The following is a 54,579-nucleotide window of genomic DNA, read 5'->3' as shown; positions in this document are numbered from 1 at the left end:
AGCGGGACACGATAGTTCAAACACGACATGTAGACAGCCAGTCATTACGATCGGCTGTCTTTGTTGAATTGCCTACAGAAACCCCTTTTCTCTCAATAATTTTTCTGTGCTTTCCCACAACCTGCGCTGCATTGCATCATCTCCTCCGGGAGAGACTGGCTCAATGGAATGTCCTGTTCCGACATTAAAGTATCCACCCGTCTTTTCTAGATATTCCGGATCAACAATTAATCGGGTAATAATATCGGTTCCTCTTCGCGGATCTCCAAGGTGCAGGGCTTTCAACAATCGTTCGAGGACGGGGGCGAACCAAAGTTCTCGCCCGAGTCCAGTAACATTAAATCCAGGATTCAGTGCATTTACGCTAATCCCCGTACCTGACCACCGCCGCGCTAGTTCAGCCGAGAACATAATATTTAATAATTTGGTTTTTCCATAGATAGGGGATGAGCCGCGAGCGGTAAAGGGAGTTGTATCTGTTAAATCCTCTGGTAGCTTCAATATACCGTGACGGCGTGAAGCTTCAGAGGCAACATTGACAACTCTGGCATGGCTCGAGTTTTGCAGGGAAGGTTTTAGAATCTGTGTTAAAATCCAGGGAGCGAAATAATTGACGGTAATCATCTCAGGAAGACCCTCGGGGGTGATGCGAGGCTTAAAAGCATGAATCCCCACATTGTTCAACAGCACATCAATTTTAGGATATTCGGCAGCTATTTCACTCCCAACCCGTGAAACATCTTTAATTGACGAAAAGTCTCCATAAAAGAAATCAATATTCGCTGAAGGTGCTTGTTCCTTAATGCGTTCTCTCGTGATTTCAGCGCGTTCTTTACTCCGGGCAGTTAAAATAAGGTCGAATCCGCGTTTTCCTAATTCGAGCGCGACAAGCTGCCCAAGTCCACTGGTAGCACCAGTAATGACAACATTTTCTTTATTAGCCATCGTCATTTCTCCTTCCTATGATACACTTTAAGAGTGGATAATCACTATAACCTACCTATGAAATTAATTGACATATATCCACTATATTGATTTGGTTGATATATGTCAACTATTTAAAGGTTTGATTTAGACCTAAAGAAAGGTGAATAAGAATGAACGAGATAAACGTACCTAGGGATAGACTTGAGCTTGAATTGGGCGAACAGCTTAATGCTCTTATTAGTTCTGCACATGCATTAAACGTAAAAGCCGCTGCTAAATTCGATTCCTCCATACAGCCTGCCGCCTTCCATCTTGTTCGCTGGCTGTATTCCTATGGCGCCACTAATGCCGCCGCTTTAGCTGAATCAACAGCAATGGATCGAAGTTCGGTCAGTCGCCTCGTCAAACAACTTCAAGCTTTGGGATATGTAAAACGAGAATCGTCGGCTAATGATGGACGGGGAGTTGTATTATCTCTTACCGATTACGGGCAACAAAAAGTTTTAGATGCGCTAAAGGAAAAAGAGTCTGTGTACTATGAACGGCTTTTGGACTGGAAAGATGCAGAACTTCATGATTTCATCCAAAGGCTGAGGCGCTTTAATGGATTTCGTAGTTAAAGTGGAACCCTTAAAGAAAACGCAATTAGCAGCGAAAGAGTTGAGCTAATGAGTAACTTTAATCCAATACATCATGGAGCAGATTGCGTCCTGCAGCTGCTCCATTTTTATTGAGCTAAACGGGCAGGATAGTTTAATCAACTTGGTGTAAAATTATGATAAAAATCTTGAGTTAACAGGAGGGGATTACTGTTAGAATCCATATTATTGGTGGGGCAGGAAGTGGTAAATCATACATAGCAGAGTTGTTAAGTCAGAGACTCAATATTCCACATTATGATTTAGATGATTTTTTTTGGGACAATGAAGCCGAAGCGTATGGGGTGAAAGCTTCGGAGAAACAACGGGATCAAAAACTTAAGGAATTTGTAAGTCATGACTCATGGATTATAGAAGGTGTATACAGGTCATGGGTAGAACCAAGTTTTTCTGCTGCTGATAAGATTATTGCTCTGATTCCTCCTGTATCTCTCCAAGAAACGAGAATATGGAAACGCTATGAAGACCGAGTTTCAGGAACTGACAAGTGTGAAATGTGTGAGACTCTCAATGGTGTCAGGAACCTATTAGCGTGGAATGCAAAATATAATCTTGAAAAACTTCCTCATTTTATAAAGAACTGTGAGTATAAAGATAAGATTATTACCGTAACTGATAATCTGGATGTTATTGAGCTACTTTGTAACTAAACTAAAGGAGTGTATTTTATTAACGAGTTGGATAAACATAACTCGGCAGTCGGCCAAAAGGATCGGCTGTTTTTTGATTTAACTAAGGGCAGGATTCTTAAACCATTTCACGAATTCTAAAAATATGGAACTTCAATGTTTATAATAATACTTTAGCGGAGGATTCCGAATGAATATTGAATGGATTAATGAGGATTACAAGGAAGCGAATAAAATATTTGACTCCACCCGGGAAGTTTGTGAATGGGCTGATTCTCTCTATCCTGACTTCGCAGGTGGACAAAGAGTTAACGTTGGGTACGCGACTCCTGATGATAAAGTTTACACCTATTTAGTAGAGCATCTTCCGAAATGGGCAAGCAACAACAATGTAATGATTAATATCAATACTTCACAGGATTTAGTCAATGGGAAGATGATATATAAGATTTGGGTAACACCGTTTAAAGATCAAAAAAATCATTAAAATTTCGAATCGTTAAGCTTATGAAATACAATTATTCAATGCCGAAAGATTATCTCCCGGTAGCCTTTCATTCTACTAACGGGCAATATAGTTGAACCAAGCGGAAAATCCCAATTAAGTGAGCTGGTTAAAGTGCATGAATTTGTAGTACGAGGGAAAAAGGGCTGTTTTGTACAAATCACCATAGAAGAGGCATTCGATTTTCCGAACATGACAAGCCATTTTGGTGGATATGATGTTAGAGGTATTGTAGAAATTAAGAGTGGGAACTATTACGTCAAGGGTCAGTTGTGGTTCTCAACAGGTGAAGTGTACCAGTTCTACGATCAGTTGATACGGTGTATGGCTGATTTAGACGGGGTTGCAGCATTGATAAATTCTGAAGTGAACCTAAAGCTAGAAGTTAAGTTTAACAAGCGAGGGCAGGTCATCATTGAAGGTTACTTCAAGGAGTTTGCACACGAGGGCAATGAGTTAATATTTGAAATCGAAAGCGATCAAAGCTTTTTTGTGGAGACGCTCGACGGATTGAAACAAATCGTTAACCACTATGGGGACATGAAAGGAATATGTCCTAAGTAGCCATCCGCGTATCATGACCTACAACCTAACCAAAGGCGCACTAAATACATTCACCCTACACCTGGCTCAGCTTCTGGGTCCGCGGGGATTACTGTGAACGCTGTCATGCCCGGCATAATCGATACCGACGTAAATGCGTCGTGGCTACACACTCCAATGGCCGTAAGCACTTGGACGCGTCGGCGAACCTTCGGATATCGCAGACATCGTCGCCTTCACGGCGTCACCTGACGGCCGATGGATAACGGGACAAATGATGGATGGACCGGCGGATCGCATTTGTGAACTATGTCAGAACAGAAGCTAAGGTGGACGAAAGTCCATTCTATTTATTGATGTTTGGATGGAAATAGAGATTTTGTTGCGCTAACGGGAGGATACTTTCATAAGCAGGCAGGCTGTATTGCTCAATGAGAATCTAAAATAGGAAATAAAAACAGATTAACTTCTCTTTTACAAAAGGTTTTTTACCATTATCATTTTACTAAAGATAAAAGTGAGAGAGATGAAGAGTGGTCAAACTACATGTTTCCGAGAACTCTCTTCGATACAGATATTGCGTAACTGCCGGATCACATTTCTAGAAAAGAAATCAGGAATAATCATCGTTAGGTTGCGGAGGTAAAGATGATTTAAATAATATGGGGTGTTTTGAAATGACTATAAAAAAACCTGTCCGTGGTTTATTTTTTGACCTTGGTTGGACGATTTTTCGCCCTGCAACAGGTGATTGGAGAATAACAGTAAAAGCTTTGGAATATATAAATCCACAAATTCTATGGTCAATACCACAAGATAAACTTAATAGTGCAATTTCAAAAGCAAACGAATACGTTAAAAATGAAATTTACAAAACTGAAGACGAGGAGCTTGAAAGGTATACAAATTATTATAGAACAATTGCTGAAATGTTACCTGAAATTAATATTACAAAAGAACAAGCTAAAATTATTGCATATGATAGAGTGTATAACGATTCTAATTATGTTTTTTTTGATAATACAAAAAAGATAATTGAAGGTCTTAAAGAAAAGTATAAGATTGGAGTTATTTCAGATACTGACCCATCAATCAAAAGGGTTCTAAAAAATGCAGGTATATATGATTATTTTGATAATATGGCACTTAGTTATGAGCTTGGAGAAAATAAACCAAGTCCCGGCATGTTTAGACACGCACTTGAGGTAATGAATTTGCCAGCTATAGAAACAGTACTTATCGATGATTATGAAAAAAACTTAGATGGTGCATCAACTTTGGGTATACAATCAATATTAACCCTTTCAAGACCAGACTCTCAAGAAAGCACAAAATATCTAAGCATTAAAAAGCTATCCGATTTATTGTTATATTTATAAAATCATAATTGTGATTTGAATATCGCAATATGAGAATAAATCCATTGATCTTATGTAATTTCGCTAACAGAAAACATTAGCTCAATAAAACAGCGACAGTCCAGGACTTTATTTCGTCCACGGCTGCCGCTGTTTTTATATTGAGGGCTAGTCTAATGCTTTATTTACTTTATTCTTACTGATAAATGCGGTAATTTCCGCTTAAGGCCAGCAGACTGAAGAAATACAGGCAGTTGTCGTAATACCGGCGGACCCCGCTGCGCAGAGGCGTATTCCAGAAGAGCCTTGCGAACGGCTCCGCATCCGGTCCATCGGCAGCGAGCGAGGCCATGGCCAGCGTAGCCAGGAGTCCGACCGGATGCAGTGCCGGTTCCTCGAACGGATGGCCGTCAATGGTGTATCGGCGGTAATCCGCAGGTTCAATGTCCCGGAAGAATTGCTGAATCCGGTTCGACTGCTCGATCTGCCAGGGATCGCTGCGGAACCATTCATAGTCCAGCGCAATATTGGCCGCTACGCGGTAGGCATCACTGAAGAAGTGCCGGAAATCGCCATGGGGCTGAGGAGCTGCAGGTGTGCCGTCGAAATTTGCGTATTCCGGGGAAAGGCCGGTTACCGGATGGCAGGCTTGATGCAGGTAGACTCTACTTGCTTCCGCAGCCTCCTTCCAGAATGTGCGGTCCTGCTTGTCTGCCTCCCGGGCAAACAATTCGTAGAAATGAGGCAGATGGTAGGAAGGATCACTGAAAGGAGATTCGGGAACAAACTTGATCAGCTTTTTCGCCGGGTCCCACATCGGGTCCCCCTCTCCGTGCTCTCCTTGATGTACGCAAGCGCGGAGAATCGTCTTCGCCTGTTCGGAATAGTTGTACGGCTCCGGCCCGTCACCCCAGCGGCTGGAAGCGAAGAACAACGCCATCGCGAAGAATTCTTCACCGTCCGGTGCGGGTCCTTGGGACAGGCGGCTGCCGTCCGGCTTGCAGTGCCAGGCAAAATAATCCTTGTAGCGTCCTTCCGTATGCTGCATGAACACCTTGGAGAAAAGCCACAGCCGGTCGAATTCATCTTTCTTGTCCATTTGCACAGCCATCATCATCCCGTAGGACATGCCTTCGGAGCGCACATCGGAATTTCCGGTATCCAGCATATAGGCTTTATCGTTGTCCGCCGGATAATAGATCCGCACATCGGGAGCCCCGTAGAACAAATCGTTCCACGCCCGTTCAAGCCTTGCTTGAATCTCCTCTTCCGTATAGCCAATTTCTCTGAACAGATTTCTATATTCATGCGTGTAATAAGAATCCTCTTTGTTAATGTTCATAGCGCCCTCCAGTGGAACTGATTTTGCCCAAAGTATAGCATGGCGGAAGGTGAACAAATTAAAGCGTTTTCCCTGAAAAATATAGTTCAAACCTATTTTAATAAAAAAATAAAATCTAAATAAATAACATTATATGGTAAAAACCCTTGACATGCATATGATAGAATTTATTTAAAAGTGTTTTTTTTGTTCAAATTAGGAGGCCTTATGCATAAATATATAAGTGTTCACGGAGCCAGGGAAAATAATCTGAAGAATGTCAGTCTTAACATCCCACGCAACCAATTCGTAGTTTTTACCGGGGTAAGCGGATCGGGCAAATCGAGTCTGGCTTTTGATACGTTGTATGCCGAAGGACAAATGCGTTATGTGGAATCGCTCTCGTCCTACGCCCGGCAATTTCTGGGGCTTAGGGGCAAGCCGGATGTCGATTCTATCGACGGACTTTCACCTGCGGTAGCCATCGAGCAAAAGACGACTTCAAACAATCCGCGTTCAACAGTGGGGACAGTTACGGAAATTTATGATTATTTGCGCTTGCTGTGGTCCAAGATCGGAATTCCCCATTGCCCCTCCTGCGGGAGAAGGGTTGAACGCCAATCTGTGGATCAGATTGTGGAACAGATCAGCAGTCTTCCTATCGGAACCAAATACGAAATACTGGCTCCCGTCGTCCGTGACCAAAAAGGAGAGCATCAGCATGTATTCGAACAGGCCAAACAAAATGGATATGTCCGGGTCCGGGTGAATGGGGAGGTTCATGACTTATCCGGTGAAATACGCTTGGACAAAAATAAAAAACATCAAATCGCAATTGTGATTGATCGTCTGATAGTGAAGGATATAGATGTTCAAAGGCTGTCAGACTCCCTGGAAACGGCATTGTCGCTCTCTGGCGATCTGGTCGTTATTCGACAAACCGGCAGCGGTGAAGAAACCTTATTCTCGCAAACCTATGCCTGCCCTTACTGCTCGATCTCACTGCCGGAGTTATCCCCGCGTATGTTCTCGTTCAACAATCATGAGGGGGCTTGTCCGGCCTGCTCGGGTTTGGGTTCGCATTTGAAGGTCGATCCGGGCAAGGTTATTCCTGATAAAAGCCGCTCGATCAACTCAGGCGGGATTGTGGCTAACGGCTGGAACAATGTCAAGAGTAATTCCTTTTGCAAAATGTACTATGAAGCGCTCGGAGCAAGGTATGGCTTCGATTTCGACACTCCGCTAGGCGAGCTTATGGAAGAAGCACTGGATGCGCTGCTGTATGGAACCCGTGGAGAGAAGCTTGAAGTGTATCATCCCAGTGAAGCCTTAAGAAAATATGTGAAAGAATCCTTTGAAGGCATTGTGAACAATCTGGAGCGGCGCTACCGCGAGACACAGTCTGAGGCGATGCAAAAAGAAATTGAAGAGTACATGTCCGTATTACCCTGTCCGGATTGTCACGGTGACCGCCTGTCCCCGGTTGTTCTTGCAGTTACTGTTAATGGGTTGAATATATCGGAATTCTGCAGGTTATCCATTGACGCGGAACTGCAATTGATTAGAAATCTGAGCTTGTCGAGGGAACATTCCAAGATTGCCGGTTCTATTCTTCAGGAGATTGATTCCAGGTATCAGTTCCTGAACAACGTAGGGCTAAACTATTTAACGCTTTCCAGAGCTGCCGGAACTTTATCGGGCGGTGAAAGCCAGCGCATTCGTCTGGCGACGCAGCTCGGTTCCGGGCTGATGGGGGTACTGTATATTTTGGACGAGCCTTCGATTGGGCTGCATCAACGGGACAATGACCGCCTGCTGCTGGCTTTGAAAAAAATGCGCGATCTCGGCAACACCTTAATCGTCGTGGAACACGATGAGGATACCATACGGCAGGCGGACTGGATCGTGGACATTGGTCCTTATGCCGGTACGAATGGCGGTGAAGTGGTTGTGCAGGGGAGACTTGAAGACATCCTGGCGGAGTCCCGCTCCATTACGGGCCAGTATCTTTCCCGGCAAAAGCAGATCCCCGTACCTGAAACGCGCCGTGCCGGAACTGGGCAACAGCTAACCATTACAGGGGCAGCCGCCAACAATTTGCAGGGGATTCATGTGTCGATTCCGCTCGGTACGTTCACTTGTGTCACAGGGGTGTCAGGCTCAGGAAAGTCTAGTCTGGTCAACGAAATCCTGTACAAAAAGCTGGCAGCATCGCTCAACAGGGCTCATACCGTTCCCGGAGCTCACCTGAACATAGAAGGATTGGAGTATCTGGACAAGATCATCAATATCGACCAACAACCGATCGGACGCACCCCGCGATCCAATCCGGCCACCTATACAGGTTTGTTTGATAATATCCGCACGCTGTTCTCGCTCACCAATGAAGCGAAGATTCGTGCTTATGGCCCGGGACGGTTTTCCTTCAATATAAAAGGGGGCCGCTGTGAGGCTTGTGCGGGCGAGGGGCTGATTAGGGTGGAAATGCACTTTCTCCCGGATGTCTATGTGCCCTGCAGCATTTGCAAAGGGCGAAGATACAGCCGTGAAACGCTTGAGGTCCGCTATAAAGGCAAGAGTATTGCGGATGTACTGGAAATGACGGCTCAGGAAGCAGTTCAGTTTTTTGAGAATATTCCTAAAATCCGCAAAAAGATCGAGGCACTCTGCAGCGTCGGACTCGGTTATATTAAACTCGGGCAATCGTCCACCACATTATCCGGAGGGGAAGCGCAGCGGGTAAAGCTGGCAGCAGAGCTGCTGAAGCCGGCTACCGGGTCTACTATTTATGTCATGGATGAGCCGACGACCGGGCTGCATTTTTCAGATGTGCATCAATTGATTGATGTGCTGCATTCGTTAACCGATGCGGGCAATACCGTAGTCGTTATTGAACATAATCTGGATTTGATCAAAAATGCAGATTACATCATTGATCTGGGACCTGAAGGTGGAGCGGAAGGCGGAACGATTGTATGCACAGGCACACCGGAGCAGGTAGCTTCTGTTGAAACTAGCTATACAGGCCAATATTTAAAAAAAGAGCTGGATAAAAGTTGTGTGCAGAGTGGATGAAAGGAGCATTGCCGCAATGAACTGGGTAAATGAACAAATCTATCATACCGGGTATGGCCCTGGAATTGTCGTCAGCCATATCGACGGACGGATAAGCGTGTTATTTTCTGACGCCATTGGTGAAAAAAGCTTTCTGTACCCGGAAGCCTTTGAGCGCTATTTGAAAACAGCCAATCCTTCTTTTCAGGAACAAGCTGCTGCAGATTTACAATTGAAAAGGGAGCAGGTGGCGGCAGAAAAGATCCGCCAAGAGCAGCTTCGTATAGAAGAAATCCATAAGCTGGCTGAGGAAAAGCTGGCAGCAAAGAGCAAAGCCCGCAAGAAAGCAGCGCCGCGGAAGAAGAAAATTTAAGTAGAAGGAACTTTATTAATCCGGAGGAATTATCGTATGTATCAGTATGAGGATCAGGAATTTGCGGGGGATTCGTTTTTTTGAAGCGGACTTTTCGGATGCGGATCTGACAAAAAGCTGATCTAAGGGACTGTGACCTGACGCGGGTAGTTCTGAGCAGAGCCAAGGTGCAGGATGCCGACCTGCGGGGGGCCATTCTTGAGGGGATTGATTTGAAGACGCTGAATATCCGGGGAGCACGGATGGACAGAGAGCAAGCAGTTCTTTTTATGCGCTCTTATGGTGCAAAGGTAGACTGAAATATTGAAATGACAGGCAGTAGTTTGAACATAAAGGTGAGGTAAGCCGCATAAACGGCTTTGCCTCATCTTTTTTTGTATTTGCTTGATTTGGGTAAATATATGCTTGATTTGACAATGTCCCCGGTTGCCGGACTCGTGATAGGATGAAGAAAATTCTCACCGAACAAGGAGGAATTCTGCATATGAAAGCATCCAACGATAATAAACATACACTTGCTGACAGTGGATACAATGCCTGGTTAAGCTATCCGGTGCTGCCGCAAGGGAACGCATATCATCAATACGTGAAATGGTGCGGGGCCGTGAAGGTTGCCGAAGAGAACGATACGGTTCAGGCTGCGCTTCAGGAATGGCAAAGAGGTATTGAATCAATGCTGGGCATAAAGGTGTCATCCAAACCGGATGGGCTGTGTATTGCCATCGGCACCTTCCAGGGAGGAAATGAATTAATTTCCAGTTTGTTTGCTGAAGATACCCTTGCAAAGGTGGGCCCCGAAGGCTTTGCGATCCGATCCAGTGAAGAAAATGACTGCATTGCAGTAGGCGCTTCATCACCGGCGGGTGTTCTCTATGGTGTGTTTCACCTGCTGCGTCTGATCGGCAGCCTGCAGAGCATTGAAGGGTTGGACGAGGTAGTCAATCCAGTAAATGGGCTGCGGATGATCAACCATTGGGATAATTTTGACGGCAGTGTGGAGCGGGGATATTCGGGAGGATCGTTTTTGTATGAAAACAACCGTTTCACGGACGACCTGGAGCGTATCCGCGATTATGCGCGGTTGATGTCCTCGGCAGGCATTAACGCCATTGCGATCAATAATGTGAATGTCCATGCTCTTGAAACGCTGTTTATTTCGAAGTACCTGCCCGACGTTTCAAGAATCGCCGATGTGTTCAGGCTATATGGGATCAAGCTGTTCCTGAGCGTTAATTTTGCCGGTCCGATGCATGAAGGAGAAGTAGGGACAGCCGATCCCTTGGACCCTGAAGTACGCAGGTGGTGGCAGAGTAAAGCAGCCGAAATCTATGCAGCCATCCCCGATTTTGGCGGATTTGTGGTCAAGGCCGATTCGGAGAACCGCCCGGGTCCGTTCACCTATGGCCGGGACCATGCCGACGGGGCCAACATGCTGGCCGAAGCGCTTGAACCGTTTGGCGGAATCGTGATCTGGCGCTGCTTCGTCTATAACTGCAAGCAGGATTGGCGGGACCGCAAGACCGACCGGGCCAGAGCAGCCTATGACCATTTCAAACCGCTCGACGGCAAATTTAACGATAACGTGATCCTGCAGATCAAGAACGGCCCGATGGATTTCCAGGTCAGAGAGCCTGTATCGCCACTGTTTGGGGCGCTGGAGCGGACCAATCAGGTGATTGAATTCCAGATTGCCCAGGAATATACCGGCCAGCAGCGTCATGTCTGTTATCTGGTCCCCCAATGGAAAGAGATCATGGAATTCAACACCTATGCCAAAGGAGAGGCTTCCCCCGTAAAGCATATCGTGGATGGATCGCTGTGGGGCAACCGTTACAGTGGTATTGCAGCGGTTTCCAATGTGGGCAATGACAAGAATTGGACCGGCCATCTGCTGGCACAGGCGAATTTATACGGATACGGACGTCTGGCCTGGAATCCGGAGCTGACGGCAGAGCAAATCGCCAGTGAATGGATCTCGCTGACCTTTGGCACAGACCCGGTAGTATCAGGCGTCATTAGCCGGATTTTGCTTGAATCGTGGGAGATTTATGAATCCTACACGGCACCGCTGGGCGTAGGCTGGATGATCAATCCGGAGCATCATTATGGACCGAATGTCGACGGCTATGAATATTCGCAGTGGGGCACCTATCATTATGCCGACCATCGGGGAATCGGCGTAGACCGGACGGTTAAGACAGGCACTGGCTACAGTGCCCAATATTTAGGCAGCAATGCTGAGCACTATGATTCTCTGGAGGAATGTCCCGATGAATTGCTGCTGTTCTTCCACCATGTTCCGTATACCCATGTGCTTCATTCCGGGAAAACCGTGATCCAGCATATTTATGATGCCCACTTCGAAGGTGCGGAGCGTGCATCAGAGCTGTTGTCGATGTGGACCAGTCTGAAGGACAAGGTTGCAGAAGGTCTTTACCTGCAGGTGGAGGACCGCCTGAAGGAGCAGGCCAGTCATGCCAAGGAATGGCGCGACCAGATCAATACGTACTTTTACCGGAAGAGCGGCATCGAAGATAACAGCAAACGGGTCATTTACTGAGGGGGAACGGCCATGGATAAATATGGGGGCGTTGAAAGGAAAGAATTGACTACCTTCGGGCTCATTATAGATACATTAACGGCAGGAATTGATATACCGGACGGAACTGTAGACAAGCTTGAGCCAGGGTGTCTGGAGACAAAGGTGCAGGGAATCGTTACAGCCTTCTCCTCCTCACAGTATGTCATTGAACAGGCTGTCGCCTTGGGCGCCAATTTGATAATTACGCACGAAGGCATTTTTTTCAGCCATCACGATAATCGGGATTGGCTCATGCATGACCCTGTATATAAGCAAAAAGCTGATCTGATTGCAAGCACGGGATTGGGGATTTTCCGGTTTCATGATTACCTACACCGTTATACACCGGATGGAATTATGGAGGGATTGCTCCGGGCGCTTGATTGGCAGAAATATGTATCCGCGCATCAGCCGTCAGCGTCCATTCTGGCTATCCCTGCTATGGAGGTGTCAGAGGTAGCGGAATATCTGAAACAGCAGCTTCAAATTCCTTACGTCCGTGTAGCAGGCAGCCTCTCAACTTCATGCCGCAGAGTGGGAATACTGGTCGGTTACAGAGGCAGCGGTGCCACGGCGATCCCCTTATTTGAACAAGAGTCCCTTGATTTAATCATAGCCGGAGAAGGGCCGGAGTGGGAGACTCCAGAGTATATAAGGGACGCAGCCCATCAAGGGCGGGGTAAAGCCTTAATTATGCTGGGCCATGCAGAGAGCGAAGCACCCGGTATGAGTTATCTGGCAGAGCGGCTGACGGCACAGTTTCCACAGCTGCCAGTCCACTTTGTCAAAGAGCAGCCGTTGTTTCAAATCGTATAGAGAGTGAATCCACAAACGGGGGGAATCTTATCCATATGAGTATCAAAAGAAAACTGAATGCTGGCTGGCATTTCAGTAAACAGCCGCTTCATTCGGAGCTGGTGAAGGTAGCCGCCGATGCGGACTGGATGCCGGTTTCGCTGCCTCATGATTGGCTGATCTACAACACTCAAGAGCTCTATGAAAACGGAGAAGGCTGGTACCGCAAAATCCTCACTCTGGACGAAGTGCCAGCCCACAGCCGCCTGTCCCTGCGTTTTGAGGGAGTGTATATGAATTCTACGCTTTACGTGAACGGACATGTGGCGGGCGAATGGAAATACGGATACTCCACCTTTGAATTCGATATTACCCCTTATCTGATAGAGGGAGACAATACGATTAATATGCGTGTCATTCACGAATCACCCAATTCCCGCTGGTACTCCGGTGCCGGGATCTACCGCTCTGTGTGGCTGAAGACTTATCCGAAGACTCATATAGCGCCCGATGGCATTTATATTGCCGCCCGGCATGCGGGCGGCGAAGCCTGGACAGTCGATGTGGACTGCGAGCTGCAGGTGGAAGAAGGAGCGGAAACATCAGGCCTGAAGCTCCGCCACGCCATTCTGGACGCGGGCGGAACGGCAATCGCACATGGGGAATCTGCGCTCCCTGCGCAGGGCGGCGGTCTTATCGTTCATGCCCACAGCCGTCTGACCGTGGACCGGCCGGTGCTCTGGGATATCGGCAATCCCTGTCTGTATACAGTCCAGACGGAGCTGCTGGATCAGGATGAAGTTACCGAAGAAGAACGGCAAAGCTTCGGATTCCGTCAGGTGGAATTGGACAGCGAGAGAGGTTTCTTCCTGAACGGCAACCACGTCAAAATTTACGGTGTGTGCCAGCACCATGACCTTGGCTGTCTGGGCGCTGCCGTCAACAAGGCTGCGCTGCGGCGGCAGTTCGTCCTGCTGCAGGAAATGGGTGTGAACGCCATCCGCACCGCGCATAACATGCCTGCGGTTGAGCTCATGGAACTGGCGGATGAAATGGGCATGCTTATCGTCTCGGAGGCCTTCGACATGTGGGAGCGCAGCAAAACTCCCTACGACTACGCCCGTTTCTTCCCGGAGTGGTGGAAGAAGGATGTGGCCAGCTGGGTGCGGAGAGACCGCAACCATCCCAGCCTTATCATGTGGAGCATCGGCAATGAGATTTACGACACCCATGCCGTTGCCCGCGGCCAGGAGGTTACAAGGCAGCTGCAGGAGGAAGTGCTCACCCACGATCCCCGGGGCAATGCCTTCGTAACGATTGGCTCCAACTACATGCCTTGGGAGAATGCGCAGAAATGCGCCGATATTGTCAAGGTGGCGGGATACAACTACGGGGAGAAATATTATGACCGCCAGCATCAGGAGCACCCGGACTGGATCATCTATGGCAGTGAGACCTGTTCAACCGTACAGAGCCGGGGTATCTACCATTTCCCGCTGGCCCAGTCAGTGCTGGCCGACGATGATCAGCAGTGCTCCTCCCTCGGCAACAGCTCAACCAGCTGGGGGGCTAAAAGCACGGAGGCCTGCATCACGGCCGACCGTGATGCCACCTATTCTCTCGGACAGTTTCTGTGGACCGGCTTCGATTATATAGGAGAGCCGACTCCGTATTTCACCAAAAACTCCTACTTCGGACAATTGGACACGGCAGGGTTTCCGAAGGATGCTTATTACATTTACCAGGCGGAATGGACGGATTACAGAACCCATCCGATGATCCACATTTTCCCGTACTGGGACTTCTCGGAGGGGCAGCTCATTGATGTCCGGGTTTGCTCGAATGCTCCGCGGATTGAGCTGTTCTTCAATGATGTATCCCAAGGTACCTATGACATTGATCATGTCAATGGCCACAAGCTGCTTGGAGAATGGCAGCTGCCTTATTCTCCTGGTGTTCTTCGTGCAGTTGCCTATGATGATCTGGGTAATGTGATCGCTACGGAGCAGCAATCCTCCTTTGGCGATGCCGCCTCTCTGGTCCTGACTCCCGATAAGCAGCAAATTACGGCTGATGGTGAGGACCTGATCTTTGTTACGATTACCGCAGCTGACAAGGAAGGTCTTCCGGTGGCAAACGCCAATTACCGGGTTAGCCTTAGTATAGAAGGCCCCGGACGTCTGGTCGGTCTGGATAATGGCGACAGCACCGACTACGATCCATACAAAGGTGTAAGCCGCAAAATGTTCAGCGGCAAGCTGCTCGCTGTGATTGCCGGCACCCGGGAGACGGGCACGATCACCCTGCGTGCTTCTTCTCCTGAAATGCCTTCCGCCGAGTTGGTGCTGCAGTCCGCAGCACCAGAGCCCGGAACTGCTGCGGAAGACGGGTTATACCTCTATGCGGACTGTCCTTTGGAGGCAAGGGAAGAACCGGAAGAAATTCAGAGCAGGGTGGCTGCGGAAATTCCTGTGCGCAAGCTGGAACTGATCTGTCCTGAGGGCAATGTCCTTACTGCGGAGCATCCTGCGCTTCCGGTTCGTGTGAAGCTTCATCCGGAGAATGCTATCTTTCAGGATGTAGAGTGGCGCATTACCAATGCCGGAGGGATAGATGCCAATATAGCGACTATTGAGGCGAATGGTCATGAAGCGGTCATTACCGGTCTTGGAGATGGGAATGTGTACATCCGCTGCGGCACTGCTAATGGTGCTGATGGGATTCGGCTCTATTCGCAAATGGAATTCAAGCTCACCGGGCTAGGCCAAGCTTATCTGGACCCCTATGAATTTATATCCGCCGGCTATCACAGCGGCGCCAGCCTTAACCTGACCAACGGCAACGATCGCGGCGTTGCTACGGCGCGGGAAGGGGAGAGCCGGATCTGTTTTGAACGGATTGATTTCGGCGACTATGGGGCGGATGAAATCATTCTTCCTATTTTCTCCCTGGACGGCGAAGAGTTCCCGATTGAAATTTGGGAAGGTATTCCCGGAGAGCCGGGGGCCGGGCTGCTGTCCATCGTAACCTATCAGAAGCCGTCACAATGGAATGTATATCAGGAGGAAACCTACATGCTGCCCAAACGTTTGACGGGCATCACTTCCCTCTCCATTGTCCTGCGGCGGAAGATACACCTGAAAGGGTTCCGCTTTGTCCACAAGCGCAAAGCCTACGAACGGCTCGCCGCTCTTGAGAACAGCCGGATTTACGGAGACACCTTCAACGTCACGGAGACAGCTATCGAAGGCATCGGGAACAATGTCTCTCTTGTGTTTGACGGCATGGACTTTGGAGAGCAGGTTTGTACACGGATTGTAATCTGCGGGCGCTCTGCACTTGAGAACAATACGCTTCATCTGCTGTTCAGCGGTCCCGGGGGCGAATCCAAGCAGCTTGTGGAGTTTGCCGGTTCAGAGGGCTACACAGAGCGGGAATTTATCCTTGAGCCTGTAAGTGGCAGCCGGACAGTAACCTTCTTGTTCCTGCCAGGCAGCAGGTTTGACTTCCAGTGGTTTCAGTTCCGGCCTTCTGCTGATTAAGACAATAAATGTTATATAGATTGAACTTATAATTCTTCTATTATGGGGTTGGCCGTGACTACAGAGAATATTTGGACTTCCGGTCGCTGTTAGGTTTGGATTTCCTGATTTTAACCGCGAATCGCGGTAGAAATCCAAACCTAAAGGCGAACGCTACCGCTCCTCCAGTTCCAAAATTCCCCTCCGCCACTTTTCCCTACATGTAATTCTTAAGTTCAATCTATATAACTCAAAAAAACGCAAGATACCCGCAAAGGCGGTGGTCTTGCGTTTTTTTATTTGTGCATGTGGAAAGGGGAGGACTGCTGACCCAACAATTGTTGACAGTGTAGCTTAATAATCGACAATCGGGACGAATATATCGGAGATTTTTGTAGCTATAGCGACAGATTAATAGGCAAAGAGATTCATTGACCTGGAAAAGTATGGAGACTATAATCATAACAGGAAAATTCATTGGAGATATGAAACTCTGTGTAACAGCGTAGCGGATGCTTCTCGAAGACTCTAGTTGTAAGCGTATACACATGATGGATCTTTCCAAATTACCTACAGAGGAGGAGATCAATGGACCAATGTTGTCATATTAGAAGATTTTCTTTTTTTTCTCTTTAATGCAAACGTTTGCGCACGTTATCCTATTAAAATTAGATCAGGAGGTTGTTTATTTGGCACGAAAAACAGCTCGGAGATTAGTTTCATGGTTGGTTATTTTTGCGCTTTGCTTCAGCTTATTCGGCTTATCAGGAGGGGCTTCGGCCAGCGATACCGATTATACGGTCACCTATACAAGTTCTACAGCGACAGCTGTGACATTGCACTGGACTACCAATAACTGGACGAATACTGTGGACACGGCCATGGCCAGGAATGGGACCACATTTACGACGAACATCAATGTGCCGGAGGGTGCCACACTAATTTATTGTTATCATATTACGGCCCCGACAGATTACTGGGATAGCAATGGCGGGAAAAACTGGACGGTCACCATTCCGGTTACCGGGAAATACGAAGCCGAGAACGCAGGCTTGTCTGGAGGCGCAAAAGTAAATTCAAACCACACCGGATATTCCGGGACCGGGTTTGTGGATGGATACACCGCCTCCGGAGCAGCTGCAACTTTCAGCGTCCAGGCGTCCAGTCAGGCCTCCTATAATGTCACTCTTCGCTATGCGAATGCAACGGGCAGCGCCAAAAACATCTCCATTTATGTCAATGGAATAAAAGTAAAACAGACAACTTTGCCAAGCTTGGCCAATTGGGATACATGGGGCGACCAGACAGAAACGCTCTCCTTGCAGGCCGGAAATAATACGGTTGCCTACAAATACGACTCCACTGATACTGGAAACATTAATATCGACTATGTGACCGTCTCGCCTGGAGCTACTCCTACAGCCACCGCAACACCGACACCTACAGCAACACCTACATCCACTGCAACACCGACAGCAACTGCGACACCGACAGCAACTGCAACACCGACACCGACACCTACTGCAACACCGACAGCAACTGCAACACCAACACCCACTGCAACACCGACGGCAACCGTAACACCGACACCCACAGCTACCGCAGCCGGGGTAACGGTTCACATTAAGAAACCATCAAGCTGGAATTCAGCGATGCGAATCCATTATTGGAATCTGAGTCCGGCAACCGTTCCAACAAGCGGGGCATGGCCGGGAATTCTGATGAAGTCGGATGGGAACGACTGGTACAGCTATACCATTGCTGATGCCGCGGGCGCGAATCTTATTTTTAATGACGGCAGCGGTAAACAGACGGGCGATTTGTCCCGCAGTGTGAAGGAGTCCTGGTATTACACGGATAACGTGTGGTATGAAACCAACCCGGAAATCCCCAAAATTCCAGTGGTTTCAGTCTCTCCTGCGCCGAAAACATACGATTCTGCCCAGACAGTGAAACTTTCCAGTACCAATAGCGGCGATAAAATTTACTATACAACAGACGGCTCAACACCTACGGCAGCATCGGCTTTGTATACCTCGCCAATTCAGGTGGCTTCCTCTTTGACCATCAAGGCCTTTGGTGTGAACTCATTGGGTCAAGCAGGAAATGTAGTCTCTTTCGCTTATGTGATTGACTTAAATGCCGATTTTCAAGCCCCGACAATCACAGCGAATTTGCCTGTTGGGCATTCCGATTCCCAGGTCACTGTATCCTTCACGATAAAAGATAACAAGGCAGCAACGACGAGGGCATACTACACAGACGATGGTTCGGAACCATCCGCAAGTTCTAAAGCCTATATTTCAGGCAATGCACTGACCGGCTTGACTGGCCCTTCCATACTTATCTCCAAAACCACCACTTTGAAGTTTCTAATGATAGACGGCGCCGGCAATCAAACCACGCAAAGCTTTGTCTACAACATTGGAAAGTCGGGAGATTTCCGGGAAGACAGCATTTATTTCGTGATCACTTCGCGGTTCTATGATGGCGATCCGAGCAACAACGTGCATGCATGGGATGATGCCAAGGCGAATAATCCGGATTCGGACCCGGCTTGGAGAGGCGATTTCAAGGGGCTGATTCAAAAGCTTGATTACATCAAAGCTCTCGGATTCAGTGCCATCTGGATTACACCTGTTGTGGAGAATGCGAGCGGTTATGATTATCATGGTTATCACCCAATCAATTTTGCCAAAGTAGACCCAAGGTATGAATCGGCAGGCGCTTCCTATCAGGAGCTGATCCATGCGGCCCATGCCAAAGGGTTGAAGGTTATTCAGGATATCGTCGTTAATCATACCGGTAATTTCGGTGAAGAGAATCTGTTCCCCATGTTCAAGAAAGATGAGACCAAGCCGGACACCGTTAACAACATGCTCAAAATAACGGATAAGCTGCCGGCAAACTATGATTCCATGACACCCGATCAGCAATATCAGGCAAGACTTGCCTTAATGAAGACAGAGGGGACAAATAATAACATTTACCATACGGAGAAAAGTCTTTCCTGGGAATCTTATACCGTACAGACAGGACAGATTGCCGGAGACTGCGTCGACCTCAACACGGAGAATCCTGTAGTTGACCAGTATTTGATAGACTCCTATAACCAATATATTGATATGGGTGTAGATGCTTTCCGTCTCGATACAGTGAAGCATGTGAGCCGGTATATTTTTAATAAATACTTTATTCCTGCCTGGAAGACAAGAGGCGGCTCGGACTTCTTTATCTTTGGTGAAGTGGCCACCCGCTACAGAGATGTATGGAACAGCGGGATTCCGGCAATTTCGACACCATTTTATACCTGGAAATCTTCGAAATCGTATCCGGGCGATAATACAAATGATTACGCTTCCAATAAAGCGTCAGTTGAACAGGAGTGGGCAGATAACTCGACTACAGCAGGACAGCCTACCTCGAACAATGCTTTCCTGATCGGCAATACCTATCATGCGCCTGACTATTCGATGAAATCGGGTATGGATGTGATTGATTTCCCTATGCATTGGGCCTTCAAGTCAGCACAGGAAGCATTCAGTATGAAAAGCGGTGACCAATTCTATAACGATGCAACCTGGAACGTAACCTACATCGACTCTCATGACTATGCTCCCGACCAGGCTCCGGAAAATCAGCGCTTTGCCGGTACACAGGACACTTGGGCTGAGAATCTCGCTCTGATGTTCACTTTCCGGGGAATCCCCGCTATTTTCTATGGCTCTGAAATTGAATTCAAAAAGGGGTCCGTTATCGATGTAGGTCCAAACGCACCGCTCAGCACAACAGGCCGCGCTTACTACGGCGACCACATTGAAGGCAGTGTTACGGTACAAGATTACGGCAGATATACCAATGCTACCGGCACACTTGCGGACTCGCTCAACTATCCTCTGGCCAAACATATCAGACAGCTCAATCTAATCAGAAGAGCGGTTCCTGCTTTGCAGAAAGGTCAGTATTCTACAGAGAATGTATCGGGCAACCTGGCATTTAAGAGAAGATATACTGACAACGCCAAAGGCATTGACAGCTTTGCATTGGTTACGATTTCGGGAAATGCCACTTTTACCGGAATTCCGAACGGGACTTACGTAGATGCGGTGACCGGCGATTCCAAAACCGTTACCAACGGCACGATCACGCTGACATGCTCCGGTAAAGGAAATGCGAGAGTGTATGTATTAAACGGCAGCGGCGGAATTGGAGTGACGGGTACCTACCTGAAGTAACCAACAGCATGTCTTATTAAAAGAAGCACCCTCAGCCGGTATTTCACCGTACTGAGGGTGCTTCTACACTTTTGTGCAAAGTAATTTACAAAAATTTATTATAATTGAAAACATTATGAAACTTATCGACTATGGCTGGAGTCTATACTTCTAAAATATATAGAATGAACTTAATAACTACATAAAAGGGCAAAAGTAACGGAGGGGGATTTTGGAACTGTAGGAGCGGTAGCGACCGCCTTTGTCACCGGATTTCCACCGCATATGGCGGTTTAAATCAAGAAATCTGGGGACAACAGCGGCCGAAAGTCCAAATATTCACCGTAGTTACGTCCTCGCCCAAATGAGGAAATCTTAAATTCAATCTATATAGAAAACAATGATCAAGTCTGGAGGACTAATCATGAAATATACAACAAGACAATGGTTAATGGTGAGCTGTTTAGCAGTACTGGTGCTGGGAGGATGCAGCAACGTGTCTAATTATCCGAATAATACAGTTTCTCCTTCTACAACAGAAAGTGAAATCAATACTTTGACATATACCGATCAGCAGAAGAAGGAGATTCTCGCAGCGGCTCAAAAGGCTGGAGTTAAAACAGTGTATATCCCTACAATCGGCGGTGGGCCGGACGATTCTTTTGAAGATATAGAGGTGAAAGGGAATACGTTAATCCTTAAATTCCTGCGTATGGCTATTGCTCAATCTGAAGAAGAGATTGGGCCTGCTGTCGAGGGCGGCGATGAAAAAGAAGTGCAGCTTACCGATGAAGTAACCGGTAAATGGATTCCGGAAAATGAAAGCAGCGTGGCCTTTTTATATTTTAAAATAGGGGATACCTACTTGAATTATTCTTCAGCTAAACCATTCATCCCCCAAGAATATGAAGCCTCGGCTCGATCCATGATCCCCCTGGAATAGAATTTAGTACAATGAGGTATGGTAAAATAAAGGGAATTATTAATAGTCTTGATGACGGTTGGGGGAGTTTACTTGATTGGTAGAATCGTGAAGGTTATTGAGACACAAATCGCAGTTAGCATTTTCTATCCCGCAACAAAAGGTGCATATCTAACAGACTTCTTTGAGCTTTATAGTCCTTGCCAAGGGGAGGCAAGGGAGGTATTAGAACAGATGGGTGTAAATCATTCCAATCTAAAAGGAATAAGCAATTTGATCGTAAATGGTCCCATGGAGGAGAACAGCGGTCCGTACCCCGTCATCTTGTTCTCACCCGGTTTTGGAGTCGAGCGGGACATGTACTTGAAGATGATCGAGATCCTTGTACTTCAACGTTACATCGTAGTTACCCTCAGTGCGCCGCACGAATCTGTGTTCACGGTTTACCCGGAGGGTCAGTTTATCCGTCAACAGCCCGAGTTGTCCCGTTTGGAGAGTACTGATTATGAGGGATGGCATAAACTGCTGGATCAGCGGTCCCAAAGTATTATCCGAACCTTGGAGCAGCTAACCTCATTTAATCATTCTGATGATATTTTAAAAGGCATGCTGAATCTGGATCAGGTTATAGCCGTAGGTCATTCGTTAGGCGGAGCTGCGATCTTCGAGGTAGCCAAACAAAATAGAGACATCAAGGCAACTGTCCTGCTTGACCCGAGCTTTCACCTCATACATAGGGAGGGGATTGCCGTCTCCACTCCTTCACTGATTCTTAGGCAAGAAGCTTCTTCCTATGAAGCGATGGCTGCAATCATGAACGAAACGATCGCTCATGACTATATCCAGGGGCAGCAATATGCGGCGGATGTACTACAAAATGGACATTTCTACAGAATATCGGGTGCTCAGCATATGTCGTTCTCGGATGTTCCCTTGCACTACGGTGATCTCCATTCGATCCCGATTTATGCTATTGTCGGAACTTGCATTGCTCATTTTCTCAACGAAACCTTGTCTGGAAATAAAGAGAGGCTCAGCCTTATACTGCAGCAACATAGCGATACTGTTATTCCTATTAACGGACAAGGGTGCATTGCTGTGGAATCGTAAACAAAGTTACTTCTCATGTAGGGCACATAAATTACCCGCCAGGTACTTAACAAAGTGCCCGGCGGGTTTTTTACGTTCCAAATATCGCATCACGAACTCCAAAAAACCTTCGGTTAATTGTTATTTTTAGCCGCTCTGTATCGTGAGATTCCCCAATCTATAAGAAGCGCTATAAATAGCCATGAGAAAAAATGGATTCCATACAGAACAAACTTCCAAAGGAGCTCGCTTTTCATAGATTGATGCAAATCCGTCAACTGAGGTTCAAACCATAAAAGTAACGGACTGGTGAAAGCCAGCAGCAAGTTTTTATCATCATTTCCAGACATATTAATGAAGCAACAGATCAAAGAGAGCAGCGGTAACCAGAAACTGAATTTTTTAAAGAATATAATCCATACCCCCTCCTATATCCTAGATACTACCATAAAATGCTTTGGGCTGCGTTTTTAAGAAACAGTTAAGAATCAAATAAAGATTGTTAAGAATTGATTGAGTAAACTAGAAAGGGTATAGGATCCGATGCAGACAAAGGAGGGAGTTACCAGATGACATCATAGTTGAAACCTACGGACAAACTATTTAGACCCTTTGCTTATGCAGTACTAACCAATTCTACGATTAGGAGATTTATGATGAAAAAAATCCTCGGGCTGGCCCTTGCCACCTTGCTTATACTGCCTTCAACAGCAATGGCGAAAGCTGAACCCGTTCAGCGCTCAGACGCAAAGTTGGAACAGGCAGATGTAAAGGAATTCACCAATCAATTTTTCAAACAGAAAGAAATTCAAGAACAGCTTGTAGGAGCTGCAGTTGTTGTGGTTAAAGATGGCAAGGTATTGCTTAACCAAGGTTACGGTTACGCTGATGTTGCCGTCAAGAAACCTTTCGATGCAGATAAGACCGTATTTCGTCTGGCTTCCGTCTCCAAGCTGCTTACCTCTGTGGGGATCATGCAGTTAGCTGAGGCAGGCAAGGTTGATTTGAATAAGGATATACAGGGCTATTTGCCTCATCTGCAAATTCCGAATCCAACAGGGTCCCCGCTTACTCTTAAGCATTTGATGACTCATACTTCGGGTTTTGATTTAGGGGGCTCCCTTGAGCCTGCTAAAGCCTACAGCTTGGAGGATTATGTAAAAGCAACAGTGCCTACTGTTACCCGTAAACCTGGTGAAGTCTACAGATATAACAATTATGGATTTTCTCTGCTGGGCTACATTATCGAACAGGTGAGTGGCTCATCCTTTGAAGAATATATGAAAAAGGGCTTGTTCGAACCCTTAGGTATGAATAACAGTAATGTGCTGTTCAACAGTGAGGTAAAGAAGGCCATTGCTACCCCCTATGATGTTACACTGAAACCTCAAGCACAGCTACCCAATATCCCTGACAGCGGTCCGGAAGGACACATGTTCTCAACAGGCAGTGACATGGCGAAATTCCTTCAGGCGATGGTTAACTATGGACAAATGGGTTCTAAACGCATCTTAACGAAAGATTCAGTCTTGGAGATGGAGAAGAACAGTGTGACTATTCATCCCGATATTCCGGGGAGCGGTTATGGCCTGGAGACTATTTATCCGTCATCTTACAATGGATACACTGTCGTCGAGAAGGGGGGCGATTTACCCGGATTTCATAGCAATTTATGGTTGCTGCCTGAAGAGAATACGGGAATATTCATTGCATTTAACACTGATAAAGGCAACCTTCGGGCCCCCTTCTTTGAGCAGTTTATGAACCGCTATTTCCCTGACAAAGGGATAAGTCCTGTGATAAAAACGCCGAAGCCTACGCAAGAGCAACTGCATCCATTCGAAGGGTTATATCGAGATTTGAGTATGCCTGGCTGGACCTACGATATTAAGGCCGGTGACGGAACTCTGCTGGTGTCAGATCCTTTGGGAGAGCATGTCTTACGCCAGTCGAAGGATCTGCTGTTCTATGATGATAAGGGATTACCTGCCGGCTTCCAAGCGGATAAAGACGGTAACATGAAATACTTCTCCTACAACAAAGCGGGGAGTTGGTCTGAGAAGCTTCCTGAGCCTGCGAAATATTCTGATGTTCCAGAGGATCATCCTTACGCAAAATATATTTATGAGCTCGTTCAATTGGGTGTGATTCAGCAGAATCAGGATACATTTAAGCCGGAAGAACCTATGACAAGGGGCAAATTTATTGCCCGGTTGTTCAAGTTTACAGATTTCCCACTTTCTACAAGGCCTAGCCAGTTTAGTGATACTAAGGGACATCCGTATGAGGCAGTTATTCAGACTGCAGTTGAAAGCGGAGTCGTATCGGGATTTTCGGATGGAAGCTTCCGCCCGGATGAGCTTGTGACCCGAGAGCAGGCAGCAACTATGATATGGAGGCTGGTGAAGCAAAATTTAATGGTTGAACCTGTAAAGGCTGAGCTAAGCGAGGATGTCAGCCCTTGGGCTTCCGAAGGTGTACAATTCGTAGTGGGCCTTCATCTTTATGGTCCTGATGTTGCAGTAACAAATGGAACAGTACAATATCGGCCGAAGGATTCACTGTTAAATCAAGAATCTGCTGTGCTGATGGGATTGCTTATTCAGAATTTGTTCTAATGTAAAAGCGATGCTGAAATACAAACAAGACCCGCAGAAGGGATGGATGCCCCCTCCCTCTGCGGGTCTTTAATTTTAAGAGGAGCTTGACCTTGCAGTATACTTCAACCTTTATACTGGAAATAGTGATGAAGAAAAGTATTAAGTTGAGCTACAGCAAAAAGGAGCTATGTACTATGAATAGCAACATCCTTCCTGACAAAGAAAAGCTATGGTATTGGCAAGAAGAGCTGAATAGAGTAGGCCCGCGATTTACTGGAAATAAGGCACATAGAAAGCTAATTGATTTTTTCGAACAAGAATTAACGGACATGGGACTGAAAGTCAACCGGGACAAGCATTTATTCACAAAATGGGAAGCGAAGCAATGGAGTCTATCTGTGCAGGCGGAACATGGCGGCATAGAGGAATATCCCGTTACGTCCTACTACCCCTATTCAGGAACAACCACAGAGGATGGCGTTGTGGGTGAACTGATCTATTGTGGTTCAGGACCCGGAAATTTCAAACAGGCGGCTGGAAAAATAGCGATTGTGGAAGTGAGCGTTTCCAAACTTCCTTCTTCGGTAGCACTTAGAAAAAGAACCTCGTTTCCTAAAAGCGCAAAGCTTCCTTTCGGACTAAGAAATTCTGTTGTTAGTTCTTTAATGAAAGGTCCGGATCTAGTAGAGGCACAACAAGCTGGAGTGTTAGGCGTGATATGTGTCTGGAAAAAGATATCCGCAGAAAACGTTAGGGGGCAATACCTTCCATTCACAACTGCACTTAAAGATTGTCCGGCTCTATGGGTAGACGGGAACACAGGAGATCAATTGAAGCAGTTAGCCCTCCGGCATGCTAAAGCACGTTTAGTGCTGCAAGCTGAAATCGAGGAAAATGCAGATAGCGATACGCTTTATGCCATTCTTCCCGGGACGAATAGAAGCGAAAATATCCTGATCAATACCCATACAGACGGACCGAATGCCTGTGAGGAAAACGGAGGGGTTGGGCTGCTGGCGATGGCAGAGTATTTCTCAAAGCTTCCATTGGAACAGCGTCAAAGGGACTTAGTGTTTGTATTCGTCACAGGCCACTTCCAAATTCCGCAATTCGGCATACAGGGTCAAGCCACTACACGCTGGCTGCATGATCATCCTGAGCTCTGGGACGGAGTAGGAGGCCATCAGAAGGCGGTGGCGGGTCTTACACTGGAGCACTTGGGATGCAAGGAGTGGAAAGATAATCAGGAGAATAACCAATACAGCGACACCGGAAATCTTGAAACTGAACTTGTGTATACAGCAAATGAGATGATGAATACAATTTATTTGGATTCGCTTAAGGGAAGAACTAAAGTGAGAAGTATAACGTTGAAACCGATAAACAATATACATTTCGGCGAGGGGCAACCGTTATTTGACGCCGGGATACCGAATATCTCACTTGTTCCAGCACCAGACTATTTATGTGCAACAGGACCCAACGGATATTTAGACAAGCTGGACATTGATTTTATGGATGAGCAGATAAGGTCATTTATTAAAATGACAACCGCTATTGACCGTACCCCCGTAGAAGTATTGGGTCAACCAGAGCCCTATGCCAAAGGTCTGCTGGGTTTCTTGGTAAAAGACGCAAACGAAAAGCAATAAGCGGAAAGAAAGACTTTTGTAACAGACGGAGAAAGATAAAGCAATAAAACAGCGGCATTTTGGGCGTGTTTTTCATGTCTGGACTGCCGCTGTTTCGGTCTGCGGGATACTTATATATCAGCATATCTGAATGTTCTTAATGCCAATAAAAAGGTGGCAATTCCCACCAATGACAATAGCCCTATACTTATAAAGTAGCCGGACCACTCCAAGGCCAGAGAATTGCGTAATCCGTTGATAAACCATTGAAAAGGGTTAATCCGGTTGAGCGTCTGCACCCAGCCCGGGGCATTATCCAAGGAGTAAAATGCGCTGCTGCAAAGCAATAGCGGAATGGTAATCATATTCGTTAGGATACTTACATTGCTCTCCGTCCGGCTCAGGCTGGCAGCAAAAAAGCTCAGGAAAACATAGCCAATTGTAGCGATAATTATCACCGGTACCAATGCAACAATCGAACGTACTGCAATATTAAGCTCAAAAACAAAAATACCTGATATTAATACGAGGATTGCGCACACAAGAGAAGTCAGTGTCCATGCCCCTGAAATACTGCATATATATTTCCAAAGAGACATAGGGGTTACACGCAGCAGATTGTATACACCTCTTCGGCGCTGTGTCAGGACCGCGAAGGATGTGGTCATAAACGAATAGAACAAAATGCTGACAGCCATCATGCCGGTTAGTATGCGCTCAGGGTAATCCGGAGATTGTATAAACATTCCCAAGCCAATGGTTCCGCCTATCGGTAACACAATCGACCAAAATAATAAAAATGGATCACGGGTTGCTGATTTAAGCGTAAGTTTGAAGATGGTTTTCATTGTATTTTCCTCCCAATCTAAGCATTATCGGTCAACTGAAGATATAGATCTTCCAGTTTTTCAGCATGATATTGCTGCAACAAGTCTTCCGGTTGTCCCTCAGCAATGATTTGTCCGTTGTCCATCAAAATCAAGCGGTCGGCGATACGGGATACTTCCTCCATATCATGAGAGGAGAACAGCACAGTCACTTTGTTCCCGGCAAGCCGCTCAATCATTCTTCTAATCTCTTGACGTGCCCGGGGGTCAAGCCCAGCCGCTGGTTCATCAAGAACAATTAAATCGGGATTGTGTATCGCAGTGACTGCAATGGCAAGCCGCTTTTGCTGTCCGCCGGACAAACGGGCGGCTGGTGTTTTTCCTGCATCTGCTAAGTTGCATTCCTCCAGCTTGTTTCGTATTTGCGCCTTGCTTAGCTTCACATGATAAAGTGCAGCAAAAAGTGCAAGATTCTCTTCAGCTGTGTATCCTTCAAAAAATGGAGTCGATTGGAGCTGCACACCTAAATGCGCACGGTAATCGTCCCTCCAGCGTGTGATTTCGCCGGAATCCGGCTGCAAAATGCCCAACAGCATCGCCAAGGTGGTTGATTTTCCGGCTCCGTTTGTGCCAATCAGAGCAAGAACTTCTCCTTGCCTAATTTCCAGGTCAATTCCCTTTACTACCTCACGGTTACGGAATTGCTTGTGGATACCTTTGGCTTCAATGAGGTTCATTCTTTCCACTCTCCCTTACTTCACATTGTTTATTCATCGTTGAGTATTGGGGCATTTTTTTCTCCCTCAGTTATGAGGGAGAGTGTTTATTCCTGCGTATCCAAAAGCGCTAGCGCCTTTTCAACAAAATCCTGCTGCTGCCGGATAATGGCGAACATATTATCCATGATCAACATGACCATTGGAGGGATGTTATGCTGCATGGCTGCATCTTTGGCTTCAAAGCCTTGCTTCACAGCGTCGTATTCGTCCTGTAGAGTGCTGCGTTGCTGTTCTAATGCTCTTCGGCATTCCTCCGGCGACAGTTTTTCATAAAAGGATAAACCGGAATACATCTTCGAAGGGTATAGCACAGAAGAAGCTTTTAGCGCTTCACTGATCAGCTCCTGCAGATACTGTTTTCCGGATTCAGTAATGGTGTAAATCGCCTTTTGGCGATGCCCGGTCTGTTCAATGCTTGTGACCGCAACATAACCCTCCAGCTCCATTTTTTTCAGTGCATGATAAATAGAACCTATCAGCACCCCACCCCAGCGTTCCGCATCTGTCATCTGCAGCCCCTGCTGCACATCATAACCAGACATAGGCTGAACATTCAGCATTCCAAGTACAAGTAATCGTGTCAACCGTTTTCCACCTCCAATACTCAACGTTGAATATTGTACAATGACTAGTGGACTCTGTCAAGTTGATCTGTGATCCGGTTATAACCCTTTCATTCCTGATCAGGAGTCGTAGATCCTATCGTCATCTTCATTCTGTTCTTCGAGAGTCCGTATCTCAATCAGTTTCATGGCGGTGAAAGCCCTGATTCCATGCCGATCTCCCCGAACCATTGTAAATATCTCACCTGCGCGGGCCGCAGCAACCGATCCGTTCAGAACGACTTCTCCATAACCGGACACTATCATCCAGCTCTTGCTGGAATGAAGACAGGGCATTTCAGGCAGGGCATGATCCGGCAGCAGGGACAATTTAATTGTAAGCACAAGCCCCGAACCGCTGGTTGCCTCGTCCAGCACGGTAAAGCTCCCCCATTCAGTTTCCCCATACCTCTGTGCAGCGGAAACGTCTTGGAGGATTTCTTTAATGGCATTTGCTTCTGCTTTGCCGGCAATCAGAATGCCCTCGGGACTTCCTACAGCAACTATGCCGGGTACGCCGATCACATGCAGCGGAATGTTCAATTCATTGACAATGTGGGTATGACCCGACTCTCCCCAAATGCCCCCTGCACCAATCACGGGATGATTCAGCTGGGCAGTCAGTGTTTCCCAGCTTCCCAGATCACGCCACTCGCCTTCATGCGGCAGCACGACGGCTTTGCTGCTGCGCTCAGCCACTTCCTTGTCAAAACTGCGGACCGGAAATCCGGGGTACGCGTCTGTAAATGCGGCGAGGTCAATAGGCAGCCCCATTTGTTCCAGATGCGACAGCATAAAGCGCAGTGAAAAAGCAAAAACTCCACAGTTCCATAACGCATGTTCCCGTAACAGCTCACGGGCTCTGGAGATGACCGGCTTTTCTTCAAAAGAAATGACGGGCGAATAGGCGGAAGTCGTCCCCTTTCCCGGGACAATGTAGCCGTACTGGTCCGAGGGATGGGTGGGCCTTGTCCCAAGCAGAACAAGGTCTGCCTGTGAGGCGGCCAATGTATCCGTGAACTGATGAAATAAACGGAAGAATGCATCATCCGCAAACATATCCGCCGGAGCCACGCATAGGGTATCTTCGGGTTTAGCTTTTCCGGTGGAGTGCAAGTAGAGCGCCCCAAGCGCGGCGGCAGTGAAAGTACCGCGCTTATAAGGCTCCCCGATTACCGGGTATCCATTTCCGGTATACCGCCGGGTCAGAGCCATTTGATCCTTATGCGTCACGAACAACGCCGATTCACCCAGTCCACAGTGATTGAGCTGGCGGCATACCCGTCCAAGCATAGACTCTGTGCCTCCGCCCGGTGCAGGAAGCAGCTCTAGAAACATTTTGGAACGGATCCGTCCGGACAGCGGCCACAGCCGCTGTCCGGAACCGCCGCATAAAAGAATGGTATGCACGGCTGTCTGCCTCCTTAATGCTTGGGTGGAGTGGAATATCCTTTACGCTGATGGAAGGAAAGCGAACGGTACGTACGGGCATACTTCCGAATCTGCGCTTTTCCCAGAGAAGCGGCTGAGGTTTTCAGAGACTTATTGTTGGCATTTTTCAATATCACAGCGGCGCTGTTTCCGCTGTATACATAATTGGCATAGGTTTCAAACTCGGAAAAGCCGAACTGTTTCTTCTTGTCGATACTGCGGATAATGGCGGCATGCCATGACATCCCGTGCCGGGCTTCGATTTTTCTTTTTAGTCCGGCCAGTTTTGCTTTCTCAAACAGCATGTAATGGGTGACAAAGGATTTAGGTGAAGGGGCTGCAGTACCCAGCAGCTTCCGGTAGGTGCGGAAATATTCCGGCTGGCTCCAGTTGCGGCAATAAAAGATACTCTTTCCCCCGGTACGGAACCGGTGGGGACGAATCAGCACCGTATCGGCATCAATGACCAGAAAATGACTCTCCCGGCAAATATGATCACCGTTCATTTTAAGCAGCTGCTGGTACAGCCAGCCGGAACGGTTCCAGCGGGAGGAGGAATAACGGATGTCCTTTTTAGTAAACGGCAGAACGGTGGTCTCATTGACAAAGATACAGTTTTTGCGTGAGCACAGATTTCTGATCTTGCTGCTGTTCGGTGAGACAATATAGATATTGCTGATGGGATGGCGGACATAGCGGCGAAGACTGTCGATCACATGAGGGAGGGTCGCCAGGTCCTTTTCAATCGCCGGAATAAGGACATCTATCGCGGGACCGCTAACACTTAAGCCTGCTGAAGTTGCTGACATAGGTTCATCTCCGTGCACAAATTGACATGAGCGTCTGCACTAATGTATGCCGAGAATTCACTTCATGACCGGGCATAGATCACCGTAAAGATAACTTAACCCGTACGGGATAGATGCTTAATTCAGCCGGGGCCTCTTCTGCATAGGATGCAGTGACTATGTAAATCAGGGAGGGGATTCATCCCTTCTCAGACAGGAGAGTGCATGAGTGAAGGCAAAACACGCTAACTTACCGCAGAGCAAATGGCTCAAGACCAAATTGCTGCTGCGCAACGCTTCGATCAGGCCCTTTATTCCGGACACCCGGAAGTTCAGCAAACGTAATCTGGAGCAGATGATCCACAGCTATGGAATGATCTATGTCAAGCCAGAACGGGGAACCTATGGCAACGGGGTCATCCGCGCGGAGCGGGGGGAACGGCAGGGCTTTACTTACCAGTATGAAGAAACCGTCCGTCATTTCGACAGCTTTGAGGCCTTTCACAAAAGTCTGGCGAAGAAGACTGGCGGCAGGAGTTATTTAATTCAGAAAGGGATTCACCTGCTGAAGCATAACCGGCGGCGCTTTGATATCCGGGTGATGGTACAGTTAAGCCCCAAGGGCGTATGGGAAGCTACCGGGATTATCGGACGGCTCGGGCATCCGGGCAAAATAGTGACGAATTACCACAGCGGCGGCAAACCCATGGCGATTGAGAAATTGCTCTCGACCCATCTTTCGGAGCGCAGGCTTGCGCAGCTGACAGAGGAATTAAATAGACTGGGTACCCGCATGGCGGCTCATATGCAGAAAACCTACCCCCGGATTCGGCAAATTGGCGTAGATGTCGGTTTGGACCGGTCGCTGACGCCATGGATTATTGAAGTGAACATGAATCCCGATCCCTATATCTTTAATCAGCTTAAGGATAAATCCATGTATAAAAGAGTAATGAGATACCGGCGTTTTTACATGGGGAAATAAAGCTTGCGCATGAGGAGTACCCGCTGCCGTTAGCAGGGAAGGCCCAAAACTCGATTTTCTATGACCAGGGCCAGCCTTCTTCTTTGTAAAAATCCACAAAAAGTGAACAGAGCAGCGATTCTCCCGTTATTGGAAAATCCTGCTCTTAGTTTTTGCTCTATTGTCGCTTACTTCAGCAAGTTATGAGCAAGCGAAAGTCAAATGGCCTCAAGCGTCACTTTTTTTATGCCGCGAAGCAGAAATCCCCGGAAGCCCCGGTTGTTCTTCAGTTGTCCAAACACACACTCCGGTTTCGTCATCCGGCGCACGGCCAAGGCGAACCGTCCTCACTCTGTAGTATTTTTCGTGCTGCTTCTGGTACCGTAATCGTTCCAAACTGACGACCACTTCCCGATTCCCTGATGCTTTTTGTACAACGTTCCTCAGTGCGCAACCGTCTCAACTTGGGCTAAGGTAATGACGTTTTCGATCAGATAGGCATGTACAAAGAAATTGCTTCTTTTTTTGCGTTTTTAAAAGATTGCAGAAACTTTTTCTGCTTAAACAGCGGAGAGGACGGACTGATTGTGGAAAAGCGGTAGCGGTCGCCTTTGTCCCCGGATTTTCACCGCTAAGGAGAATTAAAAAAATCTGGGGACAACAGCGATTGGAACAACGGTCCGTTCGCGGAGCGTCCACCCAAGTGCTCTCGTTGATCCTGCTCAAAAAAATGAGGGGGGTCTGGCGGGCGACGTGCAGAACAGCAGGGTGTCCTCGCTCGTGATGCCCACCGGCGGCTCTATCTCATTTCAAACGGTATTCTAACGGAGAGACGCCGAAGTGAGCCCGGAACACACGATGAAAATAAGAGTAGCTGGCGAAGCCGCAAGTTTCGGCAATATGCTCCAGCGTCAATTCACTGTATTTGATCTGCTCTACAGCAGCTTTGAGCCGGATCTCAATCGCATATTGAATCATGGTTTTTCCATAATGCTCCTTGAACAGCCTTACTGCCCGCGACAGGCTAAGACCGGCATAGCTGGCAGCTTCCTCAAGCTTAAAGGTGACCGTGGCATGCTCTTCAATGAACCGCTTGAGCTTTAGGGTTGCCGTACCCTTCCGGTCCGCCTGTACATTTTCGGTAATCGCTCTGTCAATATACAGGCAGAGGCTGCGCAGCAGCACATCCTTCAGCTCTGCATCCTCTTCAAGCGAACCGCGCCGTTTCTCCAGCAGCAGGTTGCGCCATAAGCCAATCAGCTTGTCATCAAGGCCAATCCGGTTAGCTACCGGACGGTTCCTCCGTTTCCACCAGGTGTCAATCCATGGGCCTTCGCAGAACAGATAATAGTCTCCGCTGGACAGGCGTCCCTTATGATCCGGTTCCTTCACTGTTAGCTGGTAATCGTCGCCTGGCCGGAGCAGCAGCAGATCACCGCCGCTCAGGGTGTACTCTTTGCCGTGTGAAGTCACTTCACAGGAACCTTCGGTTTGCAGCCGGAACAGGTAATTCTGTAATCCGCCCTTTAGATTGTGGTTAAACGACTTATAGTGATATGAGTGATCGCAGATGAGCAGAGACGTGTCCACGAATATGACCCTCCCAACGAATTCAGAGCAAATAGTTCATGTTCTGTCGATATTGTATATGTTCATTTTAGTCTGTATTCCACTAGAATGATACCAGAGAGAACAATAAAATTTTAAGTAGACAGAGGTGTTTGTTATCATGAACAAAATCAATATCGGGTTGCAGCTGTACACGCTCCGTGATCTAACCGCTTTGGATTTCGAAGGAACACTCCGGAAGGTGGCGGAGCTTGGTTATCAAGGCGTTGAATTTGCCGGGTATGGAGATATTCCCGCTGAACAAATGAAGTCGCTGCTTGATGAACTGGGTCTCAAAGGATTCAGCAGTCATGTTTCGCTGGAAGCCATGCGTAAGGATCTGCAAAAAGAGATTGATTACCTCAAAACTATCGGTGCAGCGTATATGATCTGTCCTTTTCTAATGCCCGAGGATCGTCCTCAAAGCAGTGAGGAGTGGAGCAAATTGTTCTCCGAGCTGCAGGAAATAGGAACTGAAGTCAGTAAGCAGGGATTGATCTTTGGTTACCACAACCATGATTTTGAATTTATAGGACAGGCCGGAGAACATAACGCATTTGATGGCATGTTTATGCAAACCACACCGGCTGCGGTTCAAGTGGAAATGGATGTGTGCTGGGTTCAATTCGCTGGACAGCATCCGATCGAGTATATCCACAAATATGCCGGACGTCTGCCGCTTCTCCATCTGAAGGATTTCAGTACAGACGAGCAGGGTCAGATGATAACGCTTGAATTGGGACAAGGTTCCGTTAATCTGCCGGCGGTTATTGAGGCCTCAGCGAAAGCGGGGGTGCAATGGCTGATCGTGGAGCAGGATGTCTGTCAGAACCCGCCGCTTGAAAGTATATCGAACAGCTATAGCTGGCTCAAACAAAACTATTTAAACCAATAATAATCCATTGCTTAAAGGAGCTATTTAACATGAAAAAAATCAAAGTTGCTGTATTCGGCTGCGGCGCTATCGCCGAGCGCAGACATATTCCAGAGTATGCAGCGAGTGAACACGTAGAGCTGGTTGCTTTTGCAGATCCTATCATGGAGCGCGCTGAGAAAATGGCCGAAACCTATGGCGGCAAAGGTTATGCCAGCTACGAGGAATTACTGGCTAATGAAGAAGTGGATGCGGTCAGCGTATGTACGCCGAACTACCTGCATGCTTCAATGGCTATTGCGGCTGCCAATGCCGGAAAACATGTTCTGGTGGAAAAACCCATGGCTTGCTCCGCTGAAGAAGGTGAGCAAATGATCGAAGCTGCCCGTAAAAACGGAGTGTACCTGATGGTTGGACACAATCAGCGTCTGATGCCGCCTCATGTGAAGGCCAAAGAAATTCTCGACTCTGGCAAACTGGGCAGAGTGCTTACATTCCGCACGTCCTTTGGGCACCCGGGTCCGGAGGGCTGGAGTGTAGACGGTGCAGACAGCTGGTTTTTCCGCAAAGAAGAAGCAATCATGGGCGCGATGGGCGACCTGGGCGTACACAAATCAGACTTTATCCGTTATTTGCTGAACGACGAAGTATCCGAAGTTGCCGGCTTTATCAGCACTTTGCACAAAGAAGGCACGAAAGTCGATGATAACGCAGCCTGCATCCTGCGTATGAAGAGCGGCGCCATCGGAACACTGGTTGCCAGCTGGACACAATACAGAGGCGGAGACAACAGTACCGTGTTATGGTGCGAGCATGGTGTGATGAAGATTGGTACTGTAGAGGGTGACGAAGTGATCGTGGAGCTTACGAATGGTACGGTCGAGACCTACAAAGTGGGCGCTATGGCGACCAATGAAAAACAAGTGCCGAGTGGTGTCATTGATGATTTCGTGAAATCCATCGTAACGGAAACGCCTCCTGCGATCTCTGGGGAAGAAGGTCTCAGATCCCTGAAAGTTATTTTGGCTGCATTCGAATCTCAGAAAACGGGGCAAATGGTCAAGCTGTAATTATTTTCACACATAAGCAAATAGTTCAGGTTACAAATGATGGAAACCGCAGCCGGCTTGGCTGCGGTTTTTATCAGCCGGAAGGCTATTTAATCAGCAACTTGACTGTAAAGAGTATTTTGTGAAAGGCTCAAGCGGTCAGCTTGATCTCTGCCATTTTTTGAGCATTAACACCGGTCTATGCTATAATTCCTTATACTAATGAGAGTAAACAGGAGGAAGGGAATGCAAGAACGAAGCAAGAGAAGGAAAGCGCAGCGCAGCAAAGCACGTAACCGGAAAACGCTGCTTAGCGTGACCGCTGTGCTGGGTACGTGTCTGATCGCTGGAGCTGTTTATGCAGGAACTTTGTATTATAAGGCTGAACGGGCACTTGACCGGATTTCGGCATCGGGAACGACTCCCAGTGAAACGGCAAGTCCTGCATCGCCTATGCCTGGAGCTTCGGCCGAGGCTGATGCTGCGGATGCCGTGGATGAGAATAAACCGCTCACGTTCTTACTCGCCGGTGTGGACAACAGGAGCGGCAGCGGAGGGACGCTGAATACGGATGTGCTGATGCCGGTGGTCTATGAGCCTGTGAGCAAAAAGCTGTCCATCCTGTCCATCCCCCGTGACATGAAGATCACGAGCAGCGATATCGGGACGCATAAGGCTAATTATTATTACGCTTATTATTATTCACATAACAAAGGTGAGGATCTAAGCAAGACCAAGGAGTTCTACAGCAGCATTCTGCAGATCGACATTGACCATATGATTCTGGTTAATTTTGAGGCGTTCAGCAGCATAGTGGATGAGCTTGGCGGACTGGATATCGATGTGCCGATGAATATGCGTTATGTAGATAATGCGGACGGAACGAACATTAATCTGACTAAAGGGATGCAGCATTTGAGCGGCAAGGAAGTGCTGGATTTCGTCCGTTACCGCAAATCGAACCGGGGAACGGCAGAATCCTCAGATATATCCCGCAACGAGCGGCAGCAGGAGGTCTTGAACCTGATTTTGGGCAAGCTGGATTCCGTTAACGGGATCGCTCAGCTGGGAGATATCATCGACATCCTGGGGGAGAATATCCGTACCGATATCGACAAAGTTCAGCTGCGTAACTGGATTCTGAATTATAAATCCATGAAGCCTTCATCCAGTGAGCTCATTACACTGGATTCGGTCTGGAAGAGCCCTTATGTCTATGCCAAAGAAGAGGATCTGCTGGTGAAGCTGCAGAAATTTCGCGAACCGCTGGGTCTGCCTGCGCTCGACAAGCAGCAGCTGCTTCATGATTTTGGAATTACGGATTAGGCTGGAGCACGATACATAGGTTTCACTATGCTTGGTCCATGTACGAACAATAAAGAGCTGTCTCCACAGTAGATGTTTCTACTGTGGAGACAGCCCTTTTTCATTTATGCTCTGATGTACTCCGAGAAGTTCTCCTGCAGGTATAGCGAATTGATATCCTCCCGCAGATGGTGATGAATCAACGCATCAATGGACTCGGTTTCCTTTTGCATCATGTATTCAAGGATACGCTGATGCTCATTCCAGATCTCCTCCAGCTTCTCCGTTCTCAGCATGTGCAGTCTGCGGTATCTTTCATAATGCACATTGGACTGCTGAATCAGATTCCACAGGAACTCCCGGCCGGCTAACCTGAACAGGGCAGCGTGGAATGCATCGTCCAGGCGGAGAAACTGCTCTGTGGCCGATTCTTCATGGATGGCGGCTTTCTGCTGCTGCAAAATATCTTTCAGTTCATGTACGCCTTTGAGTACAAGATGAGTGGACAGATATTTGATAATCTCTTTTTCCAGAACGCTTCGCAGGTAAATAATCTGTTCGACCGACTCCAGGTCAATATAAGAGACCAGATTGCCCTTTTTGGGATAGACATCAATGTAGGACTCCCGGCTGAGCTGTTTCAGCACATCGCGTAAAGGTGTTCTTGATATCTGAAATCGTTCGGACAAGGCGGTCTCACTTAGAATGGTACCGGGTTTCAGCGTCAGGGTAAGAATTTCGTTCTTTAGCGAATTCATAATTTCTTCTTTAATTGACATTGTACTCCTGCTCCATTGTCGTTTTTAAGACCTAGTATACATCATTGTAGCGGTTTATTAAAGTAAACGATAATGTTTTCGAAAGAGATATTGACAACTTAATGGCTGTATTTTATGATCAAGGAAATCTTGTATACAAGATACCAGAGGTTAAATCAGAGGAGGTTCTATCAATGAACATGACGTGGAGATGGTATGGTGAAGGCAATGACAACATTACGCTTGACCATATCCGGCAGATTCCGGGGGTTATGGGTATCGTCTGGTCTTTGCACGATAAAGTAGCCGGTGAAGTGTGGGAAATGGAACGGATACAGGAAGTGGCGGATCAAATCACTGCCAAAGGCTTCAGCACTGCTGTGGTGGAGAGCGTCAACGTTCATGATGATATCAAAATCGGCCTGCCGTCCCGTGATAAATATATCGATATTTATATCGACACGATCCGCAAACTGTCCAAAGTGGGCGTAAAAGTCATCTGCTATAATTTCATGCCTGTATTCGACTGGACCCGCACAGAGCTGTACAAGGAATTGCCGGACGGCTCCAATGCCCTCTTTTATGAAAAGGCTGCCATTACCGATAATCCGCGTGAGATGGTGGACCGGATTCTGAAAGGCGCCGGACAATTCACAATGCCGGGCTGGGAGCCGGAGCGGCTGGCGAAGCTGGATGAGCTGTTCGCAGCCTATGCAGATGTGACGGAAGATAAACTGTTCGAGAACCTCAAATACTTCCTGGAACGCATTATTCCGGTATGCGAGGAAGTAGACATCAAGATGGCGATCCATCCCGACGATCCGGCCTGGCCGATCTTTGGCTTGCCGCGCATTATCCGCAACCGGGAAATGATCCGCAGATTCCTGGATTTGGTGGACAGTCCCTACAACGGTCTCACCTTCTGCACAGGATCGCTGGGCACGAATCCGGAGAACGACCTGCCGGCGATGATCCGCGAGTTTCATGACCGTATTCATTTTGCTCATATCCGCAACGTGAAGGTGTTTGAGAACGGCGACTTTATAGAGGTGTCGCACCGCGGGCGTGATGGCAGTGTGGATGTGGCTGAAGTCGTCAAAGCCTATCATGAGAACGGTTATACCGGTTATGTACGTCCGGACCACGGGCGGCATCTTTGGGGCGAAGAGAAGAACTGCCGTCCGGGTTACGGCTTGTATGACAGAGCCCTGGGTATCATGTATCTACTTGGCGTATGGGACAGTCTTGACAATGTCAAGGGGGCGAACTAAATGCTGCGCTTAAGCCGAAGCAATATCTCTGATGAAGCAGCCTGGAAGGCTGCGGGTGTAGAGCTTCCGCGCTTTGACTTTGATCAAGTGGCGAAGAATACACAGGCGAAGCCGGAATGGATTCATTTCGGTGCAGGCAACATCTTCCGCGGATTCGTGGCGAATGCCCACCAGAAGCTGCTGGACAGCGGCAAGGCGGACACCGGGATCATCGCGGCGGAAACGTTCGATTTTGAGATGATCGATAAGGTCTACAAGCCATACGACAATCTGACACTGCTCGTGCTGATGAACGCACGCGGTGATTTCCAGAAAAAGATCGTCAGCAGCATTGTTGAGGGAATTGCAGCCGACAAGAACCGTGAAGCGGATTACCGCCGTCTGACTGAGGTGTTCGAGAATCCCAGCCTGCAGATGGCTAGCTTCACCATTACGGAGAAGGGCTACTCACTGACAGGCCCGAACGGACAGTATCTCGGCATCGTGGAAAAGGATATCGTAGGCGGGCCGGAGCAGCCGGTGCATGCAATGAGCATCGTGGCTTCCCTGGCCTACCGCCGTTACCTGAAGGGCCAATACCCGATGACCTTTGTCAGCATGGACAACTGCTCCCACAATGGCGATAAGCTGAAGAACGGTGTCGTGACCATTGCCAAAGAGTGGGCCGGCAAGGGACTTGTCGAAGAAGGGTTTGTGACCTATCTGGAGGACGAGCGGTTAATCGCCTTCCCGCTGTCTATGATCGACAAAATTACGCCGCGCCCGTCCGAAACGGTCCAAGCGGCGCTGCTGGAACAGGGAATCGGCGATATGGATGTCATCGTCACTTCCAAGAACACCTATACAGCCCCATTCGTAAACGCGGAGATCAGCGAATATCTGGTGATTGAAGACAAGTTCACGAATGGCCGTCCGGCGCTGGAGGAAGCAGGGATTATCTTTACCGACCGCGATACAGTCAACAACGTGGAGACGATGAAGGTAACAACCTGCCTCAATCCGCTGCATACCGCGCTTGCCGTATCCGGCTGTCTGCTTGGCTACACCCTGATCGCCGATGAGATGAAGGATGATACGCTGCGTAAATTCGTGGAAATCATCGGCTACAAAGAGGGATTGCCGGTCGTAGTGGATCCGGGAATTCTCAGTCCAAAGCAGTTCCTGGACGAAGTATTGACAGAACGCTTCGCCAATCCGTTTATTCCCGATACCCCGCAGCGGATCGCGACCGATACCTCACAGAAGGTGGGCATACGGTTTGGAGAAACCATTAAATCGTATATCCGCCGGGAGGATCTTGATCCGGCGCAGCTGACAGCCATCCCGCTGGCGATTGCCGTCTGGTGCCGCTATCTGCTTGGAGTAGATGATGAAGGCAAACCTTTCACATTGAGTCCGGACCCGCTGCTTGAGGCGCTGCAAGGACATTTGCAGGGAATTTCACTCGGAGATAAAGCGGCAAATATGCGGCCAATTCTTAAAGACGAGCAGCTCTTTGGTGTCCGGCTCTATGACATCGGCCTTGGGGAGAAGATTGAGGGTATGTTCCTTGAAATGCTGGCCGGCCCGGGAGCTGTGCGGAGCACATTGGAGAAATACCTGAAATAAGGGTAAAGGAGCATAAGGATGAAGCCTTTTATTCATGAGGATTTTCTGTTGCAGTCAGAGGAGGCCCGGATACTCTATCATGAGTATGCGGAAGCTCTGCCTATTATCGACTATCACTGCCATCTGGACCCGAAAGCCATTGCCGACAATAAACGCTTCAATAATATTGCCGAGGTCTGGCTGGGTGGAGACCACTATAAATGGCGTGCGCTGAGAACATTCGGGATCGAAGAGAGATATATTACCGGCAATGCCTCTGATGAAGAAAAGTTTTCCAAGTGGAGCGAGGTGCTTCCCTATACTGTCGGCAACCCGCTGTACCATTGGTCGGCGCTGGAGCTGAAAGCTTACTTTGGCGTAGAGGAGCAGCTGAGTCAGGACAACTGGCGGAAGATATATGACCATTGCAACACCTTGATTGCCCAGGACGGTTTCACGGCCCGGGGGCTGATTACCCGTTCCAAGGTGAAATGGATCTGCACGACGGATGATCCAGTGGATGATCTGCGGTACCATGAGCAGATTGCCGGAGACAAAGAGTTCAAGACCGGGGTAACGCCGACCTTCCGGCCGGATAAGGCACTGCTGATTGAAGCGGAGTCCTTTCCGGGTTATGTAGCAAACCTAGAGCAGACCGTAGGGTATGCCATCACTTCCTATGAACTGATGGAACGCGCGCTGCTGGAGCGAATTGAATACTTTGACCAGCATGGCTGTATGATCTCTGACCATGGCTTCTCACACCTTCCTTATGCTGAGGCGCCGCCATCTGTACTGGAGGCGATCTTCAGCAAGCGGCTGAGCGGCGAGACCTTGAGCAGACTGGAATGCGATCAGTACGCAACAGCGTTGTTCTTAGCCATGGGCCGCAAATATGCCGCCCACGACTGGGCGATGCAGCTGCATATCGGAGCGATCCGCAATCCGAACACACGCATGTTCCGGGAGCTTGGTCCAGACACGGGCTTCGACATCATTGGTGACGTCAGCTACGCGGACAACTTATACAAGCTGCTCGACAGGCTGGACCGGACCGGCGAGCTTCCCCGGACCATTCTCTACAATTTGAATGCAGTGCAGAATGATGTGCTGGCTGCGATGGCGGGGTCTTTCCAAGGCGAAGGAGTCAAAGGGAAGATTCAATTCGGCTCCGGCTGGTGGTACAACGACCAGAAGGACGGAATGATCAAGCAAATTACTTCCTTATCTAATCTGGGGCTGCTAAGCTGCTTTGTAGGGATGCTGACAGACTCGAGGTCTTTCCTGTCCTATACACGTCATGAGTATTTCCGCCGGATTCTGTGCAACCATATCGGCGGCTGGGTGACCAGTGGGGAGGCCCCGCAGGATCTTGCATTCCTGGGAGGCATCGTTCAGGATATTTGCTACCATAATGCCAACCGCTATTTTGAATTAACCTGATAAAGATAATAATTTTACAGTCGAAGAACTGCAAAAGGCTACTTGTTCCGCTTGAAATAGCACAGAAGAAACAAGCCGGTAATGAGGCCCACACCTGCTATCCCCGCAGCAATCCAGAGGTGTCGGCTGTCTCCAGCTTGTCCGGCTGCTGGTTCAGCACCGGCATTGGCGGCACTTGCAGCCGAAGGACTTTCAGCGGCTGGACTCAGGGCAGGACTGGGTGATGGGGAAAAGCTGATCTCTTTATCCTTCAGAAACTCCAGGTCTACGTAGGCGTCGGAAATCTTTACGGAAGGGGAACATAACGGATTTTCCCACTTGCCGTCCTTTTGCTTCAGGAAAAAAAGATAATCTCTGCCTTCTTCGCTGGGGCCGTTCATCGCACCCCAAGCCATATTTTCGTCAACAAGGAGGGAAGGTTCTGTGATCGCTTTGAAACTACGTACTATAGTCATATGGATCTGGTTGTTGTGGCTGGTTTGCACGACATCCTCCACATGTCCAATGACAACTCCATCGTATGTATCATAGGCCGCTTCCATGGAAAGCAGTTGTACACAAGATAAGGCTGATGTGCTTGGGGCGGGCAGGAACAGAGTGAACAGCAGAACGAGCAAGGCTGCTTTTCTCATAAGGAACACCTCCGGATTACCTACCAAACGTTCCCAGTGGTCAAAAGGTTGCATTTCATATGATGTGCAAATTCCTGCGGATTCAGGGAGACAGCCCTGGCATGTGCCTCTGGTACAAGCAATATATCAAGCTGACAAGGTGCAGAAGCCGTTAATTCCGGTCTCTGCGCCTTTAACTATTTTTGTAGTTGACTTTGCCCTTAGGGGAAGGTGCATAGTGGATACAAATACAAGGAATGGAGGGGACGGCTTGCTGTCGATTGGAGACTTCTCGAAGATATGCGAAGTATCTACAAAAACGCTCCGATATTATGATGAAATGGGATTAATTAAACCTGATGAGATTAATCCGGAAAATGGCTATAGGTATTATTCTATCAGGCAGCTTAAAAAGATGCTCTTTATCAACCGTTTGAAATCCTATCATTTTTCTCTGGAAGAAATCAAAGCTCTTCTGGACTGGGAAGAGGATCAATCCGATGAGAAGCTTCGTTCTGCCCTGGATCGCAAGAAAAGAGAAATACAGGACAAGCTGAAAGCTTTTGAACAAACACTACACCAAATAAGCAACGATATTTTAAATGTAGAGAAGGGCCTGCCGATTATGTCCTATATGGACGATATCGAAGTGCAACATGTTGAAACCCGGCCAATGAATATGCTTTATATGCGTCAGATGATGAGCAGGGATGACTATGCTTTTGGATACGGAAAGTATTTTAGCAGGTTATATGAGAAGATTGCGACTGAAAAACTCACCTCGCTGGGTACACCAATGACAATTTATCACAGCGCTGAATACAATCCGGCCAGCAATGATATCGAGTTTGCCATCCCGGTAAAAGAAACGGTAAACGGAACGCGTAATCTGCCTGGAGGCCTGTGTGCGAAGTCTGTTTTAAAGGGATCATATTCGGAATTGACTTCGGTCTATGCCAAGCTGAGGGAATGGATAGAGAATGAGGGCTATGTAATGGTTAAATCACCCTATGAAATTTATGTAACCGACCCTTATCAAGGCACCGGTCCTGAGGATCACGTTACCGAGATATATTTTCCTGTAAAGAAAATTTAAAAACGTCTTGTAGAGAGGTGTCTATCATGCAAAGAAACTACTGGCCCACTTCAGAATGGCTGCAAGCCCCAGACCCGGCAACCTTGAGGAAGGATGCTGAGAAGCTAACAGCGCTTGATCCAATCATAAAATCAGAGTACAGCAATATAAACGGTATTGTTGTTGTGAGAAATGGATACATGGCTTATGAAAGCTATTATAACGGCTATGGCCCGGAGGATACGCACCATGTAGCCTCTGTAACGAAAAGTGTCATATCTGCTCTCGTTGGCATTGCCATAGATGCAGGATATATTCGCAATGTAGACCAGAAGGTGCTCGATTTTTTCCCCGAATATGCTCAAGGTGCGGCTGATAAGCAGAAACAAGAAGTCAGTATACGCCATCTACTCACGATGACGGCTCCCTATTCATTTGAGGACTGGCAAGAACCGATCGACAAGATGTGCATGCAGCCTGACTGGGTAAAATACACTTTGGATCTGCTCGGCCAACAAGGAAGTATTGGTACTTTTAAGTATTCCACCGCAGGGGCGCATCTGCTTTCCGCCATCCTCACTCGCAGCACAGGGAAAAGTGCCCGTGAGTTTGCCAACGAACGTTTATTTAAACCCATCGGGATGAAAGAAATTCCGGATTATGAAATGAAATCATTCGGCTTTGAGGATCTATTCGGGAAAAATGTGAAGGGATGGGTTACAGATCCGAACGGCAACTCCACAGGAGGATGGGGACTTACACTAAATCCCCGTGATATGGCACGTTTTGGTCTCCTATATCTGAACCGTGGCATTTGGGACGAACATGAGGTTATTTCGGGTGCATGGACCCGCGAATCCACAGCAATGAACCCTAATAAGTACGGCTACCTATGGTGGTTACGCCAAGAAGATGGAATTTCCGCATACTTAGCAATGGGAGACGGCGGCAATGTCATTTGCTGTATTCCAGAAAAAGATCTAGTCGTAGCCATCGCATCAGAATTCATGATGAATCCTCGGGATCGGTGGACACTGATTCATTATTTAATCGGAAAATAAATATCAATCTGAGACTCGGGGTTATCCGCGCCTAGAAACCGTTCAGAATAGCATTCGAAATCATCCCTGGCAGCCAGTTCTACATTGCTTGCAGACAGCCAAGTTCCCCAGATATATTGATAGCTTTGAAACAATGAGTGTACCTTTCCAGTGTGTGTGAATCGTGCGTATTTTCCTCCGGGAAATTTTTTATAACACATTTTATCTGGAGCAAGGCTTGTATCGTTTACTTCTATTCCGATAAACTCATTTGTTTGGCTCTGCTCACTGAACGAATCAAATGTACAGTCCTGTGCAGACTCAAAGATGCCATAACGGCAGGAGTCAGGAAGCGCATGATGGATTTCATGAACCCGAGACTGGAAATATTCCCACTTGCTAACGCTTTGATTGTTTGCAACACTAGTTTGAAATCGTATGCCAACGAGCTGTTTGGGTTCAACATCGACAATTTGCGGCCGCCGCGTAATAGAATTACACCGATGCTGTATTTCAGGTTTAGTGATTTCTCTGTGGCTGCCAAGGATGGTCTCTACACGGTTTTTGCGGTATTGATTCGGTGTCATATGATACTGGGATTTAAAGGCCCGGCTGAAAGCTTCATGTGATTCAAACTGCAAAGAAATCGCAATATCTAAAATCCTTTTATTAGTATACAGCAATTCCTTAGCGGCCTGTGTCAGCCTTCTGGAGCGTATATAACTTCCAGCGGTTTCTCCCATCATTGCTTGAAAAAAACGATGAAAATGATAATACGAATAGGAGGCTGCTTTAGCAACATCAGTAACGGAGATAGCGTTATTTAGATTGCTTTCAATAAAAACCAATGCTTTTTCCAATTGCATCCTATAGTCCATAGCAGCCTCTCTTTCTCAAATTATAAAATATTATAAAAGTTTTTCGGTGTCTGTTCGTAAGGAAGCTGTACAGAAAATTCCATATCCTTCTGTGAAGCGAAAGTAAACAACTGCCAATCATTCTGCTGTGGGGAACCAAAGGTCATTTCCACTTGTCCTGCTGTTACATCAAAAATCATAGAACGCAGTGTGCCGAAAAAGTCTCCGTAGTAGTGGCAGCATAACCCATTTGGATAGGGTGAAGATAGCAATTGTTTTATATCTGTTTTCGTGAATTTTTCCCTTGCGTGGCTAAAGTGGACAATAAGGTCGTTTCTAATCATGGAATTTTCTAGGATCACTTTCTCAAAGGACTTTAGCTCAGTAAGTACTGCGTGATTGGTAGCACTTAAAAAAGATTCTTCTGTTTGGCCATCCAGTAACTTATTCGCTTTGTGTCCATCAATACATTCAAACAAGGCTATTTCACCACTTTTATCGGCAAGCATCAAATTCATGTTGTACCCGATGGGAACCTCCATGCAATAATTAACTGCTTCCTTAACGTTTTGGCAATTTTCCAAAATTCCGCGAATTACAGCCCAGAACTGCAGTCCGCTTACTTCCGCCTTCTGTCCGCCCTCAAAATTACCTACAGGCATTCCGCAGGAGGCTTGGGCAACGGCAAGGCCACATTCATTCATCCCATCGCCGCGACCAAATAGGTTAATCATAGAGCCGAGATGCTTGTATTTACCAGCTGTTTGAGTATAGCTAAAGCAAAGCTCCTCCATCACATCGGAGAACTCATAATTCCTCGCGAGGATAGTATGTCCGTCCCGTGTTTTGGCAGGCATTGCCGCAAACAAGCTGCATCCGCGTTCTAAATAGGTCATAGCATAAAACAATGCTTGACCGCGTTCAATACCAACGGTATCTGCGAATCCTTGTATTTCTTCATTAATACCGCTGCAATATTGATCCAGTAGTACTGTGATTTCCTGTAATTTCTTTTGAGGGTACACATTTAGGGGGAGTAACATAGCTTTGAGCATTTCCGGTTTGGACAACGCCCATTTACCAAGCAATACGCCAATTTGATAACTGTCTCCTTCAAAGGTTTTATAATACGCCGTGGTTTTTTTCAAAATAGTCACCTTACCTTTCCTGTTTTACTTTACAAGAAAGGAAATAATTAATTTTGATATTTTCTGCTGTTTTAGGTTTTTTGCATGATACTGTTTCAGCTTGCTCTTAGCTGTTACAGGAATTTCCGTAAAGTGTTCAGCCGCTTGATTCCTTCCGTGCCGGCCCATCCTCCGGCACTTGCCAGGATTACATTGTGGAAAAGCTTCAACGCTATAGAATAGGTTACAGTCCCGAGGATAATTTCGATGACAAAGAAGCGCAGGATATCGCTGGAGGTTATGATATAGACTTTGAATTCTTGGTTATGGGTCATGGATTAATCACCGTCTCTTCAGGGTTTATGTAACTAAATATGCTTATTTTAGGTTGTCTAATGCCTAAAATCACCTATCAACCGCTAACGTTGTCATGTCCTTGTTCCTTGCTGCAAACTTTTGTTCTGCGGGATAAATGGTATATATTATATTTGAGGAATTATTGAATGTTTTTATTTGAACAAAGGTGAGGAGCAGGGGAATGAACACAGCGGAGTTCCAACAGTACGTAAGAGAATTCAGTGAAGTGAAAGGTTTTGACAGGAGTACCATTGAGCAGCGGATGTTGTACTTGATGACTGAGGTTGGTGAGTTGTCGCAAGAGGTACTGTCTGTATCCTTTCATCCCGATGCCGAGAAGAAAGAGAATCTTGGTTATGAGATGTACGATGTGGTGTGGAACATCTTTGATTTAGCTAACAAACTGGACATTAATCTGGAGGACGCCTTCAATCGCAAGAAGGAAATCAATGACAACAGAAACTGGGAATAATATGGGGAATGTATCTCATTTGCATAGAATGTGATATTGTTAATAGCAGTGTGAAATGTGTGTGGTCTTGGAATTAGCAGGACTAGAAGGGACGAACGGCATTATGTTAAAGACAGAATTTATTGATGTATTGTCGGTCATTTCCATAAAGTTATATGATTCGGCTGCCAAGGTTATGGATACAGCAAGCAAGTTAATCCCCGCAAATACTTTCTGCATCGCGAATCTGGATAGTCTCTCTACAAAGGTGATGAAAGCATACAACCGGGACAAGCTCATCTTGGGAGAGGGCCTGGTAGTAGACAATGAGGAGTCTTACTGCGCGCTGGTGACGGAGCATGCCCAGGGCCCGCTGCTTATTAACAATAATCTTACCCATCCGTTAACCAAAGACATGGATGCGACTCAATTCGTAGGCGGTTGTTCGTTTATCGGAGTTCCGATCCGTAATGAAAAAGGCGAGTTTTACGGTTCGCTTTGCTCTTTTGACCAGGATTTCTATCAGTATCAGGAACGGGATATTGAATTACTGCTTTCTTTGTCAGCCTTTTTCACCGTGCTGCTTGAAATGGAATCAACGCTTATACAGCTAAGAGCGGCTGAAGAAATAGCTGCGCAGGTACTGGAGGACAAGAATAATCTGCTTGCAGTGCTCAGCCACGAAATTCGTACACCGATGAACGGAGTCATTGGCATGGCAAGCTTGCTGGAGTCGACCGAGCTCTCCGAGGAACAGACCATATACGTCGATGTTATCGAGAAGAGCGGCAGTAATCTGCTCGTTATGATGGATCAGATCCTGGATTATTCCAAAATGGAGGCTGGCACAATGACGCTCGACAACAGCCCGTTTATTGTCCGTGATGTCGTGGGCCATGTATTGCAACTATTCTCCACAGAAGCAGAGAAGAAGGGCCTGAAATTGTCGGCCGTTTTCGATAGCGAGGCCAATCCCAAACTGCTGGGAGACAGCAATAAAATCCGTCAGGTTTTGACCAACCTGCTTGGGAATGCACTTAAATTCACGGAAAAGGGTGAGGTGTGCCTGTCCATCCGGAATCAAGCTGCCCCAGATGGCGGGGTCATCGTTACTTTCGAGGTAAGGGATACCGGGATCGGCCTGCCGGCCGAACAAATGAACAGTCTGTTCCATTCCTTCTCGCAAATTCATGATAAAATAACTCCGGGCAAATTTGGCGGTGCGGGATTAGGGCTCTCAATCTGCAAGCAGCTTGCCGAATTGATGAACGGGAGAGTATGGCTTAAGGATTCGTGTGAACAGGGAAGCTGCTTTGTATTCGAACTTCCATGTGCCGTCGCGTAATAACCTGTATATAAACTTAAATTGCAAATAGATGATCTTACTCCTCCGCAGCGCTTGTGCAGCCTCAAGCTCTACGGAGGAGTATTTGTGATGTCCTGTCCGGACCGAGGTTGCTTAATTCTAAATAGCGTTTTAGAATATAAGTAATGACTTATATGTTAGAAAGGAGAAACCTGTATGGATGTTCTAAATGAACTCGTGGATGATTTGAAGCTGCTGGGTGACAAAACACGTCTCTCTATGCTTTCGTTATTGAAAGAACGGGAGTGGTGTGTCTGTGAATTCGTTGAACTATTTGATATTTCACAGCCGGCGATCAGTCAGCACTTGCGCAAACTGAAAAGCAAAGGGCTGGTGAAGGAACAGTAAAGAGGGCAATGGGTTCATTATTCCCTGAATATCAAAGACAAGCCGCATATTCAGGCTATTCTTGAGTATACGCCGGATTCCAAAGAGATTTTGGCAGGACTCAACAAGGTGTCTGGTGCTGTCTGCTGTGACTAAATAGAGATCATACATAAACGGGAGGGTCAGACTTGGTAATACTTGCAATTCTTATATTTTTGCTCACATTGGTTTTTGTTATTTGGCAGCCCAGGAACCTGTCTATCGGCTGGTCGGCCTGCGGAGGTGCGATTCTCGCTTTGCTGGCAGGTGTAGTCAGCTTTAACGATGTTCTCGATGTCACTTTAATAGTGTGGAATGCTACACTGGCGTTTGTTGCGATTATTCTGATTTCCTTAATCCTTGATAAGGTTGGGATCTTTGAATGGGCTGCCCTGCATATGGCGAGAGCTGCACGGGGGAATGGAACCCGGATGTTCATCTATGTGACTCTTCTTGGTGCGGTAGTGGCTGCGTTTTTTGCCAATGACGGAGCGGCGCTTATTCTGACGCCTATTGTCCTGGCCATGGTCCGTGCGCTGAATTTTGATGAGAAAAAGGTCTTTCCCTTCATCATCGCCAGCGGCTTTATTGCGGATACGACCTCATTGCCGCTGGTGGTAAGCAATCTGGTCAATATCGTATCGGCGGACTTCTTCGGGATCAGCTTCATGGACTATGCAGGGCATATGCTGATACCTACACTGTTTTCTTTGGCAGCAAGTACCTTGGTGCTGTACCTCTTCTTCCGTAAAAGCATCCCGCGTAACTTCGACAGCTCAGAGCTTAAACATCCGCAAGAGGCGATCAAAGACCCAAAAATGTTCAAACTATCCTGGCTTGTGCTTGCGATTCTGCTGGTTGGATACTTCGTCAGTGAATTCCTGAACATTCCGGTTTCTGTGGTGGCCGGGATTATTGCGATCTTTTTCCTGCTCATGGCCAGAAGAAGCTCTGCTATTTCAACGATGGAAGTAGTTAAGGGCGCACCCTGGGCGATCGTGTTCTTTTCTGTCGGGATGTATGTTGTTGTGTATGGATTGCGGAATGCCGGGTTAATGGATATACTAGCGGATTTGATTCAGGTTGTTGCGGATCAGGGGGTATTCGCTGCCACAATGGGGATGGGCTTTATAGCGGCAATCATTTCATCGGTGATGAATAACCTGCCCACGGTCATGATTGACGCACTGGCTATCGACGCCACTCATACCTCCGGAATCATTAAGGAAGCTTTGATATATGCCAATGTCATCGGCTCAGATCTAGGGCCGAAGATTACACCGATCGGATCACTGGCCACGCTGCTGTGGTTGCATGTGCTCTCGGCCAAAGGTGTGAAAATCTCCTGGGGCACGTATTTTAAGACCGGAATTATATTGACGATTCCTACATTGTTTATCACTTTAGTGGGCCTCTATTTAAGATTGACTCTATTTTAAACCTAAACTATATTGCATTGCGCCTATGGAGCGACCCATGGCCTGAATTCAAATCGAACAGTACAATCGAGTCTGTAGGCGCTGTTTTATAACATACGAAAAAAAATGCGAGACTGACTGGATAAAATAAGCTTCTGCCCGGAAAAAAATAATACTAATACTCGCGTTTAAAATCTTCATAAATTGCAAATGCATTGGCTAGTATCTCTTTCAGATCTTCGTAATCACGGAATATTGGCCTTCTGACTTTGTCTTTTTCTAGACCATCTAGTTGTTCTTTTAATATCGCCCAACTTCTAATATTTTGTAAAATTCTTCTTTTTTGTTGAAAGTACAGTAGTACCCTAAATGCTGAATAATATTTACTACTATATCAGTTTCATAATTTTCGAAACTTTCGTTAGCATCGAAATGATACTGTTTAGACAAATCCTTATATCTTTCAATGAAATTAATTTTTACTAAAGCATGCTCGGTAGCCTTATCTAACATCGTTACTCCTCTCTGAACCTAATTTGGATACCCTGACCCGAATACTCTCCTGATTCTGAAACATCCCCCGCAGTTATTAAGCAACAAAAACCCATTTGTCGGCTTTATGCTGTTACCACCTATAAACGAGAACCCTGTTTTTTTGGAGGAAATGAACTTTCTGAGGAATAATAATTTTACTCTGTTGGTGGAGAAGTTTGATGATTGCCATATTAATGACATTATTAATCTGCAACGGGCCAATGTTTGTGAATAAGCAGATTGATCTACGTCGGGGGTGGGCGGCATCATGCGGAACGGGTGGAGGATGGATTCATTCGTCACCGGGCAGCCCCGATTATTGATATTCTACCGCACCCAAGAATTTGAAATAATTCGATTGAATAGTTGCTTCAAGAAGTTCCTCTGTATACTTAAAATTATATAGTAAAACTACTGCATTGAAATTATCCGTCAAACCTTCTTGCACTAAGGCAGTAAATCTCAGAACAATCACAATCTCATCATCATAAGAGAATCCTGTAAGTAACTGATTCAGATTATTACTTGCTTCTTCATAGTATTCTGCTTCTCTTACAGCATCATCATATCTACGAATCCCAAAATGTTTAGCAAATATTGATGGAATAAAATCTCCTTCATCCGTATAAGACACAGTAAGCAGCCTATCCAATTCCTCGGAAGATTGAACATTGCCTACCCACAGAGATACGGCTCCTTCTTTTTCCATGTTAGCCTCCTCTAAGGTTTTAATCCATCAGGCAGATCGGTAGGCGAATCAATAATTTCTAACGTACAAGTTCATTGACAGCGGCACTTACTTATTCACTTATTTCGCATTTTTCTAGCACCCATTCCTTTGCTTGTTCTGATTTCAAAAATATAGGGTTCTCCAATGTACCAATATTAATGCTTCTAAAATGAGCTTCTTCTATACCTAAAATATTTTTCAGTGTCACTCCGTTTAATAATGTTTCTTCAAATGTGGCTACACTTATATCTACATTTTCTAGTCTTGCATTACTAAAATCAGTTAAGTAGAAAAATACATTAATCAAATTACAATTCACTAAATATGCATTTCTAAATATTGCTTCCCAACAATCACCTTTACTAAATCTGCTGTTTTTAATGACGCAATTAGAGAAATCTGTATACCCAAGATCTGATTTATAAAAATCGCATTTATCTAAATACGCATTTTTAAAAGTTGATGAGCATAATAATGATGCATGAAAATCGATATTTTCCAAATTAAGATCATCAAAAATACACTCTGTTAAATATGCTTGTTCAACAAATTTATCGGATAAATCAAAACCTCTTAAATCCACTTCATCTAATGTTAACACTTCGCCTTCTTTACCAATGGACTCAACCCACTTTTTATGTAGTTCAAACTTATTTATAATATTTTCTTCCATTTTGCCACTCCTTAAGAGACCAATTCAATTCTTGATTTCTTCCTCCGTTATACTTTCCATCTTTATCGTAAAGGTTATCTTTATCCGGCCTCCAGCTCGACCCAAGTACTCTCCTGATTCTAACGCATCAATCAGTCCTTGTCTCTCCGGGGGGGAGAACCGCTTCATACGGATTTTCATTTTTCGGACAACACTTTGCAAGAAGCCTTCGAGAGAATCCAGATTGATTGGCAGGCGGAGCGCTTAGGTCTTGAGCATTCCGTCGCCGAGCTTGGCTACCGGGTATCAGGACCATTGTGTTTTGTTGGGATTAGGTACGTCCAGTTCACTGGAGAGGAGAAAGCCAATCATGGTTGTATCTGACCACAATTGACCTGTTTTATGTATCGCTTTAGCGTTAATTAGGTTATGTTTTTCAAGCATTACTGTACGTACAAGCGAAATTACTAAATACTTATACGGTATTATTTCATCAGCCGTCACAAAAGAGCAAAAAACTAAAAAAACACAAATACGTACGGCTATCTCGCATTGTGGCGTTATTGGTTGTATTGTTTGTATTTCTGTATAAGGTTTTACAGTCTTCTAAATTGCCAACTAAACGTTTTACTCTTACAATATAACAACGGTTATGAAGGAAAAAGACGACAATATATTATCAAGTGCTCTCTCAAGACAAAGCGAGACTTCTTATTAAAGGCTCCATGAATATGTCTCAAGCTTTGGCTCCTGACTGTTTGGTAAAATGAAAGATTTGAAGGGAAAGTGGCAGGATAATATAAAATGAGGCTTTTCAAGCAACAAAAAAGAGCGGAAAACTTTTTAGTTCTCAACTCTTTTTTTTGCTTCATTCACAAAAGTTAATTTGCAATGATAATAATAATAATTACATCACCCAACGTAGTCATCAAAATCCCCCCTTTGCATTAGCTATGCATAAAAGATAATTCAAAAGGGGCAATGAAAAGTTTGAATTGACGAATCGAAACTCAACTTGCGTATTTGAAATTCGGGATATTCAATTCTGCAAACTCTTTTAGAGCCTCTGCAAAAGGCTCTCTTCCCATCAAATAGAAGCTATGAATAATGTGCGTAATATTCGGGTCAAAGGTTCGGAGTTCATTTATACATTCTATGACGATCTGATAGTATTTGCTCATTAAACGATAAAAGGTGAAATCAGGAGTTTTAGGAAGCTTGTCTAGTAGCTGAAACGGTTTTCTGGTGAGGACAAGTTCTTTTTTTCTGATACATATAGATATATAATTCAGTAGAATTGTCGCCAGCAGGAACGGGTTTTCATTTGCAGTTTTCGTAAATGAGTAATCCATCCGCTTTCGGATTAAGGACTGGACTAAAAAAACGGTATCTTCAAAGTCGAAAATGTGGAGCGTATTTGCAAAAAGCATAAGTGAGCGAGTGGTCCAGTCCGAATCACTTGAAATTCTGGACTTCAAAAAATTTCTGTCTGCTTCGGAAATCTCCCTGTCAGAATGATCCGTAATCTCCTTTAAAACCTCCAATAAGGTAATGAAAATTTTCTTTTCAGAGTCAGATAGTTCCTGGTGATTTCGTGCAACACGCTCCAGTTGTGTGAGCTCAGCAATTTTGTTGTCATAAAATATTTGATACATTTGTACCTCTAGAAGTGTCAGCGGGGATTTTTGATCTGATATATCCAGCTTGTTCACAAACTCCGTAATTGAAATGGCATTGATTTGCAGCAAGCTGAACAAGTCCTCCGCGCATATTCTATGTAGGTTGTTCTCCACTTTTGAATAATAGGATTCCGAAATACAATTCTTGATGAATTCCTTCTGTGTCAGTTCTTTTTGCAAACGATATTCCCTCAATAAAGAACCAATTTCCATAAAAAAAACTCCTTTCGAATTCGAAATCATTGCCATACCTAGATAGTAAACAGGTTATGTTTGATTTATCAAGACAAAAGGAGAATGACAATGCA

General features: G+C 46.6%; 46 protein-coding genes and 2 pseudogenes (1 of these 48 running past the window's edge). 30 read left to right on the top strand and 18 right to left on the bottom strand.

Translation table 11 applies throughout. The features are described 5' to 3' along the window. Positions 1 to 72: 72 nt before the first annotated feature. Complete coding sequence (locus tag ACQ76X_RS03625) at positions 73 to 945, bottom strand: SDR family NAD(P)-dependent oxidoreductase (RefSeq protein ID WP_438491571.1); 873 nt, start codon at positions 943 to 945, stop codon at positions 73 to 75. Between the two features lie 152 nt (positions 946 to 1,097). Here ACQ76X_RS03625 and ACQ76X_RS03620 point away from each other — a divergent pair, with 152 nt between their 5' ends. The 5 genes from ACQ76X_RS03620 (at position 1,098) to ACQ76X_RS03600 (ending at position 4,642) form a co-directional block, all read left to right on the top strand. Beyond that, entirely contained in the window at positions 1,098 to 1,547 is a 450-nt protein-coding gene (locus ACQ76X_RS03620; protein ID WP_438491570.1) for a MarR family winged helix-turn-helix transcriptional regulator, read from the top strand. A 245-nt stretch (positions 1,548 to 1,792) separates the two neighbouring features. Further along, the gene (locus tag ACQ76X_RS03615; RefSeq protein ID WP_438491568.1) at positions 1,793 to 2,236 is read left to right on the top strand and encodes a hypothetical protein; all 444 of its coding nucleotides are present in this window, start codon (positions 1,793 to 1,795) and stop codon (positions 2,234 to 2,236) included. A 169-nt stretch (positions 2,237 to 2,405) separates the two neighbouring features. Then, on the top strand, positions 2,406 to 2,702 hold the full coding sequence (locus ACQ76X_RS03610) for a hypothetical protein (protein ID WP_438491566.1): 297 nt from the start codon (positions 2,406 to 2,408) through the stop codon (positions 2,700 to 2,702). Between the two features lie 132 nt (positions 2,703 to 2,834). Then, positions 2,835 to 3,284, top strand: coding sequence for a WapI family immunity protein (locus ACQ76X_RS03605; protein ID WP_438491564.1), 450 nt, complete (start codon positions 2,835 to 2,837; stop codon positions 3,282 to 3,284). 656 nt (positions 3,285 to 3,940) lie between these two features. Further along, complete coding sequence (locus ACQ76X_RS03600) at positions 3,941 to 4,642, top strand: HAD family hydrolase (protein WP_438491562.1); 702 nt, start codon at positions 3,941 to 3,943, stop codon at positions 4,640 to 4,642. A 175-nt stretch (positions 4,643 to 4,817) separates the two neighbouring features. On the opposite strand, the gene ACQ76X_RS03595 is transcribed toward ACQ76X_RS03600, so the two are convergent. Next, positions 4,818 to 5,963 (bottom strand): glycosyl hydrolase family 8, encoded by a 1,146-nt coding sequence (locus tag ACQ76X_RS03595; protein WP_438491560.1) that lies wholly within the window; start codon positions 5,961 to 5,963, stop codon positions 4,818 to 4,820. Positions 5,964 to 6,170: 207 nt separating this feature from the next. Between ACQ76X_RS03595 and uvrA the strand changes: the two genes are divergently transcribed. The 11 genes from uvrA to ACQ76X_RS03540 all read left to right on the top strand — a co-directional run bounded on the left by uvrA (position 6,171) and on the right by ACQ76X_RS03540 (position 26,743). Then, on the top strand, positions 6,171 to 9,017 hold the full coding sequence (gene uvrA / locus ACQ76X_RS03590; protein ID WP_438491558.1) for an excinuclease ABC subunit UvrA: 2,847 nt from the start codon (positions 6,171 to 6,173) through the stop codon (positions 9,015 to 9,017). Between the two features lie 16 nt (positions 9,018 to 9,033). Beyond that, complete coding sequence (locus ACQ76X_RS03585) at positions 9,034 to 9,369, top strand: hypothetical protein (protein ID WP_438491556.1); 336 nt, start codon at positions 9,034 to 9,036, stop codon at positions 9,367 to 9,369. A gap of 167 nt (positions 9,370 to 9,536) precedes the next feature. Next, positions 9,537 to 9,668 carry a hypothetical protein gene (locus ACQ76X_RS03580; protein WP_438491554.1) on the top strand — a complete coding sequence of 44 codons (132 nt, stop codon included), beginning with the start codon at positions 9,537 to 9,539 and terminating at the stop codon, positions 9,666 to 9,668. A gap of 185 nt (positions 9,669 to 9,853) precedes the next feature. Next, positions 9,854 to 11,929: an alpha-glucuronidase family glycosyl hydrolase gene (locus tag ACQ76X_RS03575; RefSeq protein WP_438491553.1), complete on the top strand. Its 2,076-nt coding sequence runs from the start codon at positions 9,854 to 9,856 to the stop codon at positions 11,927 to 11,929. 12 nt (positions 11,930 to 11,941) lie between these two features. Then, on the top strand, positions 11,942 to 12,766 hold the full coding sequence (locus ACQ76X_RS03570) for a Nif3-like dinuclear metal center hexameric protein (RefSeq protein ID WP_438491551.1): 825 nt from the start codon (positions 11,942 to 11,944) through the stop codon (positions 12,764 to 12,766). A gap of 35 nt (positions 12,767 to 12,801) precedes the next feature. Continuing rightward, positions 12,802 to 16,287: a glycoside hydrolase family 2 TIM barrel-domain containing protein gene (locus ACQ76X_RS03565; protein WP_438491549.1), complete on the top strand. Its 3,486-nt coding sequence runs from the start codon at positions 12,802 to 12,804 to the stop codon at positions 16,285 to 16,287. A gap of 668 nt (positions 16,288 to 16,955) precedes the next feature. Then, positions 16,956 to 20,501 (top strand): alpha-amylase family glycosyl hydrolase, encoded by a 3,546-nt coding sequence (locus tag ACQ76X_RS03560; RefSeq protein WP_438491548.1) that lies wholly within the window; start codon positions 16,956 to 16,958, stop codon positions 20,499 to 20,501. Between the two features lie 403 nt (positions 20,502 to 20,904). Beyond that, entirely contained in the window at positions 20,905 to 21,423 is a 519-nt protein-coding gene (locus ACQ76X_RS03555; RefSeq protein WP_438491547.1) for a hypothetical protein, read from the top strand. A 213-nt stretch (positions 21,424 to 21,636) separates the two neighbouring features. Beyond that, positions 21,637 to 22,512 (top strand): alpha/beta hydrolase family protein, encoded by an 876-nt coding sequence (locus ACQ76X_RS03550; RefSeq protein ID WP_438491545.1) that lies wholly within the window; start codon positions 21,637 to 21,639, stop codon positions 22,510 to 22,512. Between the two features lie 632 nt (positions 22,513 to 23,144). After that, a complete protein-coding gene (locus ACQ76X_RS03545; RefSeq protein ID WP_438491543.1) occupies positions 23,145 to 25,109 on the top strand; it encodes a serine hydrolase in 1,965 nt (654 codons plus the stop codon). 176 nt (positions 25,110 to 25,285) lie between these two features. Then, the gene (locus tag ACQ76X_RS03540; RefSeq protein WP_438491541.1) at positions 25,286 to 26,743 is read left to right on the top strand and encodes a hypothetical protein; all 1,458 of its coding nucleotides are present in this window, start codon (positions 25,286 to 25,288) and stop codon (positions 26,741 to 26,743) included. A 110-nt stretch (positions 26,744 to 26,853) separates the two neighbouring features. On the opposite strand, the gene ACQ76X_RS03535 is transcribed toward ACQ76X_RS03540, so the two are convergent. The 5 genes from ACQ76X_RS03535 to ACQ76X_RS03515 all read right to left on the bottom strand — a co-directional run bounded on the left by ACQ76X_RS03535 (position 26,854) and on the right by ACQ76X_RS03515 (position 31,170). Next, complete coding sequence (locus tag ACQ76X_RS03535; protein WP_438491539.1) at positions 26,854 to 27,570, bottom strand: ABC transporter permease; 717 nt, start codon at positions 27,568 to 27,570, stop codon at positions 26,854 to 26,856. Positions 27,571 to 27,587: 17 nt separating this feature from the next. After that, positions 27,588 to 28,286, bottom strand: coding sequence for an ABC transporter ATP-binding protein (locus ACQ76X_RS03530; RefSeq protein WP_438491537.1), 699 nt, complete (start codon positions 28,284 to 28,286; stop codon positions 27,588 to 27,590). A gap of 86 nt (positions 28,287 to 28,372) precedes the next feature. Next, a complete protein-coding gene (locus ACQ76X_RS03525) occupies positions 28,373 to 28,912 on the bottom strand; it encodes a PadR family transcriptional regulator (protein WP_076113804.1) in 540 nt (179 codons plus the stop codon). Between the two features lie 99 nt (positions 28,913 to 29,011). Beyond that, positions 29,012 to 30,340: a sugar phosphate nucleotidyltransferase gene (locus ACQ76X_RS03520; protein WP_438491535.1), complete on the bottom strand. Its 1,329-nt coding sequence runs from the start codon at positions 30,338 to 30,340 to the stop codon at positions 29,012 to 29,014. Between the two features lie 14 nt (positions 30,341 to 30,354). After that, a complete protein-coding gene (locus tag ACQ76X_RS03515) occupies positions 30,355 to 31,170 on the bottom strand; it encodes a DUF6492 family protein (protein WP_038595188.1) in 816 nt (271 codons plus the stop codon). A 208-nt stretch (positions 31,171 to 31,378) separates the two neighbouring features. Between ACQ76X_RS03515 and ACQ76X_RS03510 the strand changes: the two genes are divergently transcribed. Further along, positions 31,379 to 32,134, top strand: coding sequence for a YheC/YheD family protein (locus ACQ76X_RS03510; protein WP_340897147.1), 756 nt, complete (start codon positions 31,379 to 31,381; stop codon positions 32,132 to 32,134). Between the two features lie 197 nt (positions 32,135 to 32,331). On the opposite strand, the pseudogene ACQ76X_RS03505 reads toward ACQ76X_RS03510, so the two are convergent. Together ACQ76X_RS03505 and ACQ76X_RS03500 are read right to left on the bottom strand one after the other, a co-directional pair. Further along, positions 32,332 to 32,602, bottom strand: a pseudogene (locus ACQ76X_RS03505) (transposase); the annotation flags it as partial. A gap of 315 nt (positions 32,603 to 32,917) precedes the next feature. After that, entirely contained in the window at positions 32,918 to 33,703 is a 786-nt protein-coding gene (locus ACQ76X_RS03500) for an AraC family transcriptional regulator (protein WP_438491532.1), read from the bottom strand. 139 nt (positions 33,704 to 33,842) lie between these two features. On the opposite strand from ACQ76X_RS03500, the gene ACQ76X_RS03495 reads away from it, so the two are divergent. The 3 genes from ACQ76X_RS03495 (at position 33,843) to ACQ76X_RS03485 (ending at position 36,970) form a co-directional block, all read left to right on the top strand. Then, positions 33,843 to 34,616 (top strand): sugar phosphate isomerase/epimerase family protein, encoded by a 774-nt coding sequence (locus ACQ76X_RS03495; RefSeq protein ID WP_438491530.1) that lies wholly within the window; start codon positions 33,843 to 33,845, stop codon positions 34,614 to 34,616. 29 nt (positions 34,617 to 34,645) lie between these two features. Continuing rightward, on the top strand, positions 34,646 to 35,665 hold the full coding sequence (locus ACQ76X_RS03490; RefSeq protein WP_438491528.1) for a Gfo/Idh/MocA family protein: 1,020 nt from the start codon (positions 34,646 to 34,648) through the stop codon (positions 35,663 to 35,665). A gap of 225 nt (positions 35,666 to 35,890) precedes the next feature. After that, complete coding sequence (locus ACQ76X_RS03485; RefSeq protein WP_438491526.1) at positions 35,891 to 36,970, top strand: LCP family protein; 1,080 nt, start codon at positions 35,891 to 35,893, stop codon at positions 36,968 to 36,970. Between the two features lie 104 nt (positions 36,971 to 37,074). On the opposite strand, the gene ACQ76X_RS03480 is transcribed toward ACQ76X_RS03485, so the two are convergent. Further along, on the bottom strand, positions 37,075 to 37,728 hold the full coding sequence (locus ACQ76X_RS03480) for a GntR family transcriptional regulator (protein WP_038595176.1): 654 nt from the start codon (positions 37,726 to 37,728) through the stop codon (positions 37,075 to 37,077). A gap of 173 nt (positions 37,729 to 37,901) precedes the next feature. Here ACQ76X_RS03480 and uxuA point away from each other — a divergent pair, with 173 nt between their 5' ends. From uxuA to uxaC, 3 genes are read left to right on the top strand one after another with little or no spacing between them, the layout of a single operon-like run. Beyond that, positions 37,902 to 38,978 (top strand): mannonate dehydratase, encoded by a 1,077-nt coding sequence (gene uxuA, locus ACQ76X_RS03475; RefSeq protein WP_438491524.1) that lies wholly within the window; start codon positions 37,902 to 37,904, stop codon positions 38,976 to 38,978. Beyond that, on the top strand, positions 38,979 to 40,586 hold the full coding sequence (locus ACQ76X_RS03470) for a mannitol dehydrogenase family protein (RefSeq protein WP_438491522.1): 1,608 nt from the start codon (positions 38,979 to 38,981) through the stop codon (positions 40,584 to 40,586). Between the two features lie 18 nt (positions 40,587 to 40,604). Continuing rightward, positions 40,605 to 42,008 carry a glucuronate isomerase gene (gene uxaC, locus ACQ76X_RS03465; protein ID WP_438491520.1) on the top strand — a complete coding sequence of 468 codons (1,404 nt, stop codon included), beginning with the start codon at positions 40,605 to 40,607 and terminating at the stop codon, positions 42,006 to 42,008. Positions 42,009 to 42,046: 38 nt separating this feature from the next. Here the strand turns inward: uxaC and ACQ76X_RS03460 are convergent, their stop codons facing one another. Continuing rightward, the gene (locus ACQ76X_RS03460) at positions 42,047 to 42,640 is read right to left on the bottom strand and encodes a hypothetical protein (RefSeq protein ID WP_438491518.1); all 594 of its coding nucleotides are present in this window, start codon (positions 42,638 to 42,640) and stop codon (positions 42,047 to 42,049) included. Positions 42,641 to 42,890: 250 nt separating this feature from the next. On the opposite strand from ACQ76X_RS03460, the gene ACQ76X_RS03455 reads away from it, so the two are divergent. Continuing rightward, entirely contained in the window at positions 42,891 to 43,715 is an 825-nt protein-coding gene (locus ACQ76X_RS03455; RefSeq protein WP_438491612.1) for a MerR family transcriptional regulator, read from the top strand. 26 nt (positions 43,716 to 43,741) lie between these two features. After that, positions 43,742 to 44,755: a serine hydrolase domain-containing protein gene (locus ACQ76X_RS03450; RefSeq protein WP_438491516.1), complete on the top strand. Its 1,014-nt coding sequence runs from the start codon at positions 43,742 to 43,744 to the stop codon at positions 44,753 to 44,755. Here ACQ76X_RS03450 and ACQ76X_RS03445 read toward each other — a convergent pair. The 3 genes from ACQ76X_RS03445 to ACQ76X_RS03435 all read right to left on the bottom strand — a co-directional run bounded on the left by ACQ76X_RS03445 (position 44,737) and on the right by ACQ76X_RS03435 (position 47,053). After that, positions 44,737 to 45,612 (bottom strand): AraC family transcriptional regulator, encoded by an 876-nt coding sequence (locus ACQ76X_RS03445; protein ID WP_438491514.1) that lies wholly within the window; start codon positions 45,610 to 45,612, stop codon positions 44,737 to 44,739. The two genes, ACQ76X_RS03450 and ACQ76X_RS03445, sit on opposite strands and share 19 nt — an antisense overlap. A 20-nt stretch (positions 45,613 to 45,632) precedes the next feature. Further along, a complete protein-coding gene (locus tag ACQ76X_RS03440) occupies positions 45,633 to 46,748 on the bottom strand; it encodes a C45 family autoproteolytic acyltransferase/hydolase (RefSeq protein ID WP_438491512.1) in 1,116 nt (371 codons plus the stop codon). 104 nt (positions 46,749 to 46,852) lie between these two features. Beyond that, on the bottom strand, positions 46,853 to 47,053 hold the full coding sequence (locus ACQ76X_RS03435) for a hypothetical protein (protein ID WP_038595159.1): 201 nt from the start codon (positions 47,051 to 47,053) through the stop codon (positions 46,853 to 46,855). Between the two features lie 203 nt (positions 47,054 to 47,256). On the opposite strand from ACQ76X_RS03435, the gene ACQ76X_RS03430 reads away from it, so the two are divergent. From ACQ76X_RS03430 to ACQ76X_RS03415, 4 genes and pseudogenes are all read left to right on the top strand, one after another. After that, entirely contained in the window at positions 47,257 to 47,547 is a 291-nt protein-coding gene (locus tag ACQ76X_RS03430; protein WP_038595156.1) for a MazG-like family protein, read from the top strand. A 103-nt stretch (positions 47,548 to 47,650) separates the two neighbouring features. Beyond that, the gene (locus ACQ76X_RS03425; RefSeq protein ID WP_438491510.1) at positions 47,651 to 48,871 is read left to right on the top strand and encodes an ATP-binding protein; all 1,221 of its coding nucleotides are present in this window, start codon (positions 47,651 to 47,653) and stop codon (positions 48,869 to 48,871) included. A gap of 177 nt (positions 48,872 to 49,048) precedes the next feature. Beyond that, positions 49,049 to 49,375: pseudogene (locus ACQ76X_RS03420) on the top strand (ArsR/SmtB family transcription factor). A gap of 32 nt (positions 49,376 to 49,407) precedes the next feature. Next, on the top strand, positions 49,408 to 50,697 hold the full coding sequence (locus ACQ76X_RS03415; protein WP_438491508.1) for an arsenic transporter: 1,290 nt from the start codon (positions 49,408 to 49,410) through the stop codon (positions 50,695 to 50,697). 279 nt (positions 50,698 to 50,976) lie between these two features. Here ACQ76X_RS03415 and ACQ76X_RS03410 read toward each other — a convergent pair whose 3' ends face one another. The 4 genes from ACQ76X_RS03410 to ACQ76X_RS03395 form a co-directional block, all read right to left on the bottom strand. Beyond that, complete coding sequence (locus ACQ76X_RS03410) at positions 50,977 to 51,189, bottom strand: hypothetical protein (protein ID WP_438491506.1); 213 nt, start codon at positions 51,187 to 51,189, stop codon at positions 50,977 to 50,979. 337 nt (positions 51,190 to 51,526) lie between these two features. After that, positions 51,527 to 51,919, bottom strand: a complete 393-nt coding sequence (locus ACQ76X_RS03405; RefSeq protein ID WP_438491504.1) for an immunity 22 family protein — start codon at positions 51,917 to 51,919, stop codon at positions 51,527 to 51,529. A gap of 91 nt (positions 51,920 to 52,010) precedes the next feature. Next, positions 52,011 to 52,613 (bottom strand): pentapeptide repeat-containing protein, encoded by a 603-nt coding sequence (locus ACQ76X_RS03400; RefSeq protein ID WP_438491502.1) that lies wholly within the window; start codon positions 52,611 to 52,613, stop codon positions 52,011 to 52,013. Between the two features lie 989 nt (positions 52,614 to 53,602). Beyond that, positions 53,603 to 54,484 (bottom strand): helix-turn-helix domain-containing protein, encoded by an 882-nt coding sequence (locus ACQ76X_RS03395; RefSeq protein ID WP_038595137.1) that lies wholly within the window; start codon positions 54,482 to 54,484, stop codon positions 53,603 to 53,605. Between the two features lie 90 nt (positions 54,485 to 54,574). Between ACQ76X_RS03395 and ACQ76X_RS03390 the strand changes: the two genes are divergently transcribed. Then, positions 54,575 to 54,579 carry the start of an MFS transporter gene (locus ACQ76X_RS03390; RefSeq protein WP_438491500.1) on the top strand. Its footprint extends 1,261 nt past the window's final position, so the window shows 5 of its 1,266 coding nt (coding positions 1–5); its start codon is at positions 54,575 to 54,577; the stop codon falls past the right edge of the window.

It is taken from the genome of Paenibacillus sp. IHBB 3054, assembly GCF_051594305.1.
GTDB lineage: Bacteria > Bacillota > Bacilli > Paenibacillales > Paenibacillaceae > Paenibacillus_AQ.
This window is presented reverse-complemented; position numbering and strand designations above follow the sequence as displayed.

Excerpts from the sequence above, each read along its gene's own strand:
- ACQ76X_RS03535 (WP_438491539.1), bottom strand. The coding sequence starts at position 27,570 with ATGAAAACCATCTTCAAACTTACGCTTAAATCAGCAACCCGTGATCCA.
- ACQ76X_RS03430 (WP_038595156.1), top strand. The coding sequence starts at position 47,257 with ATGAACACAGCGGAGTTCCAACAGTACGTAAGAGAATTCAGTGAAGTG.
- ACQ76X_RS03470 (WP_438491522.1), top strand. The coding sequence starts at position 38,979 with ATGCTGCGCTTAAGCCGAAGCAATATCTCTGATGAAGCAGCCTGGAAG.
- ACQ76X_RS03435 (WP_038595159.1), bottom strand. The coding sequence starts at position 47,053 with ATGACCCATAACCAAGAATTCAAAGTCTATATCATAACCTCCAGCGAT.
- ACQ76X_RS03495 (WP_438491530.1), top strand. The coding sequence starts at position 33,843 with ATGAACAAAATCAATATCGGGTTGCAGCTGTACACGCTCCGTGATCTA.
- ACQ76X_RS03450 (WP_438491516.1), top strand. The coding sequence starts at position 43,742 with ATGCAAAGAAACTACTGGCCCACTTCAGAATGGCTGCAAGCCCCAGAC.
- ACQ76X_RS03565 (WP_438491549.1), top strand. The coding sequence starts at position 12,802 with ATGAGTATCAAAAGAAAACTGAATGCTGGCTGGCATTTCAGTAAACAG.
- ACQ76X_RS03480 (WP_038595176.1), bottom strand. The coding sequence starts at position 37,728 with ATGTCAATTAAAGAAGAAATTATGAATTCGCTAAAGAACGAAATTCTT.
- uxuA (WP_438491524.1), top strand. The coding sequence starts at position 37,902 with ATGAACATGACGTGGAGATGGTATGGTGAAGGCAATGACAACATTACG.
- ACQ76X_RS03515 (WP_038595188.1), bottom strand. The coding sequence starts at position 31,170 with ATGTCAGCAACTTCAGCAGGCTTAAGTGTTAGCGGTCCCGCGATAGAT.
- ACQ76X_RS03540 (WP_438491541.1), top strand. The coding sequence starts at position 25,286 with ATGAATAGCAACATCCTTCCTGACAAAGAAAAGCTATGGTATTGGCAA.
- ACQ76X_RS03490 (WP_438491528.1), top strand. The coding sequence starts at position 34,646 with ATGAAAAAAATCAAAGTTGCTGTATTCGGCTGCGGCGCTATCGCCGAG.
- ACQ76X_RS03405 (WP_438491504.1), bottom strand. The coding sequence starts at position 51,919 with ATGGAAAAAGAAGGAGCCGTATCTCTGTGGGTAGGCAATGTTCAATCT.
- uvrA (WP_438491558.1), top strand. The coding sequence starts at position 6,171 with ATGCATAAATATATAAGTGTTCACGGAGCCAGGGAAAATAATCTGAAG.
- ACQ76X_RS03625 (WP_438491571.1), bottom strand. The coding sequence starts at position 945 with ATGGCTAATAAAGAAAATGTTGTCATTACTGGTGCTACCAGTGGACTT.
- ACQ76X_RS03400 (WP_438491502.1), bottom strand. The coding sequence starts at position 52,613 with ATGGAAGAAAATATTATAAATAAGTTTGAACTACATAAAAAGTGGGTT.
- ACQ76X_RS03575 (WP_438491553.1), top strand. The coding sequence starts at position 9,854 with ATGAAAGCATCCAACGATAATAAACATACACTTGCTGACAGTGGATAC.
- ACQ76X_RS03595 (WP_438491560.1), bottom strand. The coding sequence starts at position 5,963 with ATGAACATTAACAAAGAGGATTCTTATTACACGCATGAATATAGAAAT.
- ACQ76X_RS03485 (WP_438491526.1), top strand. The coding sequence starts at position 35,891 with ATGCAAGAACGAAGCAAGAGAAGGAAAGCGCAGCGCAGCAAAGCACGT.
- ACQ76X_RS03555 (WP_438491547.1), top strand. The coding sequence starts at position 20,905 with ATGAAATATACAACAAGACAATGGTTAATGGTGAGCTGTTTAGCAGTA.
- ACQ76X_RS03610 (WP_438491566.1), top strand. The coding sequence starts at position 2,406 with ATGAATATTGAATGGATTAATGAGGATTACAAGGAAGCGAATAAAATA.
- ACQ76X_RS03600 (WP_438491562.1), top strand. The coding sequence starts at position 3,941 with ATGACTATAAAAAAACCTGTCCGTGGTTTATTTTTTGACCTTGGTTGG.
- uxaC (WP_438491520.1), top strand. The coding sequence starts at position 40,605 with ATGAAGCCTTTTATTCATGAGGATTTTCTGTTGCAGTCAGAGGAGGCC.
- ACQ76X_RS03530 (WP_438491537.1), bottom strand. The coding sequence starts at position 28,286 with ATGAACCTCATTGAAGCCAAAGGTATCCACAAGCAATTCCGTAACCGT.
- ACQ76X_RS03570 (WP_438491551.1), top strand. The coding sequence starts at position 11,942 with ATGGATAAATATGGGGGCGTTGAAAGGAAAGAATTGACTACCTTCGGG.
- ACQ76X_RS03425 (WP_438491510.1), top strand. The coding sequence starts at position 47,651 with ATGTTAAAGACAGAATTTATTGATGTATTGTCGGTCATTTCCATAAAG.
- ACQ76X_RS03585 (WP_438491556.1), top strand. The coding sequence starts at position 9,034 with ATGAACTGGGTAAATGAACAAATCTATCATACCGGGTATGGCCCTGGA.
- ACQ76X_RS03620 (WP_438491570.1), top strand. The coding sequence starts at position 1,098 with ATGAACGAGATAAACGTACCTAGGGATAGACTTGAGCTTGAATTGGGC.
- ACQ76X_RS03395 (WP_038595137.1), bottom strand. The coding sequence starts at position 54,484 with ATGGAAATTGGTTCTTTATTGAGGGAATATCGTTTGCAAAAAGAACTG.
- ACQ76X_RS03410 (WP_438491506.1), bottom strand. The coding sequence starts at position 51,189 with ATGTTAGATAAGGCTACCGAGCATGCTTTAGTAAAAATTAATTTCATT.
- ACQ76X_RS03545 (WP_438491543.1), top strand. The coding sequence starts at position 23,145 with ATGATGAAAAAAATCCTCGGGCTGGCCCTTGCCACCTTGCTTATACTG.
- ACQ76X_RS03550 (WP_438491545.1), top strand. The coding sequence starts at position 21,637 with ATGGGTGTAAATCATTCCAATCTAAAAGGAATAAGCAATTTGATCGTA.
- ACQ76X_RS03460 (WP_438491518.1), bottom strand. The coding sequence starts at position 42,640 with ATGAGAAAAGCAGCCTTGCTCGTTCTGCTGTTCACTCTGTTCCTGCCC.
- ACQ76X_RS03445 (WP_438491514.1), bottom strand. The coding sequence starts at position 45,612 with ATGGACTATAGGATGCAATTGGAAAAAGCATTGGTTTTTATTGAAAGC.